Below are 57,671 nucleotides of genomic sequence, written 5' to 3'. Positions count from 1 at the left end.
CTGCCACGGCGGCGAGGGTGTTTTCGACCTGGAAGCCGATGCGGCCACCATGAGTGAGAGGGACCTCGCTCAGCGGCATGAAGACCTCCTCATTCGGACCGGTGGCGCGGATGATGTTCCCGTTGCGTACAAAGATGGCGCGCTCGCCTTTGATGCGGTGCAGAACGATGACGGCATTCTCACCATCCTGGGCGAAGAAGATCGTCTTGCGCGGGTAGGTTTCCGACATTTTCACGACCAGCGGGTCGGCGGCATTCAGGACGGCGCTGCCTTCTGCGGAAACGGCGGCGACGATGCATTGCTTTACTTCTGCCAGCTGCTCCACGGTGTGGATTTCATTGATCCCAAGGTGATCCCCGCAGCCAATGTTGGTAACCACGGCGACATCGCAGTGATCAAAGGCGAGCCCTTCACGCAAAATACCACCGCGTGCGGTTTCCAGCACGGCGGCATCGCACAACGGATAAGAAAGGATGCTGCGGGCGCTCTTCGGGCCGCTGCAGTCCCCGCTGTCGATCATGCGCGAGCCGACAAAGACGCCGTCCGTGCTCGTCATTCCGACCCGCCATTTGTTTTGGGCGAGCAGATGGGCAATGAAGCGGGTGGTGGTGGTCTTGCCGTTCACCCCGGTCACGGCGACGATGGGGATGCGGCCACGGCATTCCGGTGCAAACATGGTGTCGATGACCGCTTTGCCGACAGGGCGCGGTTCACCTTCAGAGGGATAGAGGTGCATGCGCAGACCGGGGCGCGCATTGAGCTCAATAATGACGCCATTACGCGGACTCAACGGCTTGGTGATGTCCGGCGCGATCATGTCCAGGCCGCAGATGTCGAGACCGACCATTTGGGCGGCTTCCACCGCAGCGGCGCAGATGGTGGGATGCACCTCCGCAGTGCAGTCCACGGCGGTGCCGCCCGTGCTGAGGTTGGCGTTGCGGCGGATCAGGACCATGCGGTCCTTTTCGGGAATGGATTCCGGCGTGACGCCCTGCTCGGCGAGCACCGCCATGGCCACGGCATCAATGCGGATGCGGCTCAGCGCTGCGGCATGATCTGCAGCACGGCGGGGATCGCGATTTTTTTCAGCGATCAGCTCCTGAATGGTATGCTCACCATCGCCGATCACGTGCGCGGGGTAGCGGCGCGAGGCAGCGATGAGTTCACGGCCGATGACGAGGACGCGGTAGTCCTCCCCTTCCGCAAACTGTTCCACAATGACCGAGCGGCTCTCTTCACGGGCTGCCGCGTAGGCAATGGCGACCTGTTCCCTGGTGTACAGGTTCAAGGCGACACCGCGTCCTTGATTGCCGTCCAGCGGCTTGACGACGACGGGCAGGCCGATCTCATTGGCAGCGGCCCAGGCATCGTCAGCATCTTTGACCGGGCGGCCCTGCGGCACTGGCAGACCGATCTTATTGAGCATGCGGCGGGTGAAGTCCTTGTCCTGCACGATGTCCTCCGCGATGGCGCTGGTCTGGCTGGTGGCTGCGGCAAGGATTTTTTTTTGCTTCGACCCCCAGCCGAGCTGAACGAGACTGCCCTCATTGAGGCGCAGGACGGGAATGCCGCGCAGGCGTGCGGCATCCACCATGGCGCGAGTGCTGGGGCCGAGACAGACGTCCTGGGCCAGCTCGCTGAGTTCGGTGATGGCCGCGTTTACGTCCATGGTCTGGCCAAAAAGGGCGGCATCGATCAGGCGCCGGGCGAGCTCGAAGGCGGCGCGGGCGACGATTTCTTCGTCGAACTGGGTGATGATGCGGAGTGTCAGCGGCTCCGACGTGGGCATGACCTTGCCAAAGCTGACCTGGAGATCGGAACGGCTCTGCAGGTGCAGGGTGATCGATTGGAGCAATGCCGCCAGGGACTCAGGCTGAGGAGTGACGCTGGTCTCGCTGAGCTGAGGCTCCAACGCGGGAAGCCAGGAGAGGAGCCAGGAACGCCAGTTGGCGACGTAATCGGTCAGTTCAGGAAACTCCACCTTGCATTCGAGAACTGTTTCACGCGCCCAAAGATTCGGACCGCGCAAAGCAAGAATTTTACGAACAATGGTGGAGCGGAGTTCGCAGGATGGAGCTGATGAGGGCACGCAGGAGTAGAGAAAGCGCGGAATAGTCCCCAGACCGGCGAGAGGTCAAGGGAAACATCGGCGGGAAACGAGATGCCCAGGTGCTTCTTGCGCCCTGTCTTGGGTAAATATTTGCACAAGTTTGACAACCTTCGGGAACATTGGAGTTTCAGCGGGTTACACGTCCCGACCTCCCCACTTTGCCGCGTCCACCCATCCAAGCCCCTCCCGACCGCCTGCTTCAGCACGCTGAATCCAAGCTGGCCTCGGGTGAACGTACGGTCGCCCGCCTGATGACAGATCTGGATTCGGCCCTGCATTTCCGCCATGGGCTGATCGTGCTGACCAACACGCGCCTGCTCAGTTTTGAGGATCGTGGTTCAGCACATCCCGCCGTGCAGACCTGGAAGCTCTCGGACCTGCAGGAGTTCAAACTGGAGGAAGTTGGGGCCACCATCTCCCTCCAGCTGATGGGAAACGGGACTGTGATCTGCCAGTGGCGGGTGACATCCGGACGTCTGAGGGAAGCGGAGGCCTTTCTGGCCCGTTACCGTGAGCAGTGCCGGCTGCTGAGCGGTGTCGATGACATGGGAGATGTCGGAGATCCTGAGCTGGAGGAGGACGAGGAGGAGATCTTCAGCGCGGAGAATTCCGAGGAAAACATCAAGCCGGGCAAGCCGCTGTTCCGCATTCTGGTCTTTTCGAGGCCGTGGTACCGGCTGCTCCTTCTCGGTCTGGGCCTCACCATGGCCAGCACAGGTGCGCAGATGATCGCCCCGTGGCTGACGATGTCTCTGGTGGATGACGTGCTCATCCCGCTCCAGAGCCAGACGGAGCGGGTGCATGTGCACAAGGTGTATGAATTCATCGGCGCACTGGCGCTGGCAGCCTTGCTGACCTGGGCGCTGAACTGGGGGAAGACTTTCGTGGTGGCACGGATCGCCGAACTGGTGACCAGCCGCATGCGGCGGGAGACCTTTGAGCATTTGCAGACGCTTTCGCTGACTTATTTCAACCGCAAGCGCACTGGTGACCTCATCTCCCGCATCAGTTCGGACACGGAGCACCTCTCGCTCTTCATCTCGGTGAACTTCATCGACTTCTTCTGCGATGTTCTGCAGTTCATCTTCACGGCGGTCATTTTGTTCAGCATCAACCCCATGCTGGCCGTGGCCGCTCTGGGGCCGGTGCCGGTCGTGGCGTGGCTGGTGCAGCGCGTGCGCGACTACCTGCGCGGCGGGTTTGCAGCCGCAAGCCGTGCGGGCAGCCAGCTCACCAGCGTGCTGGCAGACACGATACCCGGGGTGCGCGTGGTCAAGGCCTTCGCACAGGAACAGCGGGAGATCGAGCGCTTCCGCGCAGCGGACAAGCACATCTTCGACACCAATGACCGCGTGAACAAGACCTGGTCATTCTTCACCCCGATGATCAAGCTGCTCACGGACATCGGCCTGCTGATTGTCTGGGCCGTGGGTGCCTGGAGCGTGGCGCATGACAGCATCACGGTGGGGGTGCTGACCGGCTTTGTGCTTTACATCAGCAGCTTTTACGAGCGCATGGACTCCATGAGCCGCTTCACTGCCTCGATGCAGCGCGCGGCAGCCAGCGCGCACCGCATTTTTGACGTGCTGGATGTGAAACCAGACGTTCCGGCGCAAAAAAACCCGATCAAGGTGGGCCGTCTGCAAGGGGAGATCGAGTTCCGGGACGTAAAATTCCGCCATGGCTCGCGTGAGATCATCAAGGGACTCAGTTTGAAAATTGCGCCGGGAGAGATGGTCGGTTTTGTGGGCCCCAGCGGCGCGGGCAAGACCACCCTGGTGAATCTGGCCTGTCGTTTCTTTGAAGTGAGCGAAGGTGCGGTGCTGGTGGACGGCCACAATCTGAGCGATGTGGATGTGATGGACTACCGCAGAAACCTGGGCCTGGTGCTGCAGGAGCCGTATCTTTTTTATGGCACCATTGCCGAAAACATTGCGTACGGGAAGCCGGATGCGACACGGGCGGAGATCGTGGCCGCTGCACGCGCGGCACGCGCGCATGACTTCATCATGCGCCTGCCAGATGCGTACGATTCGCTCGTGGGGGAACGCGGTCAGCAGCTCTCTGGCGGAGAGCGCCAGCGCATCAGCATCGCGCGTGCGCTGCTCGTTGACCCCGCCATTTTGATTCTGGATGAGGCCACCTCCGCCGTTGACACCGAGACGGAGCGTGAAATCCAGGCGGCGCTGGATCACCTCGTCAAAGGCCGCACGACGATCGCGATCGCGCACCGCCTTGGCACACTGCGGAAGGCGAACCGGCTGGTGGTCATCGAGGAAGGCCGCATCAAGGAAATCGGAACGCACGAGGAACTTCTGCGCAGCAGCGGTACTTACGCACGACTGCACCAGGCCATGCTGGAGGTAAACAACGCATGAACAAGCCGCTGGAGCAGAACATTGAGTTTTTACAGGACGAAAGCGGCCGCCTCGTGCTGGTGGACAGCAACGGCATCCGCCATGCCAATGTACACCCGGCCAAAATGTTTCCGCTGACCGAGAAGGACCACTGGATTTCCATCCAGTCCGAGGCCGGGCGCGAGATCTTGTGCGTCGAGGATCCGCAAAAACTGGCGGAGACTTCGCGCAAACTGCTGCTCAGCGCCCTGGCCCGACGGGATTTTGTCCCCATCATCCAGGTGATCCACCGCATTGTGCGTCTGGCGGACGGTCATGAATGGCACGTCACCACGGACCGCGGGGACACCAGCTTTGAAGTGGAAACGGACGAAAGCATCCAGCCCCTGGGCCATGGCCGCCTGGTCATCATTGACCGGCGCAACACACGCTACCTCATTCCGAACGCCGCAAGTCTGGATCGGGTGAGCAAGCGTAAGCTGGAGCATTATTACTGATCTCTGATACCTTGAGCACTCCGCAGCCAGTTTCTCTGCCATCCACAGCTCCGCGAATCGGCTCCATCGATGTTTACCGCGGGATCGTGATGTTTCTGCTGGGGCTGCGCCTGCTTGAGCTCGATGAGGTGGCAGTTCACTTTCCCAACAGCGCCATCTGGCAGTTTTTAGGCCATCACTCTTCCCATATTCCCTGGGTGGGCGCATCACTCAACGACCTGATCCACCCCTCCTTTGCGTTTTTGACGGGCGCCTCCCTGGTGTTTTCCGTGTCATCGCGCACCAAGCAGGGGCAGTCCCAGTGGCACGTCGTGCTGCATGCGCTGTGGCGTTCGGTGGCGCTGATACTTCTGGGAATCTTCCTGCGCAGCGTGGACCGCGACATCACGCACTGGACGTTTGATGAAACACTGACCCAGACCGGCATGGGTTACATGGCTGTGTTTGCGCTGGCCTACTGCACGCCGCGCACGCGCTGGGTCTGGTTTACCCTCATTCTGACCGGCTATTGGCTGCTCTATGCCCTGTATCCGGTCATGCCTCCGCATGCCACCCCCATGGACTTCAACACTCCGGAAGGCTGGCAGCACGACTTCAGCGGATTTTTCGCGCACTGGAATCATAACCGCAATGTCGGCTGGAGTTTTGACCGCTGGCTGCTCAACCAGTTTCCACGCGAAAGTCCGTACGTGGGTTATCTTGGCGGCTACACCACACTGAATTTCATTCCGACCATCGGCACCATGATTCTTGGCCTGACCGCCGGCACCTGGCTCCGGCAGGCAAACAAACAGGGCCTCAGCCCGGTCAAAACACTGGCGGTGGCCGGCGCGGCCAGCCTGGCTCTCAGTTTCATTCTGCACTTTGGCGGCGTCTGCCCCATCGTGAAACGGTTGTGGACTCCGGCCTGGGTCTTTTTCAGTGGAGGCTTGAGCCTGCTGATTCTCGCCGCTCTCTATCAGATCATCGACATCAGGCAATGGCGGCGCTGGTCGTTTGCGTTTGTGGTGCTCGGGATGAACTCCCTGGCCTTTTATGTGATGCGCCACACGATGGACATCTGGTTCTCCGAAACGCTGCAGAAGCACTTCGGCACACGCATTTTTGATGTGTTTGGAACGGAACTCAGACCCGTGACTATTGGGGCCTGCACTTTCCTGGTTTTCTGGCTGGTGACGCTGTGGTTGTACCGCCGCAAAATATTCATCCGACTATGAGGCCTCCAGCGCGCGGATCAGGTCCGTGTGCGGTGCCAGCACAAACTTCGGGGCCTCCCGCGTGGCATCCATGCAGCCGCCCTCGGCATAGATGCCCTGGGCATCCCGCATACGGTGCATGCGTTCAAACACAGCCGCAGTGGCCTCGGGAGATTTCAGGGTCTGCGCCACAAGCTGCTCCACCTTGGTCTCGTCCATCTGCAACTGCCCTTCCTCATCCCGGAAGGCACCCTCATGCCAGTGATGGATTTCGAGGCATTTGGCCAGCAGGCTGAAAGGCTGGTCAGATTTCCAAAAATTGGCAAACATGCCGCCCCCGAGGTAAAACACCCACGAGCCCTCAAAGCCCGGGACGTCGGAGGAATGCGGATCCGGATTGCGAAACCAGGCACGGTCTCCTGGCACATAGTAATGCATGGGGAGAGGCTCCTCCATACTGCCAAGCTCGTGCATGAATACGTCATGAAACCGGCCGGAGGAGATGGCCTTTTTTTCCCACTGCGCCTGCAGCATGCCCAGCAGCTGAGGATGGCTGGTCTGCACTTCCTCAGCTATGGCAAGGAGGATCACATACTCCGTGGCGCGGTAGCAGGAAAAGGAGTACCACTGCCCTGCCCGGTCCGGCTGGCAGGCTTTCTTCAGGGAATCAATCAGTGAGCAGCCTGGGATAAGAACAAAGCCCGTCTCCCCCGAGTAACGCCAGCAGTCGGCCGGACGTTCGATGGCCGAGGTGTGAAAGTTCAGCCGGGTGCGCTCGGCATGCCGCACGATGTTTCGCCGGATGCGCACGGATGCCAGCAATTCCTCCGCACACGGAAACTCGAGCGGCACCGGACTGTTCAGCAGCGTCAGCCAGATTTCGCGCAGAAGATCGTCATCGTTATGGGTGACGTCCAGTTTCAGCGTTTCTGCCAGACCGAGAGTGTCGAAGTCGGGCATCCATTCCCGGGCCTTGGATTCCATGATCTGAATTCGCAGGGCAGAACCTTCGACGCAGCATTCCACCTCCGATTCAAGTCCCAAGCGCAGCCACTCTGCCATTAAAGACTCTTTGCCAGAGCTCTGATCAGCAACGGATAATGGAATGGATACTCCTCTCTGCATCATCAGACAGGGAGCATGAAGGCACAGGTGGAACTGAAGGAAGCTCTGAGCATGGATAGGAAATAAGGCAGGTAGCAGTTCTGCTGCCAGTAGAACGCGCCTTCGCCCTTTTTTCCTTCCTGGAGGTGCTGATTTTAAGCGTAGCTGGCCAGGCCCTCCGCAATCAACGGGTCTGGCAGGCCGTAAGCCCATGCGGCACCAGCGGCGGCGAGAACATTGTGAATGTTAAACACAAAATGGCCTGTGATAGGAATAGAAACCGTGCTCAGGGCACAAAGGAGACGCTGCTCGCCTCCTTCGGCCAGGTGAATGGCACCATCCTGGATGAAGACTGCCCGGCCACCTTTTTCCCGGTGAGCGCTGACGATGGGATTGTCCGCGACGTGGGAAAAGAACATGACATTGCACTGGCAGTGCTCCGACTCCGCCATGCCTGCCACCAGTGCATCATCCGCATTCAGCACAGCCGTGCCCTCTGGCAGCACCACATCCACCACACAGCGCTTCACCTTGGTCATCTGTTCCATGGTGTCGATGTATCCGAGGCCCAGATGATCGGTGCCCACATTGAGCACCACACCTATCTGGCAGCGGTCGTAGCCCAGGCCTTCCAGAAGAATCGACTCCGCACTTGTCTCGCAAATGGCCATTTCCGTCCATGGGTGGAGCAAAACACCCCAGGCACCCGTAGTCCGGTCCCCCATCTTGGAGCACGCGTAGCGGTCGCCAAACTGCAGTCCTTCACTGTGGCAAACACCAAGGAGCTTGCCCGTGGCTTTCATCAAATGCGCCACCAGCTTGGTGGTGATCGTCTTGCCATGCGTGCCGGTGATGCCGATGACGGGAATGCGGCCGTTTTTCCCTTCCGGGAACAGCATGTTGATGATGGCCTCCCCCACCGGCCTCACTTCTCCCGTGGCAGGCCGCAGGTGCATGATGAGACCAGGGCTGGCGTTCAGCTCCACGACAGCTCCGCCCTGATCTTCCAGCGGCTTGCTGATGTCCGTGCAAACCACATCGATCCCGCAGATGTCCAAGCCCGCCACTTGCGCGGCAATGGTCACGTGCTCACGGTTCCGCGGGTGCACCAGGCCGGTGACTTCGGTGGACCAGTTTGCAAAGCGTGAGATCAGCACGCGCTCGCCGTCATTGGGAACGGAATTCGGCTCGTAGTCCTGCTTTTCCAATTCCGAGAGGATCGCCGGATCCCACTCTTCGGTGTCGATCTTGGACCAAGGGCAGAAGTCGCTCACACCGCGCAGCGGGTTGCTGTTCAGCTGAGTGTCCACCAGCACGGCAATCGTGTCAGTGCCATTCCCTGTGACGACGGCATGGTCGCCACGGCTTGCGGCGATCAGTTCACCGCCGACGACCAGGAGACGGTGGTCATTGCCAGGAATAAAACGCTCCACCATGACCCCTTCCCCTTCCGTGGCAGCAGTCTGGAAGGCGCTGTCCACCTGCTCACGGGTGGTGAGGTTGATGAAGACGCCGCGACCGTGGTTGGCATCCTGCGGTTTCACCACCACGGGAGTGCCGATGTCCTCCGCAGCTTCCCAGGCGTCCGCCGGATTGGCCACGACGCGCCCCTCGGGCACGGGCACGCCCGCCTTGCGCAGCAGAGTGCGCGTCAGATCTTTGTCCTGCACAATGTGCTCGGCAATGGCGCCCGTACGGTCCGTTTCCGCCGTCCAGATACGGCGCTGATTCACGCCCTGGCCAAACTGCACCAGACTGCGACCTTCGCGCAGCCGCCGCCATGGGATGCCGCGATCCTCCGCTGCGGCGATGATGGCGCTCGTGCTTGGCCCCAGGGCATTGCGATCCACCACGCGTTTCATCCGCGCCACGGCCCCTGCGATGTCGTAGTCCTTGCCGGCATACCCTGCCAGAAGGATTTCCCGCGCCTCACGCATGCAGGCTTCGGCCACGTTTTCATCCAAATATTCGATGACCACCTTGTACAATCCTTCCACACAGGTTTCCCGCGCCTTGCCAAAGCCAACGGTGTTTCCAGCCAGTGTCTGCAACTCCAACGTCACATGCTCGAGGATGTGCCCAGGCCAGGTGCCGGTGTCGAGCCGCTGGAAAAAGCCACCACGCTCGCCAATGCTGCAGCGGTGCTCGATCATGCCGGGGAACCAGGCCTTGAGCTGATCGGCAAATCCGGGCACGATGTCTGAGGAGGTGTCTTTCAGGCTTCCCAGATCCACCCAGGCTTCGAGCACGGGGTCGTTTGACCAGATGTTGGGGCCGCGGAGAAAGTGGATTTCACGAATGTCGAGATCGGTCATGGCGCGCCGATGTTACGTGTGACTCTCACGGAGGCAAGGATTCCCCGTCGAGTGTGCGCGTTTTGGTTTGTAGCAGCCCGACTACACATAGCCCTTGCCTTCGACGGTCAAAACGCCTTGAATCGCACCCCATGTCCCTCCCACTCGAAGACCTGTTCAATGATGTGATCGCCAAATCCATGCGCGGCCTGAGCATCAGCGATGCCGATCTGGCCGCCAAATCCGGAGTCAGCGAGGAGGACATCGCCGACGCCAAGGCGGGCAAGGTGAATGACAAGGTGCTGCGGAAAATCGCCCCCCATTTGCAGCTCGACGGTCTGGCGCTGGTGACGATGGCCCACACTGAGTGGCGCCCCCTTTCCGTGAGCCTGCCGTGTCTGGAGCAGTTCAACTCCTCCTATCACGACATGACGGTGAACTCGTACCTCGTCTGGGACGCAGATACCAAAAACGCCGTGGCGTTTGACACTGGTGCCGATGCCACCCCCATGATCGAGTTCATTCAGTCCAAGGGACTGAACCTCAGCCTCATTTTCCTCACTCACACGCACGGCGATCACATCGCGGACCTGGCCAAACTCTCCGCCGACGGAGCTGTCACCGTCTTCGTGCATGACAAAGAGCCCTGTGCCGGAGCCAAAACTTTTACGCTCGGCGAAACGGACTCGTGGGAGTCGGGCGGATTGCGGATCGAACCCCGCAGCACCTGGGGCCATTCCAAGGGAGGCATCACCTACGTTGTGAGCGGCCTGAAGCGGCCCCTGGCGATCGTGGGAGATGCGCTGTTTGCCTCCAGCATGGGGGGCGGAATGGTTTCCTATGCCGATGCCCTGGCCACCAACCGCAAGGAGATCTTCACCCTCCCGGACAACACCGTCATCTGCCCCGGCCATGGCCCTATGACCACTGTCGGGGAGGAAAAAGAGCACAATCCCTTTTATCCCGAATTTAAATAACCCAACCAACCATCATGTCTCAAACCGTTGCTTTCGTCGGAGTCGGAAAAATGGGGGCCAACATGGCCCGCCGTCTCAAAGAGTGTGGCTACAAAGTCACTGCCGTGCTCGATGTGAGCACCCAGGCCGCCGCGGATCTGGCTGCGGAACTCGGCTGCAAAGCCTGCACCAGCCTGGCAGACGTCACCGCTTCCGCGGATGTCATCTTCACCGTCGTCACAAACGACGCCGCCATGCGCAGCATCTTCCTGAGCAGCGGAGACAGCCTCCTCACCAACGCGAAGGGCAAAATTTTCATCAACTGCGCCACGCTTTCTCCCGCGATTCATCGCGAAGTCTATGCCGCAGCTGAAAAAGCCGGCGCGCACAGCCTGGAGGCCTGCATGGCCTCCTCCATCAGCCACGCACGTGAAGGAAAACTATACCTCATGCTGGCCGGAGATGAAGCCATTTACCAGCAGGTGCAGCCCATGATCGAGCAGATGAGCGTGAACCGCCGTTTCATCGGCGGTCCGGGCCGCGCAGCGGAAGTGAAGGCTCTGGTGAACATGGTCATGAACATCAACACCGCCGGCCTCGCCGAAGGCCTGGGCCTTGCCTCTGCTCTTGGTCATGATTTAAACATGATCCGCGAAGTCTTCAGCCAGACCGGCGCCAACTCGCGGGTGCTGGAAACCGACAGCGCCGACATGGTGGCCCGCGAGCACGACTGCTGGTTCTCCGCCGAACACGCCGCCAAGGACAGTGGAATCGCCGCCGATGTGGCGAAAACCGTGGGCCTGAGCCTGCCGCTGAATGACGCCACCAAGGCGCAGTATGACCGAATGGTCAGCCTGGGCCTCGGAGGGCTGGACAAGAGCGGAATCGCTGAACTGACATTCAAAGGGCGGCATGCGTAACGCCGCAAGGCGGTTCGCAGCTCCATCTGGCGCCTTACTGCGGCGCAGTCACCTTTAAAACTTCCAGCTTCTTGCCCACCTTGTGGCGTTGCAGCTCGGGGCCTCCGGCGGACGGACGCATGATCAATGTCTGCCCGACGCGGACAGGGATCATCGTTTCGTCGCCGGCATTCAGCAAACGCAGGAAGATTTCGTTGTCCGCTCCAGGTGAAAGGCCAAAGACGCGCACCGCACCTGTGTGATTGTTGGTGATGACGACTTCGGCAGGATCGCCAGTGTTAGGGGGAGGCTTCACGGCAGTAGCGGAAGGCGGAAGCGGCTTGAGCGGCGGCATGCCGGTGCTATCAGGCGCAGTCGCTGGTGCCGACTGCGCAGGCATGGCGGGAAGTACAGTGAGGGGTGTGCCCGAAGCTGTTGGTGCGTTCGCTGCCGGGGGACGGGCACTGACGAAATCAGGCTCTTTGATCTCAACAGCCCGCGCCGTGTTCGCCGGGCGCGCGGGCTCTTTCGCTGCTCCGCAGTTGAACAGCGCAAGAACCTCCTCCCGGCGCACCTCCAGAGGCAGGTCGCGGTACGTTTTTAGCGAGCGTCCCCGACGAACCAACCCATCCAATTCAGGCGTGCTGTAGGCTGCAGGATCAAAGGGGGCCGTGCGCTGGCGGTCCAGCGTTTCAAACTCCCTGGCAAGCACCTCCCTGCGCCGCACCTTGGTGTCGAGGTCCGTCTGGGCAGCCCCCGCGTCGCGTTTGAACTGGTTCTGCAAATTGAGGACGTTGGCGCCCATCTGCGCATTCTGGTTTTGAATAACCTGCATTTGCTGACGGATCTGCTGGATCTCCTGCTGGTGCTGCTGGATCTCCGCCATGATGACCTGCGTATTGGCACCGGGCTGCATCATGCCGGGACGCATGCCCGGCTGCATGGTGGTGGGAGACTGCGGCATCTGCTGCGCCGCCCCCTGCATTCTCACCTGATCCTGCGCCATGCACGCGGAGACCTGCTGCATCCGTGCATTCAGCGCCTGAAGCTGCACCGCGTTTGCCTGCTGCTGCTGAGTGAACCCGGCCACCTGGATGCGATACTGCTGATCATACTGGGCCACGGTGGCCTGCAGAGCCTGAATATCTGGATCAAGCACCGCCACCTCCTTGCTCAAAAGGGTCTGGCGTTCCGCGATGCGTGCAAGCTCTGCATTGCGCTTTTCCGTGATGCCGGCCAGCAGACTGCTGCGTGCGGCATCCTGAGCCGTTTTGAGTTTGCCATACTCATCGGCGACAAAGTCGCGCGCTTTCAATACTTCGGCCTGCAACTCTCCTTTGAACGCATTCAGCAGTTCGGATTCCATAAGCGAGACGTCTCCTGCACGCACCTGATCCTGCCACGGGCCTTTGAACATGCCGAGACCCACGCCGCAGAGGTAAGCAGCGTCTTTTGCAGCCGGGGTGGAAGGGCGCTTCGGATCATGATTCTGCGCCAGTGATCGGATCTCACGCACGGCCTGAGCCGGCTGGTGCATGCAGAGATTCATCCACAACCGGACCTCACACGCGCGATCCCACGTGGCGTGGTCACTCTTCTTGCCAATCGCCGCGGCGAGGTTCTGCTGAGCACCACTGTAATCGCCCGCACTGAGCTGCGCGAGCGCTTGCGCGTAGTTCACGCAGCAGTCATTGGGCCCCGCTTTCAGCGCTCTCTGGTAGCCGCGATCCGCCGCTGCTTTTGCCTGTGGGGAGGCACCCCAGCCATCGTTCAAAATAACACGGACATACCCATGGAGCAGCTCATTGCATGGCTGGAGTTCAAACACGACGTCTCCATCCTTGTCACATTTTACGGTGAGGTTCCCTGTGAACGGCTCGCATTCAGGAGCATCGATTGCAACCGCGTAACCGCCTTCAGCGAGGTCCTTCACGGTGAATTCGCCCCTGGCATCTGTCGTGAAAGGCTGGTTGATCGGCGTGGGCAGATTTCCTGCAGGCTGAAGCAGAAGTCTTGCGCCTGTCACAGGCAGGCGCGCATCATTCGCCCGGTCTTTGCCGCTGCTGATGCGCTTTACCACGAGCACGGCCAGATCACATTTCTCCCGCTTGGGTGGCACCTTGGAGAGAATGAAATCATGCACATACTCAAGCGTCCCTCCGGGCACCGTGAAGCCGCGTCCGGCATCTTCCGCCGCAAAGCCTGCGACCGTGACCCGATAGGCATAATCTGCGGGGGGCAGATTTTTGATTTCATAATATCCTCCCGGTGAACTGGCCGTCGCGGTGGCCACCACTCGGCCGCCCTTGCTAGCGAGCAGTTCCACTTTGGCTCCGGGCAGAGGTCCTAGATTTTCGCCTTTCTCCGTCTGGCCATAAACACGGCCATGCACGGCGGGCTGCACAATGTTTGACTGCGCCGGGCTGCTGCCGGGCTTTGGCTCTCGCGAGAGGAGAAAGTCATGGACAAACTCACGCGTGTCCTGCGGCATGACAAAGCCACGCTTCTCATCTTCACTACGATAACCAGCCGCCACGACCTTGTAACGATAGGCCCCCACTGCAAGCGTGGCGATCTGGTAGTAGCCATTTTCATTCGTTGTCACCGATGCCATGGAGCCGCCTGTCTCGCCTTTCAGCTCGATCCGGGCATTGGCCACGGGGCCGAGATTTTCACCTTTCTCGTCCTGGCCGTAAACACGGCCGTGTACAGCGCCGTCCGCCGCATGCAGGAGCGGCGCAGCCAGAAGAATGAAAAGAGGCAGGAGCGTTTTCATGGCGTGTTGTCGGGAACGAGACGGACTCCAAGCATTCCCACGGCGTCCGTCGCATCCGTCGTGTTCAGCGCAATCATGTAAGTAAGCGTGACATACATGGTGCCCGTACCCGACTGCGCGGTGTAGGCGGCCAGATTGAACGGCGGCGCTGCAAAGGAATAACTCGCCCCGTTTACCGGATCGAGCGGGTAGCCGGCGAAGTTGTTGGCCGCCAGGCGGTCAAAACGCAACGGCATGTCCATGAGCAGCAGCGGCTGCGTTTTGGCCAGCGGCGCCGCGGGCACAAAGCCGGTCGTCTGCAGCGTGAAGAACGGCTGCGCACCAAATGGCAGCGGCACCACATTGCCCGCAGCATTGCGCCGGATGGGACCGCTGCTAAGCTCCGCACGCGCCAGCACCTGCGCGGTGGTGACAGGCGAAGAACCGCCCACAAAAGCAACATGCGCCACCGCACGCAGTCCATTGGCACCCGCCGGCAGTGGCACCAGCCCCTCAAACCGGACGGTGATCAACTCCGCGCCATTGCCAGTGGGACGCAATGCGGTGCTCCAGGCAGGAAGAGCAACCGGTGGAGGAATGGTTTCATGACTGGCAAACAGCAATCCGAAATGGGTGCCATGCTCGGCATTCAAGCTCCAGGCATTGCGGATCGCCAGAGGATCGGCCAGAGCCATGCCCTGCCACTTCAAAAACGGCGGCGTCACCGCAGGTGTGACCTGAAAACTCGGCGCAGGAGCCTGGCCGATGCCGAACGGCGGAAGAATGCCGCCACGCTTCAAGCCCACGTTTGCCGGTGCCGTGCCGGCTGGAAACAATGGCAGCATGGAACCATTGGCTGCCGTGATTACATTGCCCAACGGACCTATCGCCGTGACTCGCGGCTGCACATAAAGATACAGCGCCTCGGCGGAACCCGGCGTCAGCAGACCCGCAATCGCGGCACGGTTGATCGGCGGCATGACCATGCTCGTGGAGCCGGGAAAACCGCCGAACTTCGTCGCCATGGGAGTGATCAGCACGGGCACGGGTTTGTGCGGAAGCACGGCAAACAAATCGACCCGCCAGGTGGCGATGTTGGAAGCACTTCCACCCACGGTCCAGTTCACCGTCACCACATCCCCATCACACACAATGGGTGTTCCAGGCGCGATGCGCACGCCGCTGATCAACGGGGCAGCAGGCGGCGGCAGAGGCAGAAGCAGCTGCGCCAGTGCGTTCAGCAGCGGAAAGAGGCCCCCGCCCGGTGGCGGCAGACCGCCGGGCAAAATCGTGCGCACGGGTGGCAGCAGCGGTGGCGGTGGCAGAGGAGGAATGGGCGGGACATTCACCAGCGGCGGCGGAGGAGGAGGCTCTGGGGGCACCACAGCGGCCGGCCCTGCAAGCGTCATGCCAGATTTCCACACGGGCACTTCAGCGCCGCTCGGAGTGCTCCGCACCACATCCCCCGATTCATCAAAATAGGCCGGAGGCGTCAGCCAGAGTTCGGCCAGTGTCTTCTGATCATTCGGCTGCTTGTCACTGTTGTAAACCTCCTGCCCGTCCGCCTCGATAACCACGCTCTGGAGCTGAGCCCGGTCGGGAATCTTGTTCATTGGGCGGCCACTGCCAATGATGCCAACGCCCGGAGCGGCCAGTAGTTCTTTCGTCAGCGGATTCGTGGCCAGCTCGAACGCGGCGAGATCAAATAGCTGCGGGTCATTCACATCACGCAGGGGATCGGCTTCAGAAGAGAGCAGAAACTTTCGCCCCCCTGCCACCAGATAAACAGGATTGCGCGAGCCCTGCTGCGGCCCTTTACCCCCCGTGAGGGTTATGCGGAGATTCTCCACCTTTGTTCCTGCAGGTGGCGCTGGCTTGAAGGCTTCATCCGTTTCTTCATACCAGGGAAACGCCCCGACCACTCGCCCGCTCAGCGCACGCACCAGCGCGTACTCGGTTTTTAATTCCGCCTTCTGATCCTGCGTGAGCGCCGCTGCATTCGTCTTTGCCTCATACTCCGGAAGAATTTTCATGAGGCTTTCCCGGCTTGAGGCCAGACGCTCCTGCGCCCGTGCATCCACCTTGCCGTTGGCGGCAAACAGCCTGCCGTTCACTTCGATGCGATAACCCGCGAGCACCCAGTTGGTGCGTCCTTGCGACGCGAATCCGATCCGCTGCAGGTCGCCGCATTTCACATCAGCCAGCAATTGTTGCGAGGTGCGCAGTGCATCCAGTCCCGTCTCAGCGCCTGTGGCGGAGAACTCAAACGTTGCCATCTGCCCGGGCTGGATTGCGCCGGTCGTGTCATCCAGAGATGACTTGTGCGGAAATGCTGCGAAGGATGGCTCGCGCCTCACGCCCCCGAGCGGATAGAGCCGCAGAGGAAACCCTAGACCTAGGTGTACGTCCACGGGTTCGCTCAAAGCCGCGCCATCCGTACCCACGCCCAGCGTGATTTTAATCGATTCAACAGGTTCATCTGGTGGCAGAGCACCCTTTTCAAAGGCCGTGTGCGGCAGTCCATTGTCTTTGACCGGCACCTCCACTTCCTCCCCCGCAGGGAGCCCCGCCGCCGGCTGCGCAGGGACAGACGCAGGTGATGCTGCTTTTGCGAGCAGAGAGGGATCCACCTTGGTCACATAGAGCGCTCCCGCCCCAATCATTCCGCCTAGCAAAAGGCTAACCAAAATGCCGCCCCATCGGGACGGAGGCTTTACAGCAGATGCTGAATCTTCAAGAGAACCGTCTCGCATGGCATTTTCAGAGTTTGAAACAACCAGAACCACACAGACCAGTCTGCATGGAAACCGTTCGATCTTAAGGCTCCGTGCACCGACGGCGCAATCCGAAACTATGCCAAAATTCCTCGCGCCACCTCTCCTCCCACATTCGTAAGGCGGAAGTTTCTGCCCCCATACGCGAAAGTCAGCCGGGTGTGATCCAGGCCGAGCAGATGCAGGATCGTGGCATGCCAGTCATGGATGTGCATGGGATTCACTTCCGCCTGATGTCCCACTTCATCCGTCGCGCCGTAGGTCAGCCCACCTTTCACCCCGCCGCCAGCCATCCAAATGGAGTAGCCTTTATGATTGTGATCACGCCCGTCTCCGCTCTGTGCGTACGGCGTCCGGCCAAACTCACCTGCCCACACCACCAGCGTGTCCTTGAGCATGCCGCGTGACTTCAAGTCGGTCAGCAGCGCTGCAATCGGCTGATCCGTGGCAGCACAATTTGTTGCGAGAAGCTCCCGCAGACGGTTGTGATGATCCCAGTTTCCCGGGGAAGCGATTTCAATGAACCGCACACCAGCTTCCGCCATGCGCCGCGCCAGCAGGCACTGGCGTGCAAACTGATCCTTCCCCTGCCCGATGCCATAAAGTTTCAGCACAGGTTCCGGCTCGCTGCGCAGATCAAGCACGTCAGGAATTTCACTCTGCATGCGAAACGCGAGTTCGAAGGATTCGATCGCGCCTTCCACCTCCGGCTGAAAACCTTCACGCTCCATCTTGCGTTCGTTAAGCCCCCGAATGAGGTCAAGCTGCGCCCGCTGCACGGAATTGGGCGCGGAAGGAACGATGTTTTTCATCGGCGGCCCGGGCGCCACATCCTTCTTCAGCAGCGCCGCATACAGCTCCGGGAGCTGGGAGCCACCGATTCGCGTGCCCTGGCAGATCGCAGGCAGAAACGCGCTGCCGTAGTTCTGCGCGCCGCCGTTGTCGGCCGGTGGATTCAGCGTGATGAAGCCCGGCAGATTCTCATTCTCCGTGCCGAGGCCATAGAGCGTCCACGCACCGATGGATGGACGCACAAACTGGAAGCTGCCGGTGTGCATCTGCCCAAAGGCCTGCGCGTGATTCGGAAGGTCAGTGTGCATGGAGTTGATGATGCACAAATCATCCGCGTGCTGCGCCAGCTTCGGGTAGAGCGTCGTCATCCACTGTCCAGACTTCCCATACTGCTTCAGGGGGTGCACCGGTCCAAACAGCTTCGCGCCCGCCGAATCCCGCCCCAGCGATGCGGTCTGGCCATTGCGTTTGATCAGTTCAGGCTTGTGGTCAAACAAGTCCACATGGGAGGGGCCGCCGCGCATCGTGAGGAAGATCACCCGCTTCGCCCGTGCGGGAAAATGGCCTGCCTGTGCCACAAGACCGCTCCTTCCCTGCGCAAGCGCTGAGAACGCCAGCCAGCCGATGCCGGAGGACAGCGTCGTCAGCAGTTCGCGTCGTGTATGGATCATGTTCATGGTGTTAATCAACAATGCGAAATTCCGCGCTCGCGAGCAGCGACTGGCAAAATGCCGCCAGCAGCTTCGAGTCATCTGCGGAAGCGTTTCCGAAAAACTTTTCCGCGAGCGCGAGCTCCTGCGCGTCCGGCATGCGATTGAAGCAAAGCTGAAACGCCGTCTTCACGCGGTCAGGCGAGGACTGAACCCGTTTTGCCAGCGCCGCCGCCTGCGCCTGCACAAATGGCCCGTTCATGAGATAGAGCGCCTGCAAAGGCACGTTTGTCACGTCCCGATCTCCGGTGACCAAGTTCGGATTCGCCACGTCAAACTGCTCCAGCACATCTGGCAGATGATCGCGGATCACCGGCAGATAAATCGAGCGGCGTCGCGAGCCATCAAGGTCCTGCGGCAGTTTCGAATCAAATCCGATCAACGACACCGACTGCCCGTCCAGCTCCGCCACCAGCGATCCCGGTCTGCGAGATGTATCGAGCGATCCGGAGACCGCGAGCATCGAGTCACGGATGACCTCCGCATCCAGACGCCGTTTGTTGGCATGCGAGAGGAATTGATTGTCGGGATCCTTCTCGCTGTGTCCCGCGCTGCTCTGCCGGTAGGATTTTGACATCACAATCTCCTTGATCAGCTTCTTCACCGACCAACCGCCATCCATGAACTTGAGAGCGAGATGATCGAGCAGTTCGGGGTGGCTGGGCCGGCCGCCGCTAAAACCAAAATTATCCACGCTGCGTACGATCCCCGCGCCAAACAGATGCCGCCACACGCGGTTTGCCATCACCCTTGCGGTGAGCGGATTGTCACGACTGACAACCCAATGCGCGAGTTCAAGACGGCCACTTTTCTGCCTGGGCGCACTTCCCCTGACCTCGATGACACGAGGGAATTTGCGCGGAACGGATTTCACCGGATGCGCGATCTCACCTCGATCGTAGAGCTGCGAATCCGAGATATGGTTCGCGTCACGCACCCCCATGCACAACGGAAGAGAACGCCCGGTGTCGTCAACCGTCTCCAGCGCGCCTTCCACTCCGCCGCGAGTCCAGAGGATGCGGATCGCGTTGGTGAGAATCTTGTGATATTCGCCGCTGATGTCGCGGCCTTCCACCTTGGCCTTGAGCACATATTCCTGCTGCGCTTTTTCATCCGCATTGAGCTGCGCCAATTCCTGCTTGAGCTGTTTGACGCGGGCCTCCGTCACGGATGGCCTCGGTATCACCTGCCCGGGCAAATCTGGCAGGCGGATGAGGTGCCCCTGGTTGTTGTTCTCTGAGTCAATCCAGTTGCCGTAAAACGTCTGCGTGCTTTTGAAAATGCCCGCAAGCCCGTAGTAGTCCTCCATGCTGAAGGGTTCTGTCTTGTGATCATGGCAGCGCGCGCAGGCAACCGAACTGGCCAGCACGGCGCGCGTCACGGTGTCGAGCTGTTCATCGGCCACATCCGCGGCAAACTGCTCCTTGTTCATTTCATTCAGACCTTTCGGCCCTATGGCAAGAAAACCGGTGGCGATCAGCAGACGCGCACGCTCGGCATCATTCTCCGCAGGCAGCTGATCACCGGCAATCTGCTCGGTGATGAAGCGGTCGAAGGGGACATCGGCATTGAACGCATCAATGACATAATCACGGTAGCGCCAGGCATGCGGAAAGGTCAGGTTCGACTCACGCCCATTCGACTCCGCGAAGCGCGCCACATCCAGCCAGTGGCGGCCCCAGCGAACGCCAAATTCTTTGGACGCGAGCAGTTCATCCACCGTCGTCTCCAGCTTCGAAATCGAAAACGCCGACGCCTGTTCCTGCGTCGGCGGCAGGCCGATCAAATCCAAATATAACCGCCGCAGCAGCACCACTGGCTCGGCCTCGGGTGCGGAGGAGAGACCGTTTTCCTTCAGCCTGGCCCGAATGAACCCATCAATTTCACCCGCGATTCGTTGCGGCTTTTGATAGCTCCAAAACTTCCTTCCCGACTCCACATCGACCGGCGGACGCTCCGCTGCTTTCGCCGCCGTCTCCCGCGGATCAGCAGCACCCGCTTTGATCCACGCTTCAAAATCCGCGATGACCGCCTTGGAAAGCGGCGGCTTCTTCGGCGGCATTTCGAGATCAGGATCGGCATGCTTGATCGCCGTCAGCAGCAGGCTTTTTGCGGCATCGCCCGGCACCACTGCCGGACCGGAGTCTCCGCCCGTGCGAATCCCCTGTTTTGTGTCCAGCATCAGCCCGCCCTTTGATTTGCCCGATTCAGCCGAGTGGCATTCGTAGCAATGTTTTGCCAGGGCCGGGCGGATCTTCGATTCAAAAAAAGCCACCGCGTCATCGCCGTGCACTTTTCCGGCGATGAGAAGCACCCATAGCAGTGGAGACGCCTTCATGCGGAAGACTAAACGAAGCGGCCATGCCGTTCATTCCAAATCTCAGCGGCCCGCCAAGCCTCGTTAAGACGCAAAAAAATAAAGCCGCGGAGGCTGTCCAGTCTCCGCGGCTTTAAACCATGACCTGCAGATTTATTTGCCGGTGGCCACCACAGTGCCGTTCAGATCAACAATGGAGACACTGGTGATCGATGATCCAGGCGTGCAATAGATCTGGGAGGTGCCCTTGGCGGAGCCACCTGTCACGCTCATGGAACCGCCGAGAAACGGATAGAAGGTGCCGCCTGCGCCATTGACAATGATGAACAAAGGCGAGCCGTCTGACGTGCTCAGTGAGCTGACCGACACATCCACCGTGATGAGCGAAAGCGTGGGATAGTAGGGGTCAATGCGGTAAGTGCCCCCACAGGTGGGCGTGGATCCATTGTAGCTGCCCGCGGTGAACGTCAGCGTCCCCGTGACCAAGGGCTGAATCGGAGTGCTGGGAACCGGCGGGAGTGTAACCGTGGTGGAGGAACTCTTGCCACCACCGCCGCCGCCGCCACCACCACCGGAGTTTGTCGCGCCCTTGCTGGTGCCGGGAATGGGATCTGTCGCACCATTTTTAGCCTGGGCGAAGGAGGAGAGGAAAAGGCCGCTGAGCGTGAGGCACGCCAGAAGCTTCTGATATGGGAGGATGAGTTTCATATGCTTGTTGGTTTGGTGTTGTGTTGTTGCTGACTGTTCTCATCATCACCGAAGGCGATGAATTACATCCGCATTATCAGGTCCATGCCTCGCAACGTGAAGCACATCACCGTAACGTGGCTGTTACCATCCTGCCAAACTGTTACGTTTCAGCGCTTGCATCCCCCCGCCTCCATCCGGCTTTAAAAACGAATTGTAAGCTGCAGTGCCAGCATGTGGGAATAGGGCCGGAACGAGACGCTCTCATGCTGCAGGCTGTATTGCAGCTTGATCTGAGTATGCGCCGTGGGGCGATAACCCGAGGCGACATCCATGCGCCACATGTCCGGAAACCACGGCGCGCTGCCACCGGTGCCGTCAGACATTCTCGAAAAATGCATCTGGTTCCAGCGCACGGCGCCAAACATCTGCGGCGTGAACTTGTATTTGGCCTCAAGGTAATATCCCAGCGTGTCGGCATTGCCGGCATTGGGCACTTGAAAGCGGGACGCAAAGACCTCGGCCCACAATTGCAGATGATGCCATGCAAAGCTGAGGTCCTGCGCGATCACCTTCTGCAAATAATCACCCGGCCCGGAACCAGGAGGCTGACCGGCAAAGGCGCGCGGCAGAAGATAAGATCCCTCGCTGTAGGACACACCCAGGTTCCAGGCCTGATCCGGTCGAAAACCCACACGCGAACTGATCGTTGGGTGCGCAAAGTTCATCGAACGGAGCTCCCATGACTCAGGGCGTGAGGCGAGGCTGGAGTTCTTGATTTCCGCCGCGTAGTCGAACTTGCCCAATCCTCCGGAAATGGATGCTCCCGTCGCATAAGAGGGCCCCCAGATCACCGGATTGTAGTCGTAGCGGTCATCCGTTGCACCCGACAAAAACTTTTGCGCAGTCGCAGGGATTTCCGCGTCATAGATGGCCGTGAAGTTGTCATACATCATGGGCGCATTGACGAACGGGTTCTCCCAGGATTGATGCCGGCCGACCCAGTTGCCCACAACCGTGGCAAACTTGCCGATTTGAAAATTAAAACGCCCGTCATTCCATGGCGTGAGCCTCAGGGCATATTCGTCCATGCGAAGCTGGGTGGTGTGGTCACGCGGATTAAAACCACGGTCAAAACGCGACTGCACAAAGCCATACCAGTGAGATCCCATCTGCACGTCGGCAAACAGGATGAGGCGTGGATTGAAGAAATCACGACGGGAGGTGAACACGGAGCCCAGGGGCGTGCCGCTGAAGCGATAGGCTTCATAGCTGGCCAGACCGCTGAACTTGCCGTGCAGCTCCCCGCCGGCCGTGCTGAAGGCCAGCGCCTCCTCCACCCGGTCAAGCATGTCCTCAGCCCTCACAGAGTTGATGCAGGCGAAAAGAAACAGGAATGATGCAAGTCGAACCAAATTCATGCGGTTTCCGCCGAGCTGGCGAGTGTGAAAGTTGCTTCAAATTCGGTCCACCCGGGGGCAGAACCCACGAGGCGAAGTTCGCCTCCGTGGAGGCGTGCGAGTTCGCGTGCCAGATCAAGACCCAGCCCGTGTCCTGGTGTGCCCTCATTGGCCGCCGCACGGTGAAAACGTTCGAACACATGCTTTTGCGCGTGCTCCGGAATGCCCGCTCCGTTGTTTCCCACTCGGAGATGCACCCGTGACTTTTCAACGGTGGCGCCAATGCACACCTTCCCTCCGCGCTCATTGTACTTCCACGCATTCTCCAGGAGATTATGCAGGATGATGGCGGTGTAGCGTTTTTCTCCCATGATCTGCAGTCCCTCCGGCACGTTTGTCTCCACCGTAACATCAGCCGCATCTGGCAGCACACTCAGGTCATCTGCGAGGGAGGCAATGAGTTGAGAAAGGTCCACACGGACCAAATCCAGATGCAGCCGGCCTGCGTCCATGCGTGAGAGCAGCAAAAGGTCATGGATCATGCTTGTGAGCCTCGCAGTCTGTCCTATCAGAGCCTCGATCTCTTCTTGCGACCGCCTGGAAAGCCCCGGCTGCTGCAGGAGTTCCTCCAGCCCGGCGCGCAGCACGGCCACTGGCGTCTTCAGCTGGTGAGAGGCATCCGCCGAGAAGCGCACGGAGCGCTGCAGTTCCACGTGGGTCATCTCCAGCGCAGCCTCCGCCTGCTCACGTCCTGCAATGTTCACGGCAGAATCATGCGCCAGCTTTTCCACCGGCACTGAAAGCCGCGCAGAAATGAAATGGCTTGCCACAAGGCCTGTCAGCAGCAGCACCGCGCCTGCCGTCACAATCTGCCAGCGCAGATGGCGCAGGCGTTCAAGTGATGGCGCAAGAGAATAAAGGCTGACCTCAAAAGCTGGAGCGAACATCGAGCCGGGGTTCAAACGCATAAAAAACGCGCGATGCGGCACGCCATGCACATCAAGCTGCAGGCTGCTGAAAGCATCCCCACCCGGTGCAGGCGCCCGGCTCATCTGCCCTGCGAGCGCCGTCATTCCAGGAGCTTCCACCAGCGCCGGAGTCATGCGTCCCTCCACCCAGATCGCCCGTTGAATCCCTGCCTCCTGCATTTTGTCCGCAAAGGGTTTGAAACCCAGGACCAGCGCTGCAATGACCTCATGCGTCTCGGTGGAGATCACCGGCGCGGCGATCACGGCATCCACCGTCTCGGAACCGTCGGGCATTTTGCGCGCCAGATAACCCGTCTGCTGCGTGGCCGGCACCTGCTGGAGCGCCAGACTCCCCTCCTCTTCCTCGTTTAGCGCCCCCACTTCAGCGTCGGGCGGCGGCGCGATCACTTTGCCAGAAGCATCGAGAAATCGGTAGAACGTGGCATGCAGAATGCCCACTTCATCATCCGCATCCATCACATCACGCAGTTCATCTCGTGCGCTCGGGTAGAGAAGGTCCAGTGCATTGTCCTCCAAAGCCGCGTGAATGCGGGGGCGGCGCACAAGTGTTTTGCAACGCTCGGCCAGTGCGGCGTGGCGCAGCTCCTGCAGACGGTGCATGGACGCCAGCTCCTTTTCATAGGCCTGCCGCGACGCCTGCTCCGAATCCGCCACCACTTTTCGCTCCACGACGTACAACACCACCGCCGTAATGCCCGAAGCGATGAGCATCATGCCAAGGAGCAGCCGCGCACGAAATCCCGCGACCCCTTGTTTCTGCGGCTCTGCGGCAGTTCTCACGGGAAATTGACGCGCAGGGTGGAACCGCCGGTTAAAGTCACGGATTTCTCCAGCGTGGTGCGGCTGCTGATCCAGGCTTTGAGCTTGTAGGTGCCGGTGGGGAGGTTTTTGAGCTTGAAGCTGCCGTCTGCCTCACTCACGACAAAATGGGGCGTGTCGAGCACGAGAATGATGCCGCGCATGTGCTCGTGGATGTCGCAGCGGAGGGTGATGAGCCCCGGCTTGTCCAGAACCTGCGAAGGCACGGGCTTTTCATCCGAACGATAGCGCCCAAGGTCAAAACGCTTCGCAGGTGAGAATGAGAAGACATTGTGGTAGGTGTCGTCGAGGTTCGGAAACTCCACTTTTGTGCCTGTTTGCACAGGCATTAAAGTGGGTGAGAACATGAAGTCCTTCTGTATGATCTGCTTGACCACAGGTGTGGCCGGTTTTGCAAACGCCCCCTCCAGATATACCACGGCAAGTGGTGGGTTGGTGGACATGACTCCGCCTTTCGTCACCACTTCATAGCGCTTGTTCATCACCGGAGTGGAGCGTGTCTGCGGCAGCGCCACCTTGCCTTCCACGATGTTCTGCGCCACCAGACCGCCAGGAAACAGAAATAAAAGAAGCAGGCGCAGAATGGCAGGATGCATGTGAAGTCAGGTTTGAAAGTCAGGCGGGCGAAAAGCAGCTGCTCAGCCATGGGCTTTGATCATGTAGCCGGCGGCGCGGACGGTTTGAATGAGAGGATGATCAAATCCGGCATCCACTTTTTTTCGAAGTCTCACAATGAATATCTCCACCGTGCGTGTGTCATATCCGTGGTCGCGCTGCCACACCCGGTCGCTGAGCTCAATGCGCGAGAATACACGCCCAGGCTCCTCCATCAGCACTTGCAGCAGTTCGAATTCGCGCGGAGACAGCGGTATTTCCTGCCCCTCTCGCATGACTCGTCTGCGGTGGACGTCCAGGTGCAAACTTCCCACCTTCAGCACATCGCTGGCTTGTGGTGTGGCTGCGCGGCGTCCCAATGCTTCCACGCGGGCCACCAGTTCGTCCATGGAAAAAGGCTTGCCCAGATAATCATCCGCCCCGGCCTTCAATCCTTTGATGCGATATTCCACCTCGCCACGGGCGGTTAGTATCAGGACACGAGCCGGGCAATGCTTTTGCCGGAGCTGATCCAGTAGATTGAAACCATCCAGACCCGGCAGATTCAGGTCCAGCACGATGAGTTCGGGCGGATCCGTCAAAGCCGACTGCAAACCTTCCGCGCCATCATGCAGCGCGCTGGCAGTGTGTCCGTTCCTCGTGAGAGCGGAGCAGATATGTCGGGCAAGTTGACGTTCATCTTCAATCACCAAAATGCGCATGAATAATAAAGGTTGGAACTAAGCGCGTTGGCTTATTTAGCTCACGACCCATTCATTACCAGACTTTTTTCACCACGGCCATGCTGGCGGCAAACTTGTTCATCACAAGCTCCCGCGCCTTTTCAGCCTTTGCTTTGGAACCCGCACGATCTTTGGCCATCGCCACCACGGTGGCGGCGACTTTTTGCAGCTCCTCCTCCTTGTCGAGATCAAAGAGCCAGTCGCCGAGCCCGATGTCCCGCCACATGTAGCCCTTGCTCGTCTGCTCGGCCCAGCGGCAGACGATGGCGGGGATGCCATTGCCGATGCACATGATGGGACTGTGCATCTCATGGCCAAACAGTCCTGCGCTGCGACGGTAGGTGCTCAGGGCCTCATTGGTCAGCCAGTAGTTTTCACGCCAGACCACGCGCGCCTTCACATCATCCGGCAGTTTGTCATAGAGCATGTCTTTGCCCACCTGCATCTGCGTCTTGTCCTCCGGGCAGAGCAGGATTTTGAGATCCGTATTTTTGATCACGCTCACGATGGCATCCAGCAGAGGCTTGCCGTCATGGTCCATCATGGACTTGTTGCGCGAGTCTTTTTTCTCATCGATGGCCGCATGCTTTTCAGGCAGGATCCAGTAGGGTGTGTTGCGCAGGCGCGGGATGCAGCAGAGGAATTTGCCATGCTCCAGTCCGTGCTTTTTGAGAAATGCCTCCGCCTTCTCATCATCCTGCAAATCGACCGCAAAAGCACCATCGGGTCCAAACTCCATCAGCGGGCAGGTGCAGCCCATCTTCTTCGCGAGTTCCAATGACACGGAGTCACGGAAATAGACAAACCTGGCTGCACTGAGCACATCGATGGTTTTCACCGGCGGCTGCGTTTTGCTCTTTGAGTTTTGCTGGCCCGAAAAGGTGATGCCATACACGCCGTAGGGCTTCCCGGTGGCCTGGCTCCACTTCACCACATCTGCCTGCGCCACAAGCGAGGGCCCGGAGCCGTGCAGCAGGAAGTCGCATTCCTCGAAGGCCGTTTTCACCTCCTCGCCGCGGATGACTTTCACCTTGGGAAAACGTGCCGCCAGCATCTCTCCGACGCCGTTGTCCAGATTGCTCGGCCACAGCCGCACTTCGACCTCGGGCAGGTGCTTTTCCAGCAGTGCAAGCACGCCCGGCGTGTGGGCGATGTCACCGATGTTCACCGTCTGCCACGAGGAGCGCAGGATGAGACGCTTCGGCTTTTCCGCCGCAACAGCGTTGATGATAGGCAGGGCTGCGGCAGTGCGGACGAAATGGCGGCGGTTCATGAGCGGGGGTTTGTCTGTAAACGGAACGTAAATTGACTGCCACAGCTTCATCCATCTTGCCACCGTCGATTTGAAGGGTGCATAATGCGAAAATCTTAACGGAGACCACCATGCGCCGTATCATCCTGTTCCTCACTCTTGTCCACCTTCTCGCAGCCTCTCCCGTCGAAGATGCGGAGGTGCTCCTGCAACGCCAGCGCTACGCCGATGCCGCCAACGCCCTGACCGATGCAGTCGTCACCGCCGCTGCTGACGCGGGTTATGCGCATTACCTGCGGGCCGTCGCACGCTCGGAGTCCAAGCAGCAGGCGGCAGCCATCGCTGACTGCGACGCCATCCCAGCGGGCCATCCCTGGCAGCGCAAGGCTTTGTTCCTGAAAGCGCAGTGCCTTGCCGAGTTAAAACGTCACCAGGAGGCGGAGGCCATCTACAGCGTGGAGGCGGCGCGTCTGTTTGCCACCCAGCGAAAGGAGAAACTGGCGGAGTCACTCGTCACGCTGGCGCAGGAGATCATCAAACCAGCCGTGCCAGGGCAGAGCGTGAGCATCGATGCGCAGGCTCGCGCGCTCGCGCTGTATCGCAAGGCACTGGAACTCGAGACCGGCTCCAAAATGCGCGAAAACCTTCTGTTCCAGACCGCCGCAAGCGTGCGTGACATGAAACAGCTCACCGAGCTGGCACAGGCCTGCGATGCTTATTTGCGGGAGTTTGATCCTGCGTGGAAAGGCCTCGCCGGCAGCGCACCGCCCGCTACGGCAGCCAAGGAAACCGGCGCAAGACGCTGGGAAGTGCGGCAGATGCTCATCGAAGGCATGCTGCACGCAGGTGCCGGCGCGGACGCCGTCCGCTATGCCGAGGATGTGCTGACGCTGTGGAAAATCAAAGCACCCGCAGCTGGCGTAAAACCGGACGTCGGCGACATCGAGTGGCTGCTGTGCCGCAGTCATGGACCTCTCGCCGTGGCGGTTTTCCCTGCCGTGCCGCTGCAGGGCAGTCCGGTCATGCAGCAAAGCGAGCGATACAGCTCCGTGCCTGCTGCTGATCCCACAAAGCATGTCTCCAATCTGCGTGCATTTTTGAAGGCGCATCCATCCCACGCACGTTCGGCAGAGGCCGCGTTTACACTGATCCAGGCACTGACCTCGCTCAACAAAAGTGAGGAAGCCATGGAGGCCTGCAAGGCCCTGTATGACCGAGCCGACTGGCCGCCGCCTGCTCCCGATGAAAGGGACAAGCGTACACCAGGCGAGCGGCTGGAAGCCTGGAGGCAGAGGGCCTTTTTCGAAATCGGCACGCTGCGGTTTGCGGCACGGCAACATCCCCAGGCCATCGAGCAATGGCGTGCCTACATTGCCAGACACCCGGACGGCAGCCTGTGGCAGCAGGCGCAGGCGCGCATCATGGAGGCGGAGTTTCAGCTCTGCCTCAATGCCGTGGCAGCCGGCGATCGAGCTGAAGCCACCCGGCTCTTCGACGCCTTCATCGCCGCGCATCCGCTGGACGCACGCTGCGCCCAGCTTCTCTTTCTGAACGGCCAGTGGCATTTCACCGCCGCACAGGATCTGGCCAGGAAGGAGGCCGGCAAACCACGCTCTCCCGAGCTCACCGCGCTGTTTGAAAACGCCATCGCGGAGTGGGCGCGCCTCATCATCAAGCACCCGCAGAGCGAGGAGGCATCCCTGGCGCTATACCGCACCGGCATCATCCAGGCCGAGCATCTTGACCGCCATGAGGATGCGCTGAACACCTTCCAAAGGCTCACCTGGGGCGGCTGGAAACAGCTGGCCGCAGAACGGGCGGCGATGATGCCGCAGCGCTCCCTGGCGCTGCGCACACCACGCACCTTCCGCACCAACGAAACCGCCCAGGTGCGCGTCAATGTGCGCAACATCGAGAAGCTCAAGATCTCCCGCTACACGCTCAACCTCGAAGACTTCTTCCGCAGCCGCCACCGCCTGGACGGCGAGTCAGGCATCGGCTCGCTCGACATTGATTTGATCCAGCCGGACAAGACCTGGGAGGTAAGCGTCGGAGGCTACACGCGGCTTAAACCGATTGAGCAGGCCATCGATGTCCCCTTTGAGGGAGCCAGGCCCGGCGTGTGCCTCGTTCGTGTGGAGGGCGAGGACTGGCAGGCCAGCACCATCGTGATCCGCAGCGACATCGATCTCATCGTGCAGTCCGCCTGGACGGAGGCGCTGGTGTTTGTGCAGGACCGCATCAAGGACGCCGTGGTGGCGGATGCCGAGGTGCTGCTGAGCAATGGCAAGGAAATCATCGGCCAGGGTCGCACCGGCAAGGACGGCGTCTTCCGCCTGCGTGGCGAAATGATCCGCGCCTCCGCGGATCTCTGCGCCTACGTGCGCACCGGTTCCGGCGAAGCCATCCAGCAGATCGATCTGCGCGGCATGACGCAGGAGATCACCGGCGGCGATACCGACCGCAGCAGTGTGGCGCTCTCACGGCGCGGCTTCATCTACACGGACAAACCCGTTTATCGTGCTGGCGATTCCGTGCACTTCCGCGGCATAATCCGGGATGTGCAGGACGGCGCCTACAGCGTTCCAGTGGGCCGTGAATATGATATCAGCATCACCGATTTCGAGGGCCGCGTCCTGCGCCGCATGCGGTCAAAACTGAGCGACTTCGGCACCTTCACCCACAGCGTTCCCCTGCCCTCAGCCACTCCTGCGGGCTCTTTCTTCATCAAGGTAACATCCGTGCAGGGAGATGAAAAATATCAAGCATCGTTCGATGTCAGAGAGTTTGAGATCGCCGAAATCACTGCGGTGATCGAAACCAAGCCGGATGCCGTTTTCCGCGGCGACCGCATTGAAGGAACGCTGCGGGTCAACTATTCCTGGGGTGCGCCGTTGGTGGATGAACCTGTGCGCGTACACCTGCCCGATGGACGTGTCCTGGAAGGCAAAACAGATGCCACTGGCGGTTTTGCTTTCACGCAGGAGACCACGGCATTCCAGCAGGGCGAGTTTGTGGTCATATCCGCCGACCTCCCAGTGCGGCGGCGCCGTGCCCACCATTCCGTCAGCCTGCTCCAGTCGGGTGTTCGGCTCGAGTGGGACCGCATGCCAGATCCGGCACTGACCGGAGAGCCTGCGCCTGTGCGGATCAAAGCGCTCGACCATCGCGGCAAGCCCACGGCGGCGACGGTGAAAATCACGCTCTCGCGCCTCGACAATCAGCCGGCCAATCCGGTGCTCTCTGCGCTGCCCGGGCTTGTGTATCTTCCACAAGCCAGTGCACCGACGCGCATTGCTGAGTTTACCGTTAAGACAGACGCCACCACGGGCCTCGGCAGCTCCACGGTGGTGCTGCAGTCGGCTGTGCCGCACAAGCTTGTGGCCCAGACCACCGATGCGCGTGGGAACGTCGTGGAGCGGGCCTGCGGCCTGCAAGTTTCCGGCCCTGATGACACAACGAAGCTGCGCCTGTTCAGCGACCAAGATGAAGTCAATGAAGGCAGCACGCTCAAAGTGGATGCGCACAGCCGCATCAGTGCTCCTCTCGTTCTCCTTACCCTCGCAGGTGAGGACATGATCGAGCACCGCATCATCAAGCTGGGCGTCGGACACAACGAACTGCCCTTCCCTGTTGCCGCGGCGCACTGGCCGCAGTTTGAAGTCGGCATTGCCTGTCTGGATGGAGACAAGCTGCGCAAAGCACGGCGCGGCTTCGTGGTGAAACGTCCGCTGAAAATCGAAATTCAAACGCCGGTCCAGCCTGTGAAGCCCGGCGAGGCTGCCGAGATCACCCTCACCACCACCGATGCCAATGGCAGTCCCGTTGCCGCGGAGCTCAGCCTCTCCCTCGCCAGCGCCTCTCTCTTTGCCCAGTATCCCGACAACACGGAACCCTTGGATGACTACTTCCATGGCAGTCTTCGCCGCCACAACAGCCTGCGCACCGGCAGCACCGCAGCCTTTCAGCATCGGGCTGCCTCCCGGCTTCTGACCAAGGATGAGTCCGGCAATGTGATCGGCGTCGCGGAGGAGGTGGAGTCCCACCTCGACATGCTGCGTCATATGGAGCAGCGCGAACGCAACGTCTGGTATCAGCGCGTAGCGGAAGGCGAACAGAGGGCACGTGCAATGATGAACAACGGCACTGACAACCTCGCCGAATTCAATGTGCAGCAGACAGGACAAACGGTCACCCTGGGAGGTGCGGCTGTTCAATCGGGATCCAACGGACTGAATTGGTCCAGCGGCGGAGCCTTGACCCTGAATGGAGCGCCCGACAATTTGCTGCCACCAACAGCCGCCTTCCCTGGCGGAAGCGTTACCGCCCCCTTTCCGTATGGCGGAGGCCAGATCACTTCAGGCCTTCGCTCCGGAACTTATGCCATCGCCAACAATTCCATCGACGGGCTCCTCCTGACTGGCGACAGCGGCATCACTGCTGGCATGCGTCTCGGAGGGAACACGCTGCCAGCCGGCGCCCGCCGCATGCATCTCGGTGGTGTAGCAGCCCTCGCCGGTGCTCCCGTCCTCGGCGCACTCTTCCAGGAAGCGGGAGAACAACCGTTCGCGGCAGATGCGCAGTGGCACTGCCCATTGGTCACAGATGCATCCGGCAAGGTGAAGGTGAAAGTGACCGCGCCGGAGATCGCGGGGGCATGGCGTTTGTCCAGCCGCGGCTGCACCGTCAAGACCGAGGTCGGAGAGGCGGAAGAGGATTTGGTCACCAAGGCGGATTTTTTCGCGAAGCTGGAAACGCCATCGGTGCTCCGGGTGGGAGATTCTTTCCAGCCAGCTGTCACGCTTTTCGGCTCTCCAGCCAATCTGCCAGACACAGCGGTGAAGCTGACTTTTAGCAGCACACTCGGGGCTTATGTGAAAACTCTCGATCCGCAGACGCGCGACATCCAGGTGACCAAAGACGGTCAGAAAACCGTGCGGTTTGACTCCGTGGTGACACCCATGATGCGGCAAACTGCCTGGTTTGATGCTGAGGCGAAGCACGACGGAAAGTCTGCCGCTGACACCCGGAACAATGTGCAGGTCCTGCCAGCTGAAAAAGCCGGCGCCACCACCGAGGTGAGGGTGCTGTCTGCCTCTGGCGACCAAGCCATCCCGGCGGCCAAAGGACAGTTCATGGCGGCATGGGTGGTGGATTCTCCAAGACGGCTGCTGCAGAACCTGGGGCTGACGTCGGGGGCAGATGCCGGGCGAACACCGCAGACAGCTGCCAGCCGTCTGCTGGCACAGGTGTCCGTGTTTGAAACCGTGGAGAAGGAGCCGTCAAAAAAAGGCGCCCGGAGCATGATCGAGAAAACCATCTCCGAACTGCAGATCACGCAGCATAGCGGCGGATGGCCCTGGCAAGAGGTGAGGTGGCAGCATGACAGCCTCGTCACCAGCCTGGGCCTGTGGGCTCTGGTGGAGGCGCGAGCGCTGGGAAATGAGGTGGACGAGACCACTCTCAAGTCTGCCACCGCCTATTTGAAAAAGGCCCTGGCCATCATTCCTCCAGACGAGCCGGACAAGGCGGCCGTCATCCTCCATGCCCTGGCCTGCGTGAACGAAGCCGACTTCTCCGTGGCCAACCGCATGTACCGGGATCGCGCCAAGATGAATGATCCCGCACTAGGCTGGCTGGCCGCCGCTTTCCAGCGCATGGGCCGCATGGACGAGGCTGGCGAGCTGCTCAGAATTCTCGAATCCCGCCCCGCATGGACGGGCAGCAAAACAACCTCACGCCTCAGCAATGCGGACGACACCACTGCCATCATCCTTTATGCCGCTGCGCGGACCGCACCCGGCTCCGCTTTGGCAAAGAAAGCCGGGGACATGCTGCTGCATCGCCTTGGTTCGGCGAACGATTCCGCGCTGAAAGGTTTGTGGGCTGCTGCCATGGCCAGGCATTTCATCAGCACCCGCCAGCATGAAGCGCCGGAGGCTGAAGGCCTCAAGCTCCAGGTGGACGGCGTGAAGGATGACTGGACCCTGCCGGCATCGCTTCCTGTGCCAAAGGCCGGCGCGGATGGAAAAATCCATATCAGTGTGACGTACGACAATCCCGCCGCCAGGCCTTTCCTGTTTGTTTCATTCATTCATGAAGACGTGGTCGATCCCAAAGCTCCCTCCGTGGCCACCTTGCCCACAATAGCGCAGCGTCGGTGGTTGCACGAGGGGCTGACTCACCACGACATGCCGATCGAGAACAAGAGCACCTCTCCCGTCACAGTGGCAGCGCATGGTCAGCGCCTGCGTGTGCGGCTGGACCTGAAGGCCCCAAAGAAGCCGCAGGCCGGGTACGTCATCATCGACGAGCCGCTGCCCGCAGGCTGCCTGTTTGTGCCCTCTTCGCTCAGCGCCGAGGCTGTCCGCGTGGAGCAGCTGCCGGGCATGCTGCGCCTGTGGTTCATACCGGATACGTTCAAGGCTGACACCACCATCACGTACGATCTGATGGCGCTTCACCCTGGCACCTATCACATCCCCCATACCCGTGTGTGCGATGCCTGCCGCCATGACCTCTTCAATGCCGGGCCCGATGGGAAACTGACGATTCTCGCCCCGGGCCAGCCCTCCACCGATCCGTATGTGATGAACGGCTTTGAGCGGCTGGAACTCGCACAGCTGCTGTTCAATGAAAACGCGCTCGAAGAAGCCCGCACCCACCTCGAACTTCTGCGCAACGACACCGAGGCCATGAAATACCACGAACGAGACATCGCGCGCATGCTGCTGTGGATTCACACCTCACGTGAAGGCATGGACGCAAAGCAGGTCGTGGAGCTTTTCGAAGCCTTGAGCGAGCGGCATCCCGACATCGTCATCCCCTTTGACAAGATTCTGAAAGTCGCTGCCGCCTACCGCCAGATCGGTGAATTTGAGCGCGCATGGCTGGTCTATCGCGCCACGATGGAAAGCAGCTTTGTGAGTGATGCGGGAGTCAGCGCCGCCATGGAAACAGCGGGAGATTTTCCCGGCAGCGCAGAGCATCAGATCCAGCTGTGGATGGAATACCCCGATGGCGCAGACAGCCTGCTGGCCTTCTTCAGCCTGGGCCAGCGCTTTCAGGAGCTGGCCGCCGATCCGTCATCCGTCCTCCTGCGTCCTGGCGCCGCGAAATGGACGAAGACGCAGCTGCTGGAGCGCAGCCGCGATCTCCTGCGGCGGGTGCTGACCCTCCATTCGAAGAACGACCTGGCGGATGATGCGGCATTCAGCCTCGCGAATGTCTTCTTTGACCTCAAAGACTATGCCAGCGTGGTGCAAACGGCGGGAAATGCTGCGACGACTTTCACCAAGAGCTCCTTCCTGAACAACTTCCACTACATGACGGCGCTGGGGCGCTTCTGGCAGTATCAGTTTCCCGAAGCACTCGCCGCCGCTGCACCCGTAGCCGCCGGGAGCAGCGATGATGCGCCCAATGCGCGCTACATCACCGCGCAAATCCATCATGCGCAGGGCAAGTTTGCCGACGCGGTGCGCTGGTATGAAAAGGTGAAGGACGAGTTTGAAGATGCGCGCGAGTCCATCACCATGCTGCAGGAGAAGGCCGTCAAGCTGCCCTTTGCCACCCGTGTGAAGCCCGGCCAGCCGGTGAAGCTTGAACTGGAGCACCGCAATGTGAAGGAGGCCGCGCTGCTCATCTACCGCGTGGATTTGATGAAGCTGCAGGAGCGGCAGAAAGACCTGAGCAGCGTCGGCAGTGTGAACCTTTCTGGCATCACCCCGCAGGCGGAGATGAAGGTGCCCTTGGGAGACGGCATGGATTACACGTGGAGCAGGCGCAGCATCGAACTGCCGCTGAAGGACGAGGGCGCCTACCTCGTCATCTGCCGCGGCGACTCACAAATGACCAGCGGCCTGGTGCTGCTCACCACGCTGGAAACGGAGGCGCATGAGGACGCTGAAAACGGGGGCATGCGTGTGCAGGTGCGCGACACCGTGCGCGGCACCTACGTGGCGGACGCCGACATCGCCGCTTACGACACCAGCGGCATTGCACAGCCGCAGAAAGGCCGTACTGATCCGCGCGGCTCCTTCAGTGCCGCAGGCATCCATGGGCAGGCGGTCGTCGTGGTGAAGCTCGGAGACTCCCGCTATGCCGTCCATCGCAGCAGCGGCAATCTCATGCCTGTGCAAGCGTCCGGGCAGAGTCCGCAGCCTTCAGCACCGGCACCGCCCACCGTTTCAGGCATGGCCAACCGGGAGATGGCCCGGCGGATGGCCCCCAAGCCCGAGGGCAAGGACGCCTACCTTCTCAATGTTCGCGGCAAACTGGACCTGAATAATTCAGACAACCGCGCCGCATGGTCCGAGAAGCTCAAAAACGAAGGCAAGGGCGTCAAGGCGGAGAAGGCCTTCAAAAAATGAGCACTTCTTCCCGTTGCATGCATGCCATCCCGAGTTCTGTTTCCACCATGCACCGCTACTGGCACTCTTTTTTCTGCGCTTTGGTTCTGGCCTCCTGCGCCACACCGCCCGAATCGGAAACCAAGCCCATGGGAGAAAACGTCCTCAGCCCGGCAGCCATTCACGCTGCCAGATCCGGGCCGGTCGATTTCTCCGCCCATGTGAAGCCGGTGCTGGAGGCCAAATGCGTAATGTGCCACAACCGCAAGGCCCTGCCCGGCCACATCAGCCTGGAAAACCGCCGGGAGGCCCTGCGCACCAAAGCCCTCGGGACTGTCATCGCACCCGGCCATCCGGAGACGAGCCTGCTGTTGGCCAATGTGAAGACGGTGCATCAAAAAGTCAGCGTCATGCCGGCAGTGGGCGAGCGTCTGACAAAGGATGAATACGTGATCCTCGCGAAATGGGTGAAGGAAGGTGCGCACTGGCCGGAGGGAAAAGCAGGCCAGCTGAAGATCATTCGTTGAATCAGATTTTCCAATCTCCAGCATTCGCAATTCATCTTGGCCGCCAGTTCGGGGCGTGCTCTACTGAGCGCATGGCAGACCCACGCGCCCTCATTTCCAACCCCGCCGACCTCCAGCCTTCCACCGCCTGGAATGAGACGGTCTGGGCCTATACGAGCGAGGAGGAGCTCATTGATCACACCACGAAGGCCCGGCTTTGCGTGGCCACGCTGCTGCCGTTTAAAGACAGGAAGCCCGACTGGGATGGCTTCACCAAAAGCGTACGCTGGATGCAGCAGTGCGGTGAGCACTACGGCGTGGAGATGGTCTTCGTGCTGAATGCAGACACCGGCTATATCTTCGACCTCAGCAATGACTTGTACGCCGAGGTGCTGAACCGCTTCCGGGCAGAGTTTCCAAAGCAAAAATTCATCGCGGGAGTTACTGCACGCGGTGCTGAAAACGACACCGCCTTCAAAGCCGAGCGCTACTGGCCCCTGCTGGACATCGCGCAGGAGCATGACAACTGCGAGATGATGATCATGACCAGCAAGCTGCTCAACACGCTGGAAAACGAGCCTCGCCGAGATGCTTACTTCCAGATCGCCGAGCACCTCATACGCCCCGGAATCGCGCATGCGCTGGAGCCTTCCTTTGTGCCTTGGGCCACGCCGTTTGATCCGTGGTTGTTCCACGAGATCGCGCTGCATCCGGCTTATGTGGGAGGCAAGGTCAGCACGCTGGACGAACCGCATTTCCACTACTGGGCCGCCATGTGCAAAGGGCTGAACCTGCCATTCTCCCCGCACAGTGGCGACGACTACGGCATCGCCACCGCCATCAAGCTCGGCCTGCCGCTGCTCATCGGTGCCGGCGTCAGCGCCTGCCCGCTCATCTGCGCCGCACGTGACATGTGGCTGCTGGACAGCGTGGCCGACAAAAAATTCAAGACCGGCACTGGCCGCTTCGACACACGTGTGTACAAGCTCTTCGAGGCCTTCCAATCCTTCGAGGACCTCGTCTTCCGCCTGGATGACCGCATGAGCGCATCCCCCTACAAGCACAGCACCGCCCATGTGCTGCATCAGCTTGGCCTCATCGAATCCGCTGAAGCCCACCCCGACTGCAAAGACCTGCGCGGCACGGATGAAGCGCAGCGCATGGCCGAAGCGATGCGGAGGCCCAGGCGCATTGCGCAGAAGCTGGGCGTGCCGTTGTTTGGAGTTTGATCACGGCTCGCCGGACCAAGGCAAGCTTACGCGCCAGCATCCCTCACCTCCTTCTGGCCAGCCTTTCCCACCAATCAATGTAGCTTTCAATGGGTTGCTTCATAGGAGTATGCTCATGCAACCAAAGAATCGGAGCATAGACCGCAGAGGCCGCGTCCTCGACTCCTTGTCCGGCGCGGAATTTACTCATAAGGTAGGCTGCGGGGCCGATGCTAAGCACATAGAGGAGCGGCAGCGCCACCACGAGAGCCAAAATGGCCGACGAACTGGAACTCGGGCGGGAGTTGTCTGGTTCGTCGTTCATGGCTACGCCTTGTATTACCGAGCCGGCTCCAAAATCGCCTCCATCATTCGCAAAGCCTCACGGTTCGGCTTCACGTCATGCACGCGCACGATGCGCGCCCCGTGCTCACGGGCATAGGCGCTCAGCGCAACGGTGGGCCAGAAGCGGTCTTCCATGGCATCGGAATGCACGATGCGGGCGATGGTCGATTTGCGCGAGATGCCCACAAGCAGCGGGCGCTGCGTGGAAAGACGCGGCAGCTCGCGCATCAGCGTGAGATTGTGCTCCAAGGTCTTGCCAAAGCCGAAGCCGGGATCCAGCACGATGCGCTCGGGATCGACGCCTTCGTTTTGCAGCACGCTCAGACGGTTCGTAAAGTAGTCCCCCACCGCCGCCACGACATCGTCGTACTGCGGGCGGTTCTGCATGGTCTGCGGCGTGCCTGTCATGTGCATGACGACGAGGCCCGCCTTGGAATCAGCCGCTACACGTGGCATGGCGGCATCGCCTCGCAGGCCTGTGACGTCGTTGATGATGTCCGCTCCGGCATCCAGCGCGGCGCGGGCCACGGCGGCTTTCATGGTGTCGATGGAAATAAGCGCCTTCGTCTGCGAGCGCACGGCACGGATCACCGGCAGCACGCGGCGCAGTTCCTCGGCCTCCTCCACTGGCTCGGCACCGGGGCGTGTGGACTCTCCGCCAATGTCGAGAATGTCCGCGCCTTCCGCCAGCAGAGTGAAGGCGTGCTCCACGGCGCGGCCCGGATCATTGAACCGGCCGCCATCTGAAAAGCTGTCCGGCGTCACGTTGACAATGCCCATGATGAGACCGCGATGGGTGAGATCGAGGTCGTGATTGCCGAATCGCCAGCGAAACATGGGTGGGTGCGGGCGCTCCGCCCGTTGCCTTGTATGTTGAATTGGATCAGGACATCGCCAAGCGGAAAAGTACGCGGAAAAACTGCGCGCCGTATTGCCCGCACCGCTTTCCCGCTGCATGGTTTCACGATGAAACTCAATCCGGCCGTCCTGCTGTTCATCCTCCTCGCGCTCGGAGGTGCGGCTGCATTTTTGCTGCCGGAAGCGAAACCCGCCAAGCCGCCGGCTGCCGCAGCACCGTCTAACCCACCGCCCGCAGCCCCTGCAAAGGCAGGCGGCGTTCCAAATGCGGCTTCGGACAAACTCGTGGAAGATCTGAAAAAGCAGATCGTGCTGCTCGAAGGGCAGATCGAATATCTTCAGGGGCAGAATGACGTGCTGAAGGATGAGAACGCGCAGATGATTCAAAAGCTCGGCACGCTGGGCATGAAGAATGTCCCGAAGATGGACCTGAATGATGATGACGTCCCACCGGACTTCGTCGGCATGGGCCTCGAAATGATGAAAATGCGCAAGCTGCATGCGCTGCCGCTGGTGACCACGGAGGTGAGCCAGATGGAGGTGGAGCTCGTCATTCTGGCCTGGCTGAAACGTCAGCAGCCAAAGGATGAAGCTAAAAAGCTAGCACGCGGGCTCGCCGCGCTCGGCTGGATTCCCGAGGCGATCGATCCGCTACCCATGCGTGCCGCCATGCTGGCACGTCAGCTGGGCGGCTGGTATGATGAAACGTCCGAAACCATGTTCACCATCGAGCCCGCGACAGCCTCCGCTCCTTCGATCACCTCCAATGAACCTCTGGGCATCGCCTTCGGACAATTGCTGCGCGAGTACGGCGGCATTTTGTTTCAGCCCCAGCACGGACCGCTCAAGACTGACGCGCGACTGGCGCGCGATTCCCTGATCACGGGCGACGCCGCGCTCACACGCTTTTTGCATTCGATGCAAAATCCCACTTCGGAGGCGAAGGACGACCTTCCGCCCGAAGACCCCGACCACCCTTTAAACCAGGTGCCCATGCCAGCCTTTCTCCGCGAGCTCTATTTGTTTCCGTTCAGCCGTGGCTTTGACTTTGCCCAGACCCTGCACAGCGCGGGCAGCTTTGCCCAGCTCAATGCCGCCTACAGCCGCCCGCCCCTCAGCACTGCGGAGGTGATCGAGCCTGAAGTGTATCTTGATCCCGAGCACGCCGCTCCTGTGGCGGTGCAGCTGGATGACGTGAAGCTCAAAGGCGTGGCACCTTACCTCGATGACCAGCTGGGAAAGTTCGCCTGCGTCACAGCACTGCGCACCTACAACGACGATGAACACGCAGCTCTGGGTGCGCGCGGACTGATGGCAGACCGCCTGCTGGCCTGGACGGCGGATGGCGGTGCCAAGCGCGACCACGCCGCATGGCAGACCCTGTTCATGGACAAAGCCTCCGCCGATGCGTTTTACACAGCGATGCTCAACTGCCTGAAGCAGCGCTACGAAACCAAGGGCGAAAATGAATTCACCGCGCAGGGCCGTTTCGTGAGCCTGCTGCGTAATCGCGATGAAGCCGGAGTGCTGCTGATCGAGGCGGCCAGCGAAGACGCCAGGACCGCCTTGAAACTTCTGATCAAATGATGACCGCCAAAAATGTTTTCTACACCGGCCGCGTTCAGGGTGTCGGTTTTCGTTACAGCACCAAACGCATTGCCTCCGGTTTTGATGTGACCGGCTGGGTCAAAAACCTGCCCGATGGCCGCGTGGAAATGGTCGCACAGGCTTTTGAAGCCGATGAGCTGGAGGCTTTTCTGGAAGACATTCAGCAGAGCAGCCTGGGCTCCCACATCAAAGGGCGCGAGGTTAATGCCATCGCCGCAGACCCGAGCTTGCGCGGGTTCAGCATTCTGCGTGATTAATCCTGCCCCCACCAACATGAGCGCCACGCCCGCTGTTTCAGTCAATCACCTGACCAAGATTTTCAAAGGCCACATCGGCAAAGGTGCCTTCCGTGCCGTGCATGATGTGTCGCTTACGGTGGAGGCTGGCGAGGTGTACGGCCTCATCGGCCCCAATGGCTCCGGCAAATCGACGACGATGAAGGCCATCCTGGGCCTGCTGAAACCCACTGAAGGCAGCACAAGCATCTTCGGCATCCCGAGCACGGAGGTGGCCAGCCGCCACAGCGTGGGCTTTCTGCCAGAGAACCCGTATTTCTACAAGCACCTGAACGGACGCGAGACTCTGCACTTCTACGGCAGGCTCTGCGGCATGAGCGGTGCCCAGCTGAAGTCGCGCGCCAATGAAATGCTGGCGCTCACCGGCCTGGAAGATGCGGCCACGCGGCGTGTGGGCGGCTACTCCAAAGGCATGCTGCAGCGCCTTGGCCTGGCGCAGGCTCTCATCCATGAGCCCAAGCTGCTCGTGCTGGATGAGCCCACCGCGGGCGTGGACCCTTCCGGCTCCCGCACCATCCGGGATCTCATCATCGGATTCCGTAAGCGCGGTATCACCGTGCTGGTCACCTCTCATCTGCTGGAGCAGATGCAGGAGGTGTGCGACCGCGTGGGCATCATGGCGCATGGGCGCATGGTGCGCGAAGGCCGGCTGCAGGATCTGATTTCGGTGGAGAACCAGACTGAGATGGTGCTGGAGAATGCCTCCCCTGCCCTGCTGGGAAAAATCGAGGCCCTGATCAAAGCGGAAGGCGGCGACACACGGCTGCTGCGCAGCGGCAATCCGCGCACCACGCTGGAGCGCCTGTTTCTCGAAGCCACGAACGAAGCGAAAAAATCATGAGCACCGCCTCCCCCAGTCCAGTCGCTGTCACCACGGCCCGTGTGAGCTTCTCGCCCTGGCGCGTGTGGACCATGGCGCTTGCCACCATGACGCAGCTCATGCGCATGAAGATCCTGCCCTTCCTGGTGCTGTTCTGCATCCTCCTGGTGGGCGTCAGCTTTGGCTTCTCCGCTTTCAATCCCGAGCAGCAGCTCAGCCAGCTCAAAACGTGGTCGCTCGGCTCGCTGCAGTTGTTCAGCATCGTGTTCGGCATCGTCGCCACCGCGCTCCTGCTGCCCAAGGACATCGAGGACCGCACGCTCTACACCATCCTGTCCAAGCCAGTGCCGCGGTTTGACTACCTGCTGGGCAAGCTCTTCGGCGTGCTGCTGCTCATCGCCTCGGGTCTGCTCATCATGGATGCCATGCTCAGCCTCATTCTGTGGATGCAGCAGCACCTGCTCTTTGACGCTGCCATCGCCCACCTGGAGGCCGACAAACAGGCGACTCCTGAAGCTGTGGCGCAGCTGAAGGCCATCGTGGCCAGGCAGGGCCTCACCTTGAACTTGCACTGGGCGGTCTTCGCGATCTTCCTGAAGGCGGCCGTGGTCACCACCCTGACGCTGCTGATTTCATGCATTTCGAGTTCGACGCTCTTCACCATCGTGATCTCCTTTTGCATGACCATCATCGGCCACGGTCAGTCGCTGATTCGCGAGTTCTTTTTTCAGCCGCACCTGGGCTCCACCGCCAAGCGCGTCGCCTCCCTGGCACTGGCCACCATTGCTCCTGACCTCGCCCAGTTTGATATCGTGGACAGCGTGGTGAATGGCGAGATCGTGCCGCTGGCAGCCGTGTATGAGATGTCTGGCATCGCCGCGATGTACATCACGGTTTATCTGTTCGTCACCCACCTGGTCTTTGCGGAGAAGGAGCTATGAAACGCAAACTTCAAGCCGCCGCCGTCCTGCTGGTCTTTGGCCTGGTGAAGCTGCCCATCGAGCAGGGAACGACGCAGCATCTGCGGGCCATGAAGCTCGTGGATGAGCCTCTCCACATGGGAGTCGGAGAAAACATGGGACAGATGGGACTGGCCGCGGTGCTCGGCGGATTGCGCGGGCTGGCCGCCAGTATCTTTCAGCTGCGTGCCCATGTGGAATTCACGAACGTGAACTGGGCACAGGTGGACAGCTACTACCGGCTGGTGACCCGCCTGCAGCCGCGCAATCCGCGCTACTGGGACGAGGCCTCCTGGCACATGGCCTACAATGCGGCCTCATATTATCTGTACAATCAGGAGCTGAAACCCGCCCTGCGCGGCCAGCTTTACAGTGACTATGTGAAGCGTGGCATCGCCATTCTGAACGAGGGCCTCACAGTCCTGCCGGACAATGCCCGCCTGTGGCAAAAGCTCGGAGACACCCACTGGAACCGCAGCAAGGACTTCAAAGCTTCCGGAGATGCCTACTGGAATTCGTTCCAGCATGGCGGCCTCAATTACACCGAGCGCTTCGCCGGCTATGCCTATGCGCAATCCAACGATCCGGCCTCCTGGCAGAAGGGTTACTCCATCTTGAAAAAGCTCTACGACGAGAAAAAGGCCACCCCGGGACTCATCGAATTCTTAAAGATGCTGGAGCAGAACCTGCACATTCCGGCGGCGCAGCGCATCCCGGACGCACCCACCGTCCGGAAGACCCCGGATCCTCAGGCAGGGCCACAACGTTGATAGGCTGTTACCCTAGCTCGTTTGACATCCACTGCTTTCGGGTGAATTTTCACATTGTTCCAGCCAATGCCCGCCAAAATAGACATTCCCCGCAAGTCCATCTATCGCCTGTCCATCTACCAGCGCTGCCTCCAGCGCCTGCGTGAAAACCAGGTGGACACCGTTTCTTCGGCGGCCCTGGCCAAGGCGGCCGGGGTTAAGTCCACGCAATTGCGCAAAGATTTGGCCTATTTTGGGCAACTCGGCACCCGGGGCCTGGGCTACAATGTGGACGCGCTGAGCGGCACCATCGGCGATGTGCTGGGGCAGAACAAACTGCAGCCTGTGATCCTTGTCGGCGTCGGAAACCTCGGTTCAGCGCTCCTGCGCTACGGAGGCTTCCGCAAGGAGGGCTTCGAAGTGGCCGCAGCCTTTGACCTTTCCCCCCGCAAACTGCCCCAGGTGAACGTGCCCATCCTGCCCATGACGGCCATGGCGGAATTCATCAGCCGCCAGAATGTTAAAATGGCCATCCTCACCGTGCCCGCCAATGGAGCGCAGTCCGTGGTCAATGAACTGGTGCAGCACGGCATCCAGGCCATCCTAAATTTCTCCCCCACGGTGCTCGACGTACCGGAGCACGTCGTGGTGAACAGCGTGGATCTGGCGGTGGAACTGGAAAACCTGAGCTATTTCATACGCTGAGTTTTTTGAAGCCCCCGGCGCTGTGATTTGATGCAAAAGCGTCTCTGCATGCGTTGATGTCGGCACTGTTCCAACCGACCACCCGCCATGCTTCGCCTCCTAGCCGCCCTCTTCGCTCTCATCACCACCGCGCACGCAGCTCATCCCTTTCTTTGCTGCGACTACGGCGGCGGCAAGGTGTGCGTGGTTTCTGCCGAGGGCAAAATCGAGTGGCAGTGGGACTGCAAAAGCCCGCAGGACTGCTGGAAGCTGCCAAATGGAAACTACCTCTTCTGCTTTGTCAGCGGCGCCCTTGAGGTGACGCCTGACAAGAAGATCGTCTGGGAGTACAAGGCCCCCACGGATGTAAAAGTGGAGGTGCACGCCTGCCAGCCACTGCCGGATGGCAAGGTGATGATCGTGGAATGCGGAACGAGCCGCATCATCGAGGTGGATCGCGCAGGCAAAATCGCCAAGGAGATCAAACTGACCGCCGCGCCGGAGATCAAGCTGCACAATCAATTCCGCGGCACGCGCAAGCTCGCCAATGGCCATTATCTCGTCGCCTTCAAAGGCGAGGGCAAGATCGTCGAACTGGATGGCGAGGGCAAAGTGCTGCGCCAGATCAAAGTCCCCGGCGATCCGCATGAAGTCGTGCCTCTTCCCGATGCCCACCTGCTCATCACCTGCGGCGACGGGCACGAAGTGCGCGAGCTCGATGCCAAGGAGAACATCGTGTGGCAGCTCAAAGAAAACGACCTCCCCGGCAACACCCTGCGCCTCATGGCCGGCTGCCAGCGCCTGCCCAATGGCAACACCGTCTTCTGCGTCTACCTCGGCCACGGCCACATCGGCGAGCAGGCCCAGGTCATCGAAGTCACCCGCGACAAAAAGATCGTCTGGGACGTCGCCGACCACAAGCAGTTCAAAACCATCAATCAGATCATGCTCCTGGACGTGCCAGGAGATGTGACGAAGGGTGAGATTCTGCGCTGAGGAGGGGGCGCACAAAGCATTCGCGTGCGCTTTGCGTCTTGGAGTGCGGTGGGAAGCGAAGCGCCACACCGCTTTCGAGGCTGTGAAGAATGCGCACAGTTCGACAAACGTTTGTCCGGCTGACGAAAGCGGTGCCGTCGATGCAGGCTTGCGCCTTGCATCTCTGCCACCGCACTCCACGACGCTGTCGCGCTTTTGGTCAGCCCGCGGCCTTCTCAATAACTCCGCGCAAACACCACGCGTCTTGCGCTCGGCTTGCCAGTCAGGAAGCATTTTCCTTCTTCGGCAAACTGATCGCCGTGCGGGATGCAGCGGATGGTGACCTTCATGTCCTTGCTGAGGGTCTCTTCCTCGGCGCTACTCCCGGCCCAGTGCATGAGAGCAAAGCCGCCTTCGGATTTCTCGTCGAAGAAGGCTTTGAACTCCTCCAGAGTTTCCAGCTTCTTCATGTTGGCATCGCGCAGTGCGGTGGCGCGGGCCAGCAGGGCGTCCTGGATCTCCTGCAGGCGCTCGGTGACGGACTGAATGAAGTCTTCCTTCGGCACAAATTCCTTGGCCTTGGGTCCCTGATCGCGGCGGCACACGGCCACGCTGCGGCTGGTGATGTCGCGCGGTCCCATTTCGAGGCGCATCGGCACGCCCTTCTTGATCCACTCCCAGTTCTTCGCGCCACCCTGCAGGTCGCGTTTGTCCACATGCACGCGCAGCGGCTCGCCGGCGAACGACTGCGTGCGCAGCGTCTGGGCCAGCGCCTCGCAGGCGTCGATGACTTCCTGACGGGTGTCGGGTTTCGGCGTGACGGGCAAAATGACGATCTGCGTGGGGGCCACGCGGGGAGGGATGATCACGCCATCGTCGTCGCCATGCGCCATGATCAGCGTGCCGATCATACGCGTGCTGACGCCCCAGCTCGTAGTATAGGCCAGCTGGCGGGTGTTGTCGCGGCCAAGGAACTGAATGTTCGCGGCCTTGGAGAAATTCTGCCCCAGGTAGTGGGAGGTGCCGGCCTGGATGGCCTTCTTGTCCTGCACCATGGCTTCGACGGTGAAGGTCTGCACCGCGCCGGGGAAGCGCTCGCGCTCGGTTTTCTCGCCAGGGATCACCGGAATGGCGAGGTGGTTGCGCATGAAATCCTCATACACCTTGTGCATGGTGCGAGTTTCCTCGATCGCTTCCTCCGCCGTTTCGTGCGCGGTGTGGCCTTCCTGCCAGAGGAACTCGGCGGTGCGGAGGAAAAGGCGCGGACGCATCTCCCAGCGCATGACGTTGCACCACTGGTTGATGAGCAGCGGCAGATCGCGATAGCTCTCCACCCAGCGGGCAAAGGCGGCACCGATAATGGTTTCCGAAGTCGGGCGGATGACGAAGGGTTCGGCCAGCTCGCCTGTGGGGATCATCTTCGTCGTGCCGTCGGGCTGCTTCTGCGCCTCCAGGCGATGATGCGTGACGACCGCACACTCCGTGGCAAAGCCCTCGGCATGCTGCGCTTCTTTTTCCAGATAGCTCAGGGGAATGAGGAGCGGGAAATACGCGTTCACATGGCCGGTGGCCTTGAACTTCGCGTCGAGCTGGCGCTGAATGCTCTCCCACAGGCCGTAGCCCCAGGGCTTGATGACCATGCAGCCGCGCACCTCGGAGTTCTCCGCCATGTCGGCGGCACGAACGACCTGCTGGTACCATTCAGGAAAATCTTGGGCACGTGTGGGGGTGATGGCTGTTGCGTTGCTCATGGAATAATTTAGGACGCGCAGGATAGAAGCAAACCGCGGGCGGTCAATGACCGGGTGGCACTCACATCGAGCGCGGTGAGGTGCCGGCTGGCGGGCAGTCGAGTCGTAGGTCGAAAGATTGGGCCGCCTCAATAGAAAGAGGTCTCATGATTCCCCACTGTCGTGATCTTTCCGTTCTTTTCGAACATCACCCGGCTGCCGGCAGCGTTTTCGGTCACCCTACGATCAAATTCGATGATCGACCATCCTTCCAGAAAGAGCATGCCCATGGTCCCTCTCCAGCGGGCTTTTTCGGCGTAGGCATAGTGTGTTTTCCCCGAGATGCCAGCATCTCCCGAAGGCGGTATCTCAAGAAACACACGCCCCGTAAACAACACTTCACTACCTGCGATTTCCTCACGCTTGTCCGCATGAATGACGCCGATGCCGGGCAGTTTCAGCTCCTGCCTGCCGCCGATGCGCAAAGCTGAGTAATCTTTCTTTTGCGCCGGTTTGTCCGGCTTCGCGGGAGGAGCGGGCGCTGGAGCGGAGGTGCAGGAGGCCATGCCGAGGCTGGCGATGATCAGCAGCATGTTTCTTTGCAGACGAAGGACAGCCGGACTCATGGCGGCAGCCTATCCAGCGGGCTTTGAAATGGCAACCCTCCTCCCTGCCCCATCGCAAAAAATCATCATTGCCCTGCAAGACTCGCCCCGCATAGACTGACTATCTCGTTCCTATCTTATGCGCTCCCTCCTCTGCCTCGCCCTGCTCTCTTCGGCGGCTCTCGCTGCCGATACCCACAAGCTGACCCGTGTTTATGAAAAGCTCAAAACCGAGCGCCCCATCGCGGTGGTGATTCCGGAGGATGGCAGCGGACGTGAGTTTCTGGCGTTGCAGCGCGGGCAGATCCTCATCCTGCCCAAGGACGAGGCAGGCGGCGAGGCGAAGACTTTCCTCGATCTCTCCCCGCGTGGCATGGAGGCCAAGGACGGCCTCTTTGAAGAAGGGCTCAATGGCCTGGCCTTCCACCCCAAGTTCAAGGACAACGGCCTCTTCTACCTCTGCTACACGATGCAGAAGCCCAAGCGCCTCGTCATCACCGAGATGAAAGCGAAGGGCGACAAGGCGGACGAAAGCACCGAGCGCAGCCTGCTGGAGATCCCGCTGGTGAACTGGAACCACCACGGCGGCAACATCCTCTTTGGCCCCGACGGCTTCCTCTACATCGGCGTGGGAGACAACTCGAAGCGCAACGGCGAGCTCAAGATGTCCCAGCTCAATGCCACGCTCTACGGCAAGATCCTCCGCATCGACGTGGACAACCGCGACTACGCCAAGGCCTACGGCATTCCCGCCGACAACCCCTATGCCAGCGGCGTGAACGCCCTGCCTCAAATCTACGCCAACGGCATCCGCAACCCCTGGGGCCTGAGCTTTGATGCCAAGGGCCACCTCTGGTGCGCCGATGTGGGTCAGGACATCTGGGAGGAGATCAACTGGATCACCAACGGCGGCAACTACGGCTGGCAATACCGCGAAGGCCCCGCCGCCTTCCCGCTTAACACCGACACGCCCCCTGCCGACCTTAAGCTCATCGAGCCCGTCCACGCCTATAGTCATGCCGACGGCCTCAGCATCACGGGCGGCATCGTTTACACCGGCAAGGCCCTGCCCGAGCTCCAGGGCAAGTACGTCTATGGTGACTTCATCCTCGGCAAAGTCTGGGCACTCAAGACGGACGACAGCGGCAAGGAGCTGAGCAATGACCTGCTCTACACCAGCCCGCAGACTCCCGCCGCTGATCCCAAAAAGAAGCCCACCATCCTGGTCAAGCCCACCGCCTTCTGCGCCAACGCCGCCGGCGAAATGCTGGTACTCGACTGGAACGGAGCGATCTACAAGCTGGGCAAGTAAACCCCGGCCACGTGCGACCCCGGAGAGCGAGGCGGACAGCCCGCTCTCCAAGTCTGGTCCTTGCTTTTGTCCGGCATCAGCGCCTAGCTCCGGGCTTCCATGGATGAATGGTATTATCAGCGCGGCGAGACCACCTTTGGCCCTATCAGCAGTGTTGTGCTGCACGGCCTTCACAAACGCGGGCGTTTGCAGGACGACACCCGGGTGAGGAAGGCTGGGGAGGCAGAATGGATCGCTCTGGGCGGAGTCATGGCAGGCATGCCAGCCCTGCCAGACGCGCCGTCAACTGAGGCTGCGGTGCCGTACACGAATGCCCAGCCCTTTGATGAGACCCAGCCTGCGGCAGCCGCAGTTTATGCACCACCGCAGGCTGACTTGAATGTGCAGCCGGAGCCCAGCCTGCACCCCGCCCTTTGGTTCGGCATGTTCCTCTGCAGCGCTGCACTGCTTTTTGAGATCTTCAGCTGGTCGCTGGTTCTGATGCGGCTTCCCGAGGCGCTGGATGCGGCAAATGAGCAAAAATGGCTGCCAAAATCCCTTCAGTTTTTCTCAGTGGCGGTGGGCTATCAGTCCGCCCTTTTCTCAACGCTCTTCAGCGCCATCGCCGTCGCCGTGTGGCAGGGCTGTGCCTTTGCCTCCCTGAAGCGTGTTTACGGAGGAGACATGATCCGCCGGAGCAATGCGTCAGGACTCTGGTGGTTCGTACCGATCGCCAGCCTGTTCATGCCGCTGCTCTGCCTCCGGGACCTGCGGCATTACAGCCGCAAACGCCGGGATGTCATCAATGTCCACGTCCCTTTTGGCCCCCTGCTGATCGTCATGGAGACGCTGATTCTCATTCACGTCCCCCTGAACCTCATCGCAACGAAGGATTCCAGCCCCGTCGATGCCAGCGGGCATCTCACACCTTTGGAGCTTGTCTCCATATGGGCCCTCATCGTCATGGCAGTCACGATGCTGACCATCGTCATCCGCAACTTTCTCCAGCAGAGAAACCTCTGCGCCCACTGGCGGGATGACGCGTATTGGCAAAATCCGGGCGGGCAATGACAAGATTTGTCCAGTCCCTCACTGCCGCCGAAAGTCCACGCCTCCTTGGAGCGTAGTTCCCGGTGTCCCTACCTATGCTGTCCAAAACCACCCTTTCGCTGACTTGCGCGGCCCTCGCCGCTGTGTCCCTTCGTGCCCAGGATTCTGGGGAGAAAATCACGTACCAGGACCACATCCGTCCGCTGCTGGAGAACAAATGCTTCTCCTGCCACAATCCGGACAAGAAAAAAGGGGACCTGGACCTCACCAGCTTCGGTGCACTCATGACCGGCGGCGGCGGCGGCTCCATTGTCGATCCCGGCAACCCTGACAGCAGCCGAATCTGGAGCACCTGCGCCAAAAAAGAGGAGCCCTTCATGCCACCGGAAGGCGCCCCTCTGGGCCCGAAGGATCTCGATCTCATCGCCGCGTGGGTCAAAGGCGGAGTGCTGGACACCAAGTCGAGCGTCGCTAAAAAATCCTCCAAACCGAAGGTGGACATGTCCGTGGCCGTCACCGGTGGCAAGCCCGAAGGCCCCATCGCCAAGCCCGAGCACGTCCTGCTGGAACCCGTCATCGTCACCCAGCACACCACGGCCATCACCGCCATGGCCGCCAGCCCCTGGACCTCGCTGATGGCACTGGCTGCGCCCAAGCAGATCCTGCTCTATGACACCGACACGAAGCAGCTCGTCGGCATTTTCCCCTACACCGAAGGATACGCCCGCAGTCTTCGCTTCAGCCGCAATGGCTCCCTGCTCGTCATGGGCGGCGGCCGCGGTGGCAAATTTGGCCACGCCGTGGTGTGGGATGTCAAAACCGGCAAGCGCATCACCGCAGTCGGCAAGGAATTTGACCAGGTCATGTCCGCAGACATCAGTCCTGACCACAAACTCATCGTCATCGGCAGCCCCTCCAAAAAGGTGAAGGTCTACAACACCGCCAACGGCGAGGAGGAATACGTCATCAACAAGCACACCGAGTGGGTGATGAGCACAGCCTTCAGCCCCGATGGCGTGCTGCTGGCCACCAGCGACCGCAACGGCAATGTCAATGTCTGGGAAGCCGACAACGGCGGTGAATTCTACATCCTCGGCCAGCACAAAGGCTCCTGCGTGGACGTGGCCTGGCGTGCTGACTCCAACATCCTCGCCTCCTGCTCCATGGACGGCACCATCAGCACCTGGGAAATGAACGAGGGCAAGCAAGTGAAAAACTGGGCCGCGCATGGTGGCGGTGTGCAGTCCGTCTCCTTCACTCCGGATGGCAAGATCATTTCCTCCGGCAACGACGGCCTCGTGCGCGTCTGGGACATCAATGGCAACAAGCTCGGCGAAGCCGCCAGCCAGGGAGATCTCGTCACCAAAGTGGTCGCGCTCTTTGATTCCAAGTCCGCCATCTCCGCCAACTGGCGCGGCGAGATTAAGCTCTGGAACATTGCCGCACCTCAGCTCGCAGAAATCGGACAGCTCACCAGCAATCCCTCGCAAATCGCCCAGCGCATCGTGCAGACCGAGCAGCGCACCGCGGAGCTTACAGCAAAGCTGCCCGCCCTGCAGGCCGCCATCAAAACCGCCGAGGCCGATGCCAAAGCCCGCGATGAAGCGCTGGCCAAAGTCCGCGCCGAAGTCGCCGCCACCGAGGCCCGCAGCAAGAATCTCCCCGGGGAGATCGCCAACGATGAAAAGACCCTCGCCACTCTGAAAGCCGCACGCACCAAGGCCGATCAGGACAAGGCCGCGCGCACCGCTGCCATCAAGGCCTTCGCTGAAAAGTCCGCGAAGATTGCCGCTCAGGAGAAGGAGCTTGCCCCCGTCACCGCAGAGGCCGCCAAGCTGCCCGCCGCAGACAAAGCCGTGGCAGATGCCAGCACCGCACTGGAAGCCGCTAAAAAAGAACTCGCCGCCAAGGCCGGAGACGCCGCGCTGACCGCCAAGGTCAAAGACAGTGAAGGCAAGCTCGCCGCCGCCAAGGCCGAGCAGCAGAAGATCGCTCCCGCCAAGGCCAAGGCCGACCAGCTCACCGCCGCTCTGGCCAAAGCCAAGGCCGAACTTGGTGCAGCACCTGCTGCCCCTGCGGATCTCGACAAGCTGATCACCGAGACGGACGCCAAGATCAAGGCCACCGCCGACGGCATCGCCGCCAAGAAGGCCGAACTGCCCAAGCTTCCCGCCCTCGTGAAGGCAGGCCCGGATCGCATCAAAGGTGCTGAAGGCAACGCCGCCGCCGGCAAGACCGCCCTCGCCGCAGCGCAGAACGCCGCAAAATCCGCCAGCGATGAGATCGGCGTCCTGCAAAAGGTTCCCACCGCTCTGAAGGCAGCCCAGTTCAATACGGGCGTGCTGGCCGAGAAAGAAAAACTCGCCAAGCTCGAAGAAGACTTCAACGATTTCACTGAGGCCAAAAAAGACGCCGAAGCCGCCAAGGTTTCTGCAGCTGCGCGCATTGAAGAATCCAAGAAAGCCATCGCCGCTTCCACTGCTGCGCAGCCAGGTCTCGAAGCCACGCTGAAAAAACTGCAGGGCGAGCAGGCCGGACTGGAAACCGCCATCAAGCCCGCACGTGATGCCGATGCCGCTGCTGCCGCCAAGGTGAACGAGCAGAAGACCATCATCACCACCAAGGAGGCCGAACTCGCCGCCGCCGCGAAAGCGAAAGACGAAGCCATCGCCGCTGCCAAGAAGGCCGCCGAGGACATCGCCAAGGTCATTGAAGGCAAGAAGAAGAGCCTCGCGGATGTGAGTGCCAAGCTCGACGCCCCGGAGAAAGCCGTGAAGGCCAAGCAGGACGCCATCGCTCCAAAGGATGCCGCACTGGCCGCCGCCAAAAAGGCCCAGGCAGACGCCACTGCAGATCAGACCGCCAAGGCCAAGGCCGAGAAAGATGCGGAAGCCGCGCTGGCCGCTGCCACGACCGCTCAGACCGCCGCTGAAAAGGCCCTGAACGACACCCGTGGCAAAGGCAAGCCCGCCGCCGATGCCGTGGCCGCAGCCAAGAAGGAACTCGCCGCCAAAGCGGGAGACGCCGCACTCACGGCCAAAGTCGCCGCCGCTGAAAAGGCCGCTGCTGACATCGCCAATGCCGTCAAGGCAGCCGAAGGCGAAGCCGCCGCCAAGAAAAACGCCCGCAATGATGCGTCCAAAGCCCGCGATGCCGCCAAGGCCGCCAGCGCTGCCAGCACCCAGAGCGTGAACAAAGCCTTGGCTGCCGTGAAGACCGCCGAGCAGCAGCTCGCCCAGGCGAAGAGCGAACTCGCCACCGCCGAGAAACAGGCTGCTCCCCTGCGTGGCCAGCGCGAAGCCATCCAGAAGGAAATGGAAGCTCAGAGCAAAGCCCTCGCCGATAAGCAGGCCGCTCCCGCCGCCATTGAAAAAGACTACGCCGCCAAGATTGCTCCGATCAACGCCGCCATCGCCGCCGCGAAAACGGCACTGCCTCCTCTCGAACAAACCTACGCCGCCGCCCACGGCAAGCTGGATGCCGAGCAGAAAGTGCTCGACGCCAAGAAGGCCGAAGTAGCCAAAGCCAACGGCGATTTCGAAGGTGCCAGGAAGAAGAAAGCAGATGCCGAGGCCACCATCGCCGCCGCCACCAAGGAAATCCCCGAGAAGGACAAAATCATCGCCGAAGCCACCGCCGAACTCGCCAAGCTCCAGCCCCAGCTGGAACCCATGCGCACCAAGGTGAAGCAGATGAACGACCAGTATCTGACGATGCTGCCGAAGTAGCGCAGGAACCGCGGCACTTCGATGCCGCGCTAGTTCCACGCTTCGCAGACGCCCTACCCCACAGCCACCGCCAACGGTGGACCGGGGAGGGCATCGTAAAAATCAAGGCGTACTGACATTCTCAAAGTCCGGCGGTTTTGAGGTACGACAGACACTCCTGTCTGTCGATCAGCGTGCAGCAAACATACTGAACCCACGCCCTTCCCTCCGCGTCTGGCTTGGCGGCTGTGGCAGATCATTCGCGGACGAGCCCCCCTGAGTGAGCGCTGATCGACAGACAGCAACCGTGTCAGTTGGCAGGTTGGAAGTTAGGATCGGCGATCAAACGGTTGAGCACGCAAAGGGTTTGCCACGTTTGAGCAGGCCTCGGTCAAAGGTGCTGAGAATGGGATTGATGCTCACGCTGCGCACTACGGCCATGTAGAGCGCTCGGCGCACCTTTTTGCGCCCGCCCTGGATGTGGCGCTGGCCACGCATGGGGGCCGCTATCATAGGGGTGTGGGGCGAGGCCTGCGAGGGAGGCGATGCGTGTGTTGTCGAGGCTGCCGAGTTCGGCCACCTCGGCGATGCACTTCATCTGCTGGAGGCGCCGGGGCTTCTGTCGTGCGTGTTCATGGTCCAGCACCTTTTTGATGAAGTTCTGCGATCTGCTTGCTCAAGCTTTGATCAGGGTTTCGGCCTGGGCAATGAGCTGCGGACAGGTCAGCTGCAGCAGCTGGGTCTTCTGGATGGCACGTGCGGTGACCAGCTACTCGCGGCGGCCCACCAGGCTGGAGAGTTCGAGCTCCCAGTCGGCAGGCAGGATGTCGGGCTTCGGCTTGAGCGCAGCACCGAAGGCGGCGAGCACTGCGGCGTCGATGGCGTCGGTCTTCGCCAGCTTCATGCTGACCTTGGCGAAATGGCGCACGCGGGTGGGATTGAGCTTGCTTACGGCCTTGCCTGCGCGCAGCAGGGCCAGCGAGAGGGCCTGTTCGTAGCCGCGGTGGCCTCGAGGATGACGTGTACGCCAGAGGGCAGCATGGCGACAAGCTTGCGGTGGCCGGCGGTGGTGTTAGCCAGCCTGAAGGCTTTCTTTTTGCGGGGAATGCCGTGAATGTCGAGCCAATCTGCGCAGATATCGACGCCAATATGGACAACCTCTGAAGCTGAGGCAGATTGGGTGTTCATGGATAGGATGAGTTTGAGTGTTCGACTTCTTCCTTGTGATGCGAGCTTCCACCGCAGGCATGGCCTGTGGCAGGCTCAGTCAACTGTTCGAGTTCGAGCTTGTCCTGGCGTGTGAGCGACTGGCTGCCTGACGATCTCAAAGGATCAGGAGTGCCTCCGGTCTGTCCCACACGCTCTCAGGCTGGCTGGCCGTCACCACCCAGCCTGAGTTCCAAGCCGCTTTACTTTCGTTGCAGCCTGAAATCAGGACGTCTCCATATACAAGGAGTGTCTGTCGCACTGCCCATGAATCCGCGCCGAGGACTTTCATGCGCCATCGTTTTGCGGCGCGCTCATGGAAACACGGACTCACGTCGCGAGTCTATGCAGTCTGCCACTTGGGCCGTCGATTTGATCTATTTGTGAACCGGTCAATCGCGACTGAAATACCGCCCCTTTTCCACGGGCCTCGTGGCACAACATTCATTCAACATCCCGGCATCTGGGCATGGTCACTGCTGGGAGTCGGGTGCTCATGAGCGCCTATTTGATCACCCGCGAAGGCCAGGAACTTGGCACTTACACCACCTCCCAGATAGAAAAGGGCCTCGAGACAGGATTTTTCCGTGTGTCAGATCTCGCCTGGTGCGAAGCAGACGGCTGGAAGGTGCTGACCGAAATCGTCGGCTCCGCCCCGGCGCCGGATTCCGTCCAGTCGCCCGCACCCGTTCAGGTGCCTCCCGCTTCAGCCCCTGCCATCGGAGAATCGGAGACTGCCAAACCTCTGGCCCTCAATCCCATCGCCGCCACCATGGCCCAGGCCCGGGCGGCGGCAGGTGCCATGGTGACGCCCGCCGTGCTTTCGGAGCTTTCCCATACATGGCCGTGGCTGAGGTTCATCTCCTCTCTCATGGCCATCGGCTGCCTGCTCATGATCCTGGCCAGCCTCGGTCTGGCAGTAAATGGAGAGGGTCCGTGGACTGGCCTGCACCTGCAGCACCTTGGCAGAGACGCTCGGTCCCTACTCCTGGCGGCCGGCAGCACACTTCTCACCTTCCTCATCCTCTATCCCGCGCTGAAGATGAGCAACTACGCCGCAAACATCGCCCGGCTGGCCCAGACTCAGTCTCCAGCGGATCTCGCCGCGGCACTGGCAGAGCAGCGTCGCTTTTGGAGGTTCTACGGCATTCTCACGCTTCTTCACCTGTGCGCTGCACTGGCGCTTTTGTTCGGGTGTCTCTTTGCGACACGGTTTCGATTTTCCGCCCCTCCAGGAGATCAAAAAAACCTCGACACTCAGGCAGGACAGGCATTAAAGGCCGGACACCTATGAGCGACTATTTAATCACCCGAGACGGCGAAGAACTCGGCTCCTTTGACGCTTCACAAATTCAGGAAGGCCTGAAGTCCGGCTATTTTGAGGCGACCGACTGGGGCTGGCGCGAGGGCATGGACGGCTGGGTGGCTCTGCCAGAACTCGCCGGAACCGCCACGGCACCCGCCAGCACTGCCCCCGCAGCTGCTCCCCCGCAGACCCGCACCATTGTCTCACCCGCCAGCGCTCCGATCCGGAAGCCCGTGGCACCGCAGCCCCAAGGCGTCAATCCCTATGCCGCCCCCACCGCCAGTGTGGCGATGCCCCAAAAACCGACCACCGGCGGAGTGCCTTATCCCGTGATTGCGGAACTCAATGGCACCAAGCCCTGGGTGCGATTCATCTCGGTGCTGATGTGGCTCGTGTGCATTTTCTTTATTGCGGTCGTTCTTATCATCCTCGCCACCCATACCGTCATCGCGAAAACAATGTCCGACATGGGTTCCTCATTGGGATGGGGCTTCCTTGTCGCCACCGCATTCTTTTATGGCGTCACGGGCATGCTCATCGTTTATCCCACGCTGAAGCTGAGCAATTACGCCTCAAACATTTCCCGGCTTGCGGAATCGCAGTCGTTTACGCACCTCACGAAGGCTCTCGCGGAGCAGCGGCGCTTTTGGAAGTTCTACGGCATCATCATTGCCATTTATATGTGCCTGGTCGCCCTGCTGATTCTGGTGGCCTTGCTGCAGCCCAGCACCTCCATCGTGCAGCCCCGCTGAGCGGAGCCCCCTGGGAGCGCGGCACTCCGATGCCGCATTCTTTGCGCTGCCGCGGACACCCATGCACTCCATTCCGCCGTCCAAGGTGTTTGGAGCGGAGGTATGTTTGCGTGAACGCTGACCAGAGCGGCATCGGAGTGCCTCGCTCCCGGCATCAATCCGCCGCGCTCCCAGCGTATTTCACGCCGCACTTGAATTGAGCTTCGAAGGGAGGCATGGAAGGGCTTGAGCCTGACCATGAAGCCCTACTACATCACCACCGCCATCGACTACACCAATGCGCCGCCGCACATCGGCCACGCTTACGAGAAGGTGCTGGCCGATGTCATGGCGCGCTTTCAGCGCCTCAATGGTCGCGAGGTGTACTTCCTCACCGGCGTGGATCAGCACGGCCAGAAGGTGCAAAAAAGCGCCGACAAAGCCGGGCAGTCACCGCAGGAATTCGTCGATGGCGTCACGCAGCACTTCACCGCGCTGTGGGACAAGCTGAACGTGCGCTACGACGGCTGGGCCGCCACCACGGACATCAAGCACAAGCGCGTGGTGCAGGCCATGCTGCAAAAGCTGCACGACTGCGGCCAGCTTTACAAAAAGAGCTACGCCGGATTTTACTCCGTGCGTCAGGAGCAATTCCTCACCGACAAAGAACGCGGCCCCGATGGCAGCTTCGGCGAGGAGTGGGGCGAAGTTGTGGAACTGCAGGAGGAGAACTGGTACTTCCGCCTCAGCGATCACGTGGAGTGGCTGAAAAACTACATCCGTGGCAATCCCGATTTCATCTATCCGCCGCATCGCGCCAATGATGTGCTCAATTCCCTCGAAGGCGCCGCGCAGGACCTCTGCATCTCTCGCCCACTCGAGCGCCTGAGCTGGGGCATCCCCCTGCCCTTTGACGAGAAATTCGTGAACTACGTGTGGTTTGATGCGTTGACGAACTACATCAGTTTCGCCGGTTATCTGGCCGATGAAGTGGGCAATGAAGGCCTGCCGCAGTTTGAAAAAATCTGGCCCGCCGATGCCGAGATCATCGGCAAAGACATCCTCGTGCCCGCGCATGCCGTTTACTGGCCCATCATGCTGCACGCCCTCGGCTTCCCCGACGAACAGATCCCCAAGCTCGTCGTGCACGGCTGGTGGAATGTGAAGGGTGCCAAGATGAGCAAGAGCCTCGGCAATGTCATCGATCCGAACGTGCTCGCAGACACGTTTACGCCCGATGGCCTGCGCTACTACCTCATGCGCGACATCGCCACCGGCTACGACGCCGATTTCAGCGGCGAGCGCATCGACATGTCCTACAACAAGGAACTCGCCGGCGGCCTGGGCAACCTCCTCAACCGCTCTCTCAACATGGCGCAAAAATATCGCGAAGGCGTCCTCACGCCCGGCGACTACGATGACGAGATCAATCAGGCCCTGCGCC

General features: G+C 60.6%; 41 protein-coding genes (1 of these 41 running past the window's edge). 21 read left to right on the top strand and 20 right to left on the bottom strand.

Annotation, left to right across the window (positions count from 1 at the left end; genetic code table 11):
* A protein-coding gene (cphA, locus tag ACILSO_RS22475) for a cyanophycin synthetase (protein WP_395739710.1) crosses the window boundary here: on the bottom strand, positions 1-2,089 show its 5' portion. The gene continues 518 nt to the left of window position 1, outside the view; 2,089 of the gene's 2,607 nt are visible here — the first part of the coding sequence; the start codon lies at positions 2,087-2,089; its stop codon lies off the left edge, out of view.
* Between the two features lie 179 nt (positions 2,090-2,268).
* Between cphA (ACILSO_RS22475) and ACILSO_RS22470 the strand changes: the two genes are divergently transcribed.
* The 3 genes from ACILSO_RS22470 to ACILSO_RS22460 are packed head-to-tail and all read left to right on the top strand — an operon-like array spanning position 2,269 to position 6,181.
* The gene (locus ACILSO_RS22470) at positions 2,269-4,488 is read left to right on the top strand and encodes an ABC transporter ATP-binding protein (protein ID WP_395739709.1); all 2,220 of its coding nucleotides are present in this window, start codon (positions 2,269-2,271) and stop codon (positions 4,486-4,488) included.
* Positions 4,485-4,964, top strand: a complete 480-nt coding sequence (locus tag ACILSO_RS22465) for a DUF1854 domain-containing protein (RefSeq protein ID WP_395739708.1) — start codon at positions 4,485-4,487, stop codon at positions 4,962-4,964. Before ACILSO_RS22470 ends, ACILSO_RS22465 begins: the two co-directional genes overlap by 4 nt.
* Positions 4,965-4,975: 11 nt before the next feature.
* Complete coding sequence (locus tag ACILSO_RS22460) at positions 4,976-6,181, top strand: acyltransferase family protein (protein WP_395739707.1); 1,206 nt, start codon at positions 4,976-4,978, stop codon at positions 6,179-6,181.
* Here the strand turns inward: ACILSO_RS22460 and ACILSO_RS22455 are convergent.
* Both ACILSO_RS22455 and cphA (ACILSO_RS22450) read right to left on the bottom strand, forming a co-directional pair.
* Positions 6,176-7,144: a hypothetical protein gene (locus tag ACILSO_RS22455; protein ID WP_395739706.1), complete on the bottom strand. Its 969-nt coding sequence runs from the start codon at positions 7,142-7,144 to the stop codon at positions 6,176-6,178. The two genes, ACILSO_RS22460 and ACILSO_RS22455, sit on opposite strands and share 6 nt — an antisense overlap.
* Before the next feature lie 275 nt (positions 7,145-7,419).
* Complete coding sequence (gene cphA, locus ACILSO_RS22450) at positions 7,420-9,579, bottom strand: cyanophycin synthetase (RefSeq protein ID WP_395739705.1); 2,160 nt, start codon at positions 9,577-9,579, stop codon at positions 7,420-7,422.
* A gap of 131 nt (positions 9,580-9,710) precedes the next feature.
* Between cphA (ACILSO_RS22450) and ACILSO_RS22445 the strand changes: the two genes are divergently transcribed.
* Complete coding sequence (locus ACILSO_RS22445) at positions 9,711-10,535, top strand: MBL fold metallo-hydrolase (protein ID WP_395739704.1); 825 nt, start codon at positions 9,711-9,713, stop codon at positions 10,533-10,535.
* A 14-nt stretch (positions 10,536-10,549) separates the two neighbouring features.
* The gene (locus ACILSO_RS22440) at positions 10,550-11,434 is read left to right on the top strand and encodes an NAD(P)-dependent oxidoreductase (RefSeq protein WP_395739703.1); all 885 of its coding nucleotides are present in this window, start codon (positions 10,550-10,552) and stop codon (positions 11,432-11,434) included.
* 34 nt (positions 11,435-11,468) lie between these two features.
* Here the strand turns inward: ACILSO_RS22440 and ACILSO_RS22435 are convergent, their stop codons facing one another.
* The 10 genes from ACILSO_RS22435 to ACILSO_RS22390 all read right to left on the bottom strand — a co-directional run bounded on the left by ACILSO_RS22435 (position 11,469) and on the right by ACILSO_RS22390 (position 27,266).
* Positions 11,469-14,189: a carboxypeptidase regulatory-like domain-containing protein gene (locus ACILSO_RS22435; protein ID WP_395739702.1), complete on the bottom strand. Its 2,721-nt coding sequence runs from the start codon at positions 14,187-14,189 to the stop codon at positions 11,469-11,471.
* Entirely contained in the window at positions 14,186-16,831 is a 2,646-nt protein-coding gene (locus ACILSO_RS22430; RefSeq protein ID WP_395739701.1) for a hypothetical protein, read from the bottom strand. Before ACILSO_RS22430 ends, ACILSO_RS22435 begins: the two co-directional genes overlap by 4 nt.
* Before the next feature lie 188 nt (positions 16,832-17,019).
* Positions 17,020-18,411 carry a DUF1501 domain-containing protein gene (locus ACILSO_RS22425; RefSeq protein WP_395739700.1) on the bottom strand — a complete coding sequence of 464 codons (1,392 nt, stop codon included), beginning with the start codon at positions 18,409-18,411 and terminating at the stop codon, positions 17,020-17,022.
* 4 nt (positions 18,412-18,415) lie between these two features.
* Positions 18,416-20,782: a PSD1 and planctomycete cytochrome C domain-containing protein gene (locus ACILSO_RS22420; RefSeq protein WP_395739699.1), complete on the bottom strand. Its 2,367-nt coding sequence runs from the start codon at positions 20,780-20,782 to the stop codon at positions 18,416-18,418.
* A 132-nt stretch (positions 20,783-20,914) separates the two neighbouring features.
* Complete coding sequence (locus ACILSO_RS22415; protein WP_395739698.1) at positions 20,915-21,469, bottom strand: hypothetical protein; 555 nt, start codon at positions 21,467-21,469, stop codon at positions 20,915-20,917.
* A 182-nt stretch (positions 21,470-21,651) separates the two neighbouring features.
* Complete coding sequence (locus ACILSO_RS22410) at positions 21,652-22,800, bottom strand: hypothetical protein (RefSeq protein ID WP_395739697.1); 1,149 nt, start codon at positions 22,798-22,800, stop codon at positions 21,652-21,654.
* Between the two features lie 65 nt (positions 22,801-22,865).
* On the bottom strand, positions 22,866-24,617 hold the full coding sequence (locus ACILSO_RS22405) for a sensor histidine kinase (protein WP_395739696.1): 1,752 nt from the start codon (positions 24,615-24,617) through the stop codon (positions 22,866-22,868).
* Complete coding sequence (locus ACILSO_RS22400) at positions 24,614-25,252, bottom strand: hypothetical protein (protein WP_395739695.1); 639 nt, start codon at positions 25,250-25,252, stop codon at positions 24,614-24,616. Before ACILSO_RS22400 ends, ACILSO_RS22405 begins: the two co-directional genes overlap by 4 nt.
* A 42-nt stretch (positions 25,253-25,294) precedes the next feature.
* Positions 25,295-25,972 (bottom strand): response regulator transcription factor, encoded by a 678-nt coding sequence (locus ACILSO_RS22395; RefSeq protein WP_395739694.1) that lies wholly within the window; start codon positions 25,970-25,972, stop codon positions 25,295-25,297.
* Positions 25,973-26,027: 55 nt separating this feature from the next.
* On the bottom strand, positions 26,028-27,266 hold the full coding sequence (locus ACILSO_RS22390) for a polysaccharide pyruvyl transferase family protein (protein WP_395739693.1): 1,239 nt from the start codon (positions 27,264-27,266) through the stop codon (positions 26,028-26,030).
* Between the two features lie 110 nt (positions 27,267-27,376).
* Here ACILSO_RS22390 and ACILSO_RS22385 point away from each other — a divergent pair, with 110 nt between their 5' ends.
* The 3 genes from ACILSO_RS22385 (at position 27,377) to ACILSO_RS22375 (ending at position 37,328) form a co-directional block, all read left to right on the top strand.
* A complete protein-coding gene (locus ACILSO_RS22385) occupies positions 27,377-35,614 on the top strand; it encodes an MG2 domain-containing protein (protein ID WP_395739692.1) in 8,238 nt (2,745 codons plus the stop codon).
* A 47-nt stretch (positions 35,615-35,661) separates the two neighbouring features.
* Complete coding sequence (locus ACILSO_RS22380; RefSeq protein ID WP_395739691.1) at positions 35,662-36,120, top strand: c-type cytochrome domain-containing protein; 459 nt, start codon at positions 35,662-35,664, stop codon at positions 36,118-36,120.
* A gap of 71 nt (positions 36,121-36,191) precedes the next feature.
* Positions 36,192-37,328, top strand: a complete 1,137-nt coding sequence (locus ACILSO_RS22375; RefSeq protein ID WP_395739690.1) for a hypothetical protein — start codon at positions 36,192-36,194, stop codon at positions 37,326-37,328.
* 43 nt (positions 37,329-37,371) lie between these two features.
* Here the strand turns inward: ACILSO_RS22375 and ACILSO_RS22370 are convergent, their stop codons facing one another.
* Entirely contained in the window at positions 37,372-37,632 is a 261-nt protein-coding gene (locus tag ACILSO_RS22370) for a hypothetical protein (RefSeq protein WP_395739689.1), read from the bottom strand.
* A 14-nt stretch (positions 37,633-37,646) separates the two neighbouring features.
* Positions 37,647-38,489, bottom strand: a complete 843-nt coding sequence (gene folP / locus ACILSO_RS22365; RefSeq protein WP_395739688.1) for a dihydropteroate synthase — start codon at positions 38,487-38,489, stop codon at positions 37,647-37,649.
* A 129-nt stretch (positions 38,490-38,618) separates the two neighbouring features.
* Here folP and ACILSO_RS22360 point away from each other — a divergent pair, with 129 nt between their 5' ends.
* The 7 genes from ACILSO_RS22360 (at position 38,619) to ACILSO_RS22330 (ending at position 44,622) form a co-directional block, all read left to right on the top strand.
* Positions 38,619-40,097 carry a hypothetical protein gene (locus tag ACILSO_RS22360; protein ID WP_395739687.1) on the top strand — a complete coding sequence of 493 codons (1,479 nt, stop codon included), beginning with the start codon at positions 38,619-38,621 and terminating at the stop codon, positions 40,095-40,097.
* Entirely contained in the window at positions 40,094-40,375 is a 282-nt protein-coding gene (locus tag ACILSO_RS22355; protein WP_395739686.1) for an acylphosphatase, read from the top strand. Before ACILSO_RS22360 ends, ACILSO_RS22355 begins: the two co-directional genes overlap by 4 nt.
* Positions 40,376-40,391: 16 nt before the next feature.
* Positions 40,392-41,255, top strand: a complete 864-nt coding sequence (locus ACILSO_RS22350) for an ABC transporter ATP-binding protein (RefSeq protein ID WP_395739685.1) — start codon at positions 40,392-40,394, stop codon at positions 41,253-41,255.
* Entirely contained in the window at positions 41,252-42,175 is a 924-nt protein-coding gene (locus ACILSO_RS22345; protein ID WP_395739684.1) for a hypothetical protein, read from the top strand. Before ACILSO_RS22350 ends, ACILSO_RS22345 begins: the two co-directional genes overlap by 4 nt.
* Positions 42,172-42,963, top strand: a complete 792-nt coding sequence (locus ACILSO_RS22340) for a hypothetical protein (RefSeq protein WP_395739683.1) — start codon at positions 42,172-42,174, stop codon at positions 42,961-42,963. The genes ACILSO_RS22345 and ACILSO_RS22340 overlap by 4 nt, the downstream gene beginning before the upstream one ends.
* Positions 42,964-43,029: 66 nt before the next feature.
* Positions 43,030-43,647 (top strand): redox-sensing transcriptional repressor Rex, encoded by a 618-nt coding sequence (locus ACILSO_RS22335; protein ID WP_395739682.1) that lies wholly within the window; start codon positions 43,030-43,032, stop codon positions 43,645-43,647.
* 87 nt (positions 43,648-43,734) lie between these two features.
* Positions 43,735-44,622, top strand: coding sequence for a YncE family protein (locus ACILSO_RS22330; protein ID WP_395739681.1), 888 nt, complete (start codon positions 43,735-43,737; stop codon positions 44,620-44,622).
* A 215-nt stretch (positions 44,623-44,837) separates the two neighbouring features.
* Here the strand turns inward: ACILSO_RS22330 and proS are convergent, their stop codons facing one another.
* Both proS and ACILSO_RS22320 read right to left on the bottom strand, forming a co-directional pair.
* Positions 44,838-46,352, bottom strand: coding sequence for a proline--tRNA ligase (proS, locus tag ACILSO_RS22325; protein WP_395739680.1), 1,515 nt, complete (start codon positions 46,350-46,352; stop codon positions 44,838-44,840).
* A gap of 128 nt (positions 46,353-46,480) precedes the next feature.
* On the bottom strand, positions 46,481-46,957 hold the full coding sequence (locus ACILSO_RS22320; protein ID WP_395739679.1) for a hypothetical protein: 477 nt from the start codon (positions 46,955-46,957) through the stop codon (positions 46,481-46,483).
* A 118-nt stretch (positions 46,958-47,075) separates the two neighbouring features.
* Here ACILSO_RS22320 and ACILSO_RS22315 point away from each other — a divergent pair, with 118 nt between their 5' ends.
* The 3 genes from ACILSO_RS22315 (at position 47,076) to ACILSO_RS22305 (ending at position 53,005) form a co-directional block, all read left to right on the top strand.
* Entirely contained in the window at positions 47,076-48,248 is a 1,173-nt protein-coding gene (locus tag ACILSO_RS22315) for a PQQ-dependent sugar dehydrogenase (RefSeq protein WP_395739678.1), read from the top strand.
* A gap of 99 nt (positions 48,249-48,347) precedes the next feature.
* Positions 48,348-49,298 (top strand): GYF domain-containing protein, encoded by a 951-nt coding sequence (locus ACILSO_RS22310; RefSeq protein WP_395739677.1) that lies wholly within the window; start codon positions 48,348-48,350, stop codon positions 49,296-49,298.
* 74 nt (positions 49,299-49,372) lie between these two features.
* A complete protein-coding gene (locus tag ACILSO_RS22305) occupies positions 49,373-53,005 on the top strand; it encodes a c-type cytochrome domain-containing protein (RefSeq protein ID WP_395739676.1) in 3,633 nt (1,210 codons plus the stop codon).
* A 321-nt stretch (positions 53,006-53,326) separates the two neighbouring features.
* Here ACILSO_RS22305 and ACILSO_RS22300 read toward each other — a convergent pair whose 3' ends face one another.
* From ACILSO_RS22300 to ACILSO_RS22290, 3 genes are all read right to left on the bottom strand, one after another.
* Positions 53,327-53,497 (bottom strand): hypothetical protein, encoded by a 171-nt coding sequence (locus ACILSO_RS22300; protein ID WP_395739675.1) that lies wholly within the window; start codon positions 53,495-53,497, stop codon positions 53,327-53,329.
* A 256-nt stretch (positions 53,498-53,753) separates the two neighbouring features.
* Complete coding sequence (locus tag ACILSO_RS22295; protein WP_395739812.1) at positions 53,754-53,954, bottom strand: hypothetical protein; 201 nt, start codon at positions 53,952-53,954, stop codon at positions 53,754-53,756.
* Positions 53,933-54,172 (bottom strand): hypothetical protein, encoded by a 240-nt coding sequence (locus ACILSO_RS22290; RefSeq protein WP_395739674.1) that lies wholly within the window; start codon positions 54,170-54,172, stop codon positions 53,933-53,935. The genes ACILSO_RS22295 and ACILSO_RS22290 overlap by 22 nt, the downstream gene beginning before the upstream one ends.
* A gap of 514 nt (positions 54,173-54,686) precedes the next feature.
* Between ACILSO_RS22290 and ACILSO_RS22285 the strand changes: the two genes are divergently transcribed.
* The 3 genes from ACILSO_RS22285 to metG all read left to right on the top strand — a co-directional run.
* Positions 54,687-55,484, top strand: coding sequence for a hypothetical protein (locus ACILSO_RS22285; RefSeq protein WP_395739673.1), 798 nt, complete (start codon positions 54,687-54,689; stop codon positions 55,482-55,484).
* Positions 55,481-56,248 (top strand): DUF4339 domain-containing protein, encoded by a 768-nt coding sequence (locus ACILSO_RS22280; RefSeq protein WP_395739672.1) that lies wholly within the window; start codon positions 55,481-55,483, stop codon positions 56,246-56,248. The genes ACILSO_RS22285 and ACILSO_RS22280 overlap by 4 nt, the downstream gene beginning before the upstream one ends.
* A 237-nt stretch (positions 56,249-56,485) precedes the next feature.
* Positions 56,486-57,671 (top strand): methionine--tRNA ligase (gene metG, locus ACILSO_RS22275; protein WP_395739671.1); only part of this gene is annotated, 1,186 nt, incomplete at its 3' end.

It is taken from the genome of Prosthecobacter sp. (assembly GCF_044226605.1).
Taxonomy (GTDB): domain Bacteria; phylum Verrucomicrobiota; class Verrucomicrobiia; order Verrucomicrobiales; family Verrucomicrobiaceae; genus Prosthecobacter.
This window is presented reverse-complemented; position numbering and strand designations above follow the sequence as displayed.

Bases quoted from the DNA above. Each gene is read 5' to 3' on its own strand.
- ACILSO_RS22380 (WP_395739691.1), top strand. From the start codon at position 35,662: ATGCACCGCTACTGGCACTCTTTTTTCTGCGCTTTGGTTCTGGCCTCC.
- ACILSO_RS22305 (WP_395739676.1), top strand. From the start codon at position 49,373: ATGCTGTCCAAAACCACCCTTTCGCTGACTTGCGCGGCCCTCGCCGCT.
- ACILSO_RS22410 (WP_395739697.1), bottom strand. From the start codon at position 22,800: ATGCTTGACCGGGTGGAGGAGGCGCTGGCCTTCAGCACGGCCGGCGGG.
- ACILSO_RS22360 (WP_395739687.1), top strand. From the start codon at position 38,619: ATGAAACTCAATCCGGCCGTCCTGCTGTTCATCCTCCTCGCGCTCGGA.
- ACILSO_RS22395 (WP_395739694.1), bottom strand. From the start codon at position 25,972: ATGCGCATTTTGGTGATTGAAGATGAACGTCAACTTGCCCGACATATC.
- ACILSO_RS22280 (WP_395739672.1), top strand. From the start codon at position 55,481: ATGAGCGACTATTTAATCACCCGAGACGGCGAAGAACTCGGCTCCTTT.
- ACILSO_RS22310 (WP_395739677.1), top strand. From the start codon at position 48,348: ATGGATGAATGGTATTATCAGCGCGGCGAGACCACCTTTGGCCCTATC.
- ACILSO_RS22335 (WP_395739682.1), top strand. From the start codon at position 43,030: ATGCCCGCCAAAATAGACATTCCCCGCAAGTCCATCTATCGCCTGTCC.
- ACILSO_RS22355 (WP_395739686.1), top strand. From the start codon at position 40,094: ATGATGACCGCCAAAAATGTTTTCTACACCGGCCGCGTTCAGGGTGTC.
- ACILSO_RS22340 (WP_395739683.1), top strand. From the start codon at position 42,172: ATGAAACGCAAACTTCAAGCCGCCGCCGTCCTGCTGGTCTTTGGCCTG.
- ACILSO_RS22445 (WP_395739704.1), top strand. From the start codon at position 9,711: ATGTCCCTCCCACTCGAAGACCTGTTCAATGATGTGATCGCCAAATCC.
- ACILSO_RS22425 (WP_395739700.1), bottom strand. From the start codon at position 18,411: ATGAACATGATCCATACACGACGCGAACTGCTGACGACGCTGTCCTCC.
- ACILSO_RS22330 (WP_395739681.1), top strand. From the start codon at position 43,735: ATGCTTCGCCTCCTAGCCGCCCTCTTCGCTCTCATCACCACCGCGCAC.
- ACILSO_RS22435 (WP_395739702.1), bottom strand. From the start codon at position 14,189: ATGAAAACGCTCCTGCCTCTTTTCATTCTTCTGGCTGCGCCGCTCCTG.
- ACILSO_RS22370 (WP_395739689.1), bottom strand. From the start codon at position 37,632: ATGAACGACGAACCAGACAACTCCCGCCCGAGTTCCAGTTCGTCGGCC.
- ACILSO_RS22315 (WP_395739678.1), top strand. From the start codon at position 47,076: ATGCGCTCCCTCCTCTGCCTCGCCCTGCTCTCTTCGGCGGCTCTCGCT.
- ACILSO_RS22345 (WP_395739684.1), top strand. From the start codon at position 41,252: ATGAGCACCGCCTCCCCCAGTCCAGTCGCTGTCACCACGGCCCGTGTG.
- ACILSO_RS22390 (WP_395739693.1), bottom strand. From the start codon at position 27,266: ATGAACCGCCGCCATTTCGTCCGCACTGCCGCAGCCCTGCCTATCATC.
- proS (WP_395739680.1), bottom strand. From the start codon at position 46,352: ATGAGCAACGCAACAGCCATCACCCCCACACGTGCCCAAGATTTTCCT.
- ACILSO_RS22375 (WP_395739690.1), top strand. From the start codon at position 36,192: ATGGCAGACCCACGCGCCCTCATTTCCAACCCCGCCGACCTCCAGCCT.
- ACILSO_RS22430 (WP_395739701.1), bottom strand. From the start codon at position 16,831: ATGATTGGGGCGGGAGCGCTCTATGTGACCAAGGTGGATCCCTCTCTG.
- ACILSO_RS22415 (WP_395739698.1), bottom strand. From the start codon at position 21,469: ATGAAACTCATCCTCCCATATCAGAAGCTTCTGGCGTGCCTCACGCTC.
- cphA (WP_395739705.1), bottom strand. From the start codon at position 9,579: ATGACCGATCTCGACATTCGTGAAATCCACTTTCTCCGCGGCCCCAAC.
- ACILSO_RS22400 (WP_395739695.1), bottom strand. From the start codon at position 25,252: ATGCATCCTGCCATTCTGCGCCTGCTTCTTTTATTTCTGTTTCCTGGC.
- ACILSO_RS22420 (WP_395739699.1), bottom strand. From the start codon at position 20,782: ATGAAGGCGTCTCCACTGCTATGGGTGCTTCTCATCGCCGGAAAAGTG.
- ACILSO_RS22285 (WP_395739673.1), top strand. From the start codon at position 54,687: ATGAGCGCCTATTTGATCACCCGCGAAGGCCAGGAACTTGGCACTTAC.
- folP (WP_395739688.1), bottom strand. From the start codon at position 38,489: ATGTTTCGCTGGCGATTCGGCAATCACGACCTCGATCTCACCCATCGC.
- ACILSO_RS22300 (WP_395739675.1), bottom strand. From the start codon at position 53,497: ATGATAGCGGCCCCCATGCGTGGCCAGCGCCACATCCAGGGCGGGCGC.
- ACILSO_RS22440 (WP_395739703.1), top strand. From the start codon at position 10,550: ATGTCTCAAACCGTTGCTTTCGTCGGAGTCGGAAAAATGGGGGCCAAC.
- ACILSO_RS22320 (WP_395739679.1), bottom strand. From the start codon at position 46,957: ATGAGTCCGGCTGTCCTTCGTCTGCAAAGAAACATGCTGCTGATCATC.
- ACILSO_RS22385 (WP_395739692.1), top strand. From the start codon at position 27,377: ATGCGCCGTATCATCCTGTTCCTCACTCTTGTCCACCTTCTCGCAGCC.
- ACILSO_RS22465 (WP_395739708.1), top strand. From the start codon at position 4,485: ATGAACAAGCCGCTGGAGCAGAACATTGAGTTTTTACAGGACGAAAGC.
- ACILSO_RS22350 (WP_395739685.1), top strand. From the start codon at position 40,392: ATGAGCGCCACGCCCGCTGTTTCAGTCAATCACCTGACCAAGATTTTC.
- ACILSO_RS22455 (WP_395739706.1), bottom strand. From the start codon at position 7,144: ATGGAATCCAAGGCCCGGGAATGGATGCCCGACTTCGACACTCTCGGT.
- ACILSO_RS22290 (WP_395739674.1), bottom strand. From the start codon at position 54,172: ATGAACACCCAATCTGCCTCAGCTTCAGAGGTTGTCCATATTGGCGTC.